Genomic DNA, 40,887 nt, shown 5'->3' with positions numbered 1-40,887 from the left:
GTAAAGATGTTTGGAATGTTGGTTTGATACTTTCCGTATTCGGCTTTATAGTTTGATCGTACATCTTTCTCTAATCCTAACTTATCTGCTAATGTCGATTCTGGACCCGTAAAACCAAGTGCTAATAAGGCTAAATCACATGGCCACGTTTTTTCTGTACCAGCAATTTCTATTAATTTAGGTCGCTCACCAGGAACCATTTCCCATTCTACATGCACCGTTTTTAGAGCAGTCAATTTTCCATTTTTATCCGTTACAAATTCTTTAGTGTTAATCAACCAATTACGTTCTACACCTTCTTTATGAGACGATGATGTTTTTAACTGCAACGGCCAATAAGGCCATGGTGTCGCTGGTGAACGATGTCCTGGTGGTTTTGGCATAATTTCAAAATTAACTACAGACTTTGCTCCTTGTCGATTCGATGTACCAATACAATCACTTCCTGTATCTCCACCACCAATAACAATCACATTTTTATCTGTTGCTAGTACTTGGTCTTTTACCTTCTGTCCAAACACCACTTTGGTTTGTTGGGTTAAAAAATCCATAGCTTGTACCACTCCATCAGCATCAATTCCTGGTGTTGGCAGACTTCGTCTTTCGGTTGCTCCACCACAAAGTACAACGGCATCAAACTTTTTTAAATCTTCAACATCATAGTTCACACCTACATTGACGTTGGTTTTAAATACAATGCCTTCGGCTTCAAGAATCGCTAAACGACGATCTATAATCTCCTTTTCCATTTTAAAATTAGGAATGCCGTAACGCAATAGGCCACCAATAGCATCATCGCGTTCAAAAACGGTGACGGTATGACCAGCTCTGTTTAATTGTTGTGCTGCAGCTAAACCAGCAGGACCAGAACCTACAACTGCAATCGTTTTCCCTGTTCTTGTTTTTGGTGGTTGTGGTTTAATCCAACCTTCTTTAAACGCACGCTCAACAATATTTTTTTCAATGTTTTCTATAGAAACTGGATCTTCAATAAGGCCTAAAACACAAGCTTGCTCGCATGGAGCAGGACATAAACGTCCTGTAAATTCTGGAAAGTTATTGGTGGAATGTAATATCCAAGACGCTTTTTGCCACTCACCTTGATGTACCATATGGTTAAAATCTGGAATTAAATTCCCTAGCGGACAACCACTATGACAAAATGGAATTCCACAATCCATACAACGCGATCCTTGTTCGGTCATATCCTTATCATTAAGCGGTACCGTAAATTCTTTGTAATGTTTTACACGATCCTTTACTGGCTTATACTTTTCGTCTTTTCTTTCGAATTCTTTAAAACCTGTTACTTTTCCCATTTCTATTACTGCGAAAGCAGTCCCGACGATTTCGGGATTATCTAACTTTCTAATTTTAATTGTTTCAATCTTGTAAGGTTTTTGCAACCTCGCAAAATATACGTTATAGTTTTTAGACCCCTAAAGTCCCCTCAAAGGGACAATCCGGTAAACAAACTTCTTAACTACTGTCCCCTTAAGGGGACTTTAGGGGTGTTTTTAAAATTTTTCTACTATACAACTTCTAATGCCTCAACCATTTGTTCTTCAGTCTCTAAACGTTTCAATGCACGCTTGTATTCCGTTGGCATTACTTTGACAAAATGATTTAAACTCGTCTCCCAATCTGCTAATAATTCAGAGCCTCTATTACTTTTTGTGTATTTCACATGCTTCTCAATCAATGCTTTTAATTCGTTAGCGTCTTTCTTAAGGATCTTTTCAAATTCAATGGTTTCAGTATTACATAAGCCATTTACAAATTTGTTTTCTGGATCGTAAACGTAAGCGATACCACCACTCATACCAGCCGCAAAGTTTCGTCCTGTTTTACCAAGCACTACTACTTTTCCACCTGTCATATACTCACAGCAATGGTCACCAACACCTTCTACGACGGCTGTAGCTCCAGAGTTTCTTACAGCAAAACGCTCTCCTGCTATTCCGTTAATGTAAGCTTCACCTTCAACAGCTCCAAAAAGACAAACATTACCTACAATAATATTATTCTCAGCTAAGAAATCTGCCTTAGCTGGTTTCTTTACAATTAACTTGGCGCCAGATAAACCTTTACCTAAATAATCATTCGTATTTCCGTCGAGGATAAAGCTTAATCCATGAGCTCCAAAAGCGCCAAAACTCTGACCTGCTGAGCCTTCAAAATTGATATTCAATGTATCTTCTGGCAGGCCTAAATGCCCATATATTTTTGAAATCTCATTACTCACAATGGCTCCTACCGTTCGGTTTGTATTCTTTATTGGATAGGACAAATTCATTTGCTCCTTTCTATATAGAGCACGATGTGAATCTTTAAGAATTTGGAAATCTAGCACATCATCAATATTATGGTCTTGCTTTTCAGTATTCTTAACCGTCATCTGATGATATTCTGCTGGTCTATGTAATATTGAAGATAGGTCTAAACCTTTTGCTTTGTAATGATCTATGGCTTTATTGGCATTTATTTTCTGTGTTTGACCGATCATTTCCGACATGGTTCTAAATCCTAACTCTGCCATAATACCTCTTAATTCTTCTGCAATATAGTAGAAGAAATTAATGACATGCTCTGGTGTGCCTTTAAAGTTTTTACGCAACTCTTTATCTTGGGTTGCGATACCTACAGGACAGGTATTTAAATGACACTTACGCATCATTATACAACCTGAAGCTACTAAAGGTGCTGTTGCAAATCCGAATTCTTCAGCACCTAACAACGCTGCTATAGCAACATCTCTACCGGTTTTTAATTGGCCATCACACTCTACTACAATTCGGCTTCTCAAATTATTAAGCACTAAGGTTTGTTGTGCCTCTGCTAAACCAAGTTCCCAAGGTAAGCCAGCATGTTTTAATGAGGTTAATGGTGAGGCACCTGTACCGCCATCATAACCCGAAATTAACACCACATCTGCCTTGGCTTTTGCAACACCTGCCGCAATGGTACCAACACCAACTTCTGACACTAGTTTTACATTGATTCTAGCATCGCGATTTGCATTCTTTAAATCGTAAATTAATTGTGCTAAATCTTCAATAGAGTAAATATCGTGATGTGGTGGTGGTGAAATTAAACCAACAAATGGTGTTGAGTTACGTGCTGCAGCAATCCAAGGTAATACTTTCTCACCTGGTAACTGACCACCCTCTCCAGGCTTTGCTCCTTGTGCCATTTTTATTTGAATTTCCTTGGCGTTAGTTAAATAATGCGATGTAACACCAAAACGCCCAGAAGCCACTTGTTTAATCGCAGAGTTTCTGCTATCTCCATTAGCATCTGGTTGAAAACGATTACGATCCTCTCCACCCTCTCCTGAGTTAGATTTACCACCAATTCGGTTCATCGCAATGGCTAAATTTTCGTGTGCTTCACGAGAAATAGAACCGTAAGACATCGCTCCTGTTTTAAAACGCTTTACAATTTCGGTCCAAGGTTCTACTTCTTCAATAGGAATAGGATCGATATTATTAAACTCAAATAACCCACGAATGGTCATTAAGTTTTTTGATTGTTCATTAATGTTTTTTGCATACACGTCATAACTCTTCTGGTCACTCAATCTCACGGCTTGTTGAAGTTTAGCTACCGTTGTTGGATTAAACAAGTGACGCTCTCCATTACGTCTCCATCTGTAATCGCCACCAATATTTAAACCTAAACGCTTGTCTATTTGCTTATCTGGATAGGCGTATTTGTAACGCTTATCTATCTCTTTTTCAATTTCATATAAACCTATACCCTCAATTCTTGAAGTGGTATATGGGAAGTATTTTTCTACAAATTGAGAATTAAAACCTACGATTTCAAAAATCTGAGAACCTCTGTAAGAATGTAAGGTTGAGATGCCTATTTTATTCATCACCTTTAAAATGCCTTTCCCTATTGCTTTATTGAAATTATCAACGGCTTGTTGCTCATCCATATCTGTAATGAAGCCATCTTTAACTTGCATTCTAATGATTTCATTCACCATATAAGGGTTTACAGCACTAGCACCATAACCAAATAGAGTAGCAAAATGATGTGGCTCTCTTGGCTCAGCAGATTCTATAATAATGTCAAAATAAGAACGCTTGCGTAAACGGTTCATCTGATGGTTAACGTAAGAACAGGCTAACAATGCAGGGATTGGTGCTTTTTCTTTGCTTACTCCTCGATCTGATAGAATAATGATATTGGTCTTGCGATCTAAGGCCTTTTCAATTTGAATAATGATATGATCTAAAGCATCTTCAAGCCCGTTAAGCCCTTGGTCTTTGGCATATAACATCTCAATAGTTTCGGCTTTAAAGCTTTCTACTGTTATGTTTCTGATTTTTTCTAAGTCGTCATTTGAAATAACAGGATTCTGAATTTTTAATTTCCTGCATTGACGTTCTGTTATGCTAAAAATATTCCTATCCTTACCTAAAGATAGGCTAATATCGGTTACAATTTCTTCTCTAATACCATCTAAAGGCGGATTGGTTACCTGTGCAAATAATTGCTTAAAATAGTTAGAGATTAATTGAGGTTTACTCGATAAAACCGCTAAAGGCGTATCTATTCCCATTGAGCCTAAGGCTTCTTTAGCCTTTTGTGCCATTGGTGTAATGACTTCTTGAATATCCTCGAACGTATAGTTAAATAAACGTTGTCTTGTTTTTATATCTAGGGTTTCTACAGGGCAACTTGTCCCTGTGTACGGAATATCTTTAAGATGTAACCTAGTTTTATCTAACCATTTTTGATAAGGTCTCTCTTTTACAATCTTACTCTTAATTTCTTCGTCATTAATTATACGGCCTTGGTTCATATCTACCAAGAACATTTTGCCTGGCTCTAAACGACCATGACTTTCTATATCCTCTGGCTCTATATCTACCACTCCAATTTCTGATGACATAATGAGTTTACCACTTTTAGTAACCGTATAGCGAGACGGACGTAAGCCGTTTCTATCTAACAACGCACCTATGTAATTACCGTCTGTAAAAGGGACTGAAGCTGGGCCATCCCAAGGCTCCATAATACAAGCATTATACTCGTAAAATGCTTTACGCTCTGGTGACATGGTCTTATGCTTTTCCCATGCTTCTGGTATCATCATCATCATTACTTCTGGTAAAGAACGCCCTGTGTGTGTTAATAATTCTACAACCATATCCATAGAGGCAGAGTCTGATTTTCCTGGTAAAATAATAGGGAATAACTTCTCTATTTGCGGCCCAAAGACATCACTTTTCATAATCTCCTCGCGCACACGCATACGACTTACGTTACCTCGTAGTGTATTAATTTCACCATTCTGACACATAAATCGGAAAGGTTGCGCTAGCTCCCAAGTTGGCATTGTATTGGTAGAAAAACGCTGATGCACTAAAGCTAAGCGTGTTACCAAATCATCTTCTTGTAAATCTTTATAATAGCGTCCAATATCTTCTGGCATAATAATACCTTTATATATCAGCGTATTCATTGATAAACTTGAAACATAAAAATAAGCGCTTTGCGACATCTTAGATTTTCTGATGGTATGCTCGGTTATTTTACGTGCAGCATAAAGTTTTGCATTAAAATCTTCCTCGGATATTTCATTTGATTTACCAACAAAAAGTTGCTCTATATTAGGTTCTGATGCTAAGGCAATTTCACCCAATTGGGTAGAATCTACAGGCACTTCTCTCCAACCAATAACAGAAAGTCCTTGCGCAAGAATTTCGTTTTCAAAAGTTGTCTTACAAAATTTATACTGGTTGGTGTTCTTTGGTAAAAATACCATACCCACAGCATATTTACCTTTTACAGGCACATCAAAACCACAAACTCGCCTAAAAAAGGTATGAGGAATATCTATTAACAGACCTGCACCATCACCTGTTTTACCATCTGCACTAACACCTCCTCTGTGTTCTAGTTTTACAAGAATTTCTAGGGCATCATGTATAATTTGGTTGGTCTTTTCACCTTTAAGATTACATATAAATCCGGCACCACAATTTTCGTGTTCAAATTCTGGTAAATAAAGCCCTTGATTCTTCAGCATAATTCAGAAAATTTTGAGGTTTTTAGCCCCATATTATACCTCTAATATATGGGTAAGAATTCGATTAAAAAAAAAGGAAAAAAACTTTTCCCATATCAGTAATTAAGCAGATTTTAAATAGAAATATGATAATTTTTTAGCCATAAAATGAATAATACTCAAGATTACGATTTACTTAAATAAATCTTAAATATTACGAAAACGATTTAGAGCTCCCTTTTAAATTGAGAATAATTAAAATTCAGAAAGAAATAAATTGAAAAATCTCAATTTTTGGATTACAGATATTCCAAAAAATGTCGTAAAAAAATAAAAACCCCAAAGATTTTAGGGTATAAAATGGTTTTATCACAAAAATTAAATTAATACCCTATTTTTTTTGGGGGTCTAAAATAAATTAAGAAGATTTGTGGGCTAAATAACATTTTTAACTATTAAGAATTATGAAAAAAATTATTACCCTTTGTATGTTCACTTTTGCATTTTCTTTATTCGCACAAGAAGAAGAGGAAAAGAAATCGTTTAACTTTAGTGGAAGTATAGACGCTTATTATAGAGCAAACTTAACGGCTCCTAATGATGAAAATGCCATTGCCCCAGGATCATCTTTTGCTAATTTACCTGGTTTTGCCTTAGGCATGGCTAATCTTGTAGCGTCTTATGAAGGCGAAAAAGTTGGTTTTGTTGCTGATTTAGTTTTTGGCCCTAGAGGAACTGATGCCATCTTTAACTCACCTATGGTAGGTCCTACGAGTAGCACAATCTCTACAGGTAACATCGTTAACCAATTATATGCATACTGGAATGTTAGCGAATCTGTAACGCTTACGCTTGGTAACTTCAATACGTTTTTAGGTTACGAAGTTATTTCGCCAGTAGCTAATTTTAACTACAGTACATCTTACCTTTTCTCTTATGGTCCCTTTAGCCATACAGGTTTAAAAGCTGATTTTGCGTTATCGGATGACTTAAGCCTTATGTTAGGTGTATTTAATGACACTGACCTTACTGAATTTAACCCAACAGGAGATTATGCTGCTGGTGCACAGTTAGGATACAAAGACCAATTCTTAAATGTATTATACGATCCTTCTTTCTTTGAGATTGACTTTACAGGTGGATTTGATTTGTCTGATGACTTTTTCTTAGGAATTAATGCTGCGTATTTAAGCTTAGAAGACGATGCAGGTGGATTTGTTGGTGCTGCCCTTTACCCTCAATATACAGTATCAGATACTTTTGCTCTTGGATTAAGAGGAGAGTACTTTGCTGAAGACGGAAACTTTGGTGCTATAGGATCTGGTGTTGACGATAGTAGCGTATTTGCTGCAACATTAACAGGTAGTTTTACTATTGAAGATAGCTTAATTATTAAACCAGAAATTAGATTAGATAGTGCCTCTGACGATGCCTTTATCGATAACGACTTAGCAGCAACTAAGAGTTTAGGTTCTTTCTTATTAGCGGCTGTTTATAAATTCTAACTAATACATAAAACAATGAAAAAAGTTGAAGCAATTATTAGAAAATCTAAATTTTCTACAGTAAAAAAAGCCCTTCACGAAGTTGGTGTAAATTTCTTTTCCTATTGGGATGTTACCGGACTTGGAAATGAAAAAGAAGGTCATGTTTATAGAGGTGTGTCTTACAGCACAAGCGATATTCAAAGACGCTATTTATCTATAGTGGTTAATGACGACTTTGAAGATATTACAATAAAAACTATAATCGAATCGGCCGCTACAGGTGATGTAGGAGACGGTAAAATCTTTGTATCGCACATTGATGAAGTCTACAGAATACGAACAGGCGAAAAAGGAGGACAAACTTTAAAATAAAACTAATGGAATTACTTACAACAAATAATGTATGGATGATGATCTGTACAGCGCTCGTTTTCTTTATGCATACTGGATTTGCATTTTTAGAAATTGGGTTAACACGACAAAAAAATACAATTAACATATTATTTAAGAATATATTTATAATCACTGTTGGTTTATTATTGTACTACATCGGAGGATTTAATCTTATGTACCCAGGCTTTGCTGAAGGCTCTGCAGGCATTATTGATTTTGCAGGTTTTGGTATTGCAGCACCGGAAAACGGAATGACAGCAGAATACGCAGACGGAGGATACACTTGGTGGACTGACTTCTTATTTCAAGGAATGTTTGCAGCTACAGCAGCAACTATTGTTTCTGGAGCCGTTGCAGAACGTATGAAAATTGGACCATTTATGATATTTACTGTAATCTATGTAGGCTTAGTTTACCCTATTGCTGGCTCATGGAAATGGGGAGGTGGATTTTTAGATCAATTAGGTTTTTATGATTTTGCAGGTTCTACTCTAGTACATTCAGTTGGTGGATGGGCAGCGTTAGTTGCTGTATATTTATTGGGTGCTCGTACTGGTAAATTTAAAGACGGTAAAGTACAGGCTATACCTGGACATAATATTCCATTAGCAACAGCAGGCGTTTTAATCCTATGGTTAGGATGGTTTGGTTTTAATGGAGGTTCAGTACTTTCAGCAGATCCTGAATTAACATCTTTAACTTTAGTTACAACTTGCTTAGCTGCCGCTGCTGGTGGTGTTGTTGCTGCAATTGTATCCTTTATTAAATTTAAAAACTTAGATTTAACTATGTTTTTAAATGGTATTTTAGGTGGTTTAGTTGGTATAACAGCTGGTGCAGATGTTATGACGCCAGAAAGCGCTATTATAATTGGAGCCATTGCAGGTGTACTAATTGTTTTTGCTGTTAGTTTTATTGACAACTTAAAATTAGATGATCCTGTTGGAGCTATAGCTGTACATTTAATTTGTGGAATTTGGGGAACTTTAGCAGTAGGTATCTTTTCTACTAACCCAGAACACACATTTTTAATTCAATTAACAGGTGTTGCTTGTTACGCTGGCTTCTGTTTAGTATCATCTTTCCTAATCATATTCGTACTAAAGAAAACGGTTGGTATTAGAGTTTCTGAACGCGAAGAACTAGAAGGTTTAGATAAACATGAACATGGTATGAGTGCTTATTCAGATTTTAGAATGAATGAACACTAAAAAATTAGAATTGATTAGCTATTAATCAAGACTTTTTGTTAGTTAACCCTCTAGGAAATTTCCTAGAGGGTTTTTTAATATGCTCATTAAAAATTAATAGTCTTTAGAATTACAAAACGTAAAACCTACAACCCAACTCATACACACCTATAAACCCATAAAAAAACCTACTAAATTTAAGTTTAGTAGGCTTATTGCTATTAATATAAAAGTCTTACGAACTCGTAAGGATTATTTATGCTGAGTTTCTACTCGCATTTATGTTACCAAACAACGAACGTGTAACCATACTTGCAAAAATCTTCATTTGCTCATCATCTGGTTTTACTCCAGCTTTTTCTAACTCCTGAATCTTCTTTAGCGCATATTGCTGAATCGTTAACAATGGCAACACTATAGATTCTCTTACAGCAATAGATGCTTTACCCGCTGGCTCCTCTTGCATCAACTCTTTATAGCCTGTAAGTTTTAAAATGAGGCGCTTTGAGGTTTCGTATTCGTTATAAATAATTTTCCAGAAATCTCCATACTCAGGATCTTCTGACATGTACCGCGTTAAATCAAAGAATGATTTAGAGAGCGACATCATACTATTTTCTATCAACGTTTTAAAGAAATCTGATGTTTTAAATAAGTGTTGTACTTTTTTAAATTCCCCAGCATCTTCATAATGTTTTAACGCTGTACCAACTCCAAAAAAGCCAGGTACATTTTGTTTTAACTGACTCCAAGACCCCACAAACGGAATGGCTCTTAGATCTTCGAACACTAAACTATCGGACTTACCACGCTTAGACGGACGACTTCCTATATTAGTTTTAGCATAATACTTAAGTGTACTCATATGCTCTAAATAGGATATAAACTTAGGATGCGCTTTAAAATCTGAGTAAGCCTTATAACTACGTTCTGACAAATCGTTCATTACTTCTCTATTTTCTGGAAGCATACTTAAATCTGTATCACTTATACTGTTATGAATACCAGAACTAATTAATTGCTCTAGATTATACTGCGAGGATTCTAAGGTTCCGAAATTAGAACTAATGGTTTGTCCCTGTATGGTTAACTGTACTTCTTTATCTTCTATAGTTGGACCAAGAGACGCATAAAAATTGTGTGTTTTACCGCCACCACGTGCTGGTGGCCCACCACGACCATCAAAGAAAATTACTGTAACACCATACTTTCTAGACACTGCCGTTAAGTTCTCTTTTGCTCTGTATATTGCCCAATTGGCCATTAGATAACCTCCATCTTTGGTACCATCACTAAAACCTAACATAATGGTTTGTCTATTACCTCTAGATTTTAAATGCTTGGCATATTCTGGATTTGAATACAAATCTTCCATAACCTTAGGTGCATTTTGCAAATCGGTTACGGTTTCAAAAAGTGGTCCTATGTCTACAGTTAATTCATCTTGAAATGCCACTAACTTTAACATTGCAAACAACTGCATAACATTAAGCGTTGTTTGATTGTTACTAATAATGTAGCGGTTAGCAGCTTTCTCACCATTATTACCTTGTATGGTCTTAATAGCTTTCATTGTATTTAAAGCTTTAAGCGTTTCTTCATCTTTAATTAGAGATAAATCAACCTTACCTTTTACCTTAGATAATAATTGTACTTGTTCCTCTTCTGATAAGTCATGATAATTTTTTGGGAAAATATCGCTTCCACTTTCTATTAATGCATTAACCATATCACTGAAGAATTGGTTATGCTTACGACTATCTTGTCTTATATCTAGGTTAGCAAAATGAAAACCAAACAGGTGTATTTTATTAAGCAAACTATTTACTTCTGAAACATAAAGTGACTTATGATTATCTATAAGTAAATCCTTAATGACTTTCATTTCTGAAGCAAAATGCTCAACTGTTAAATTAGATGGTTTATTGGTAATTATCTTCCAAAGTTCTGTTTCTAAAGCAACAATGCGCTCTTCTACACCAACAAAGGTTAGTTTTCGTCTTAAGCGACGCGCATCTCTATAATAATTTTTTATAACCGTTGCATGCAAACGTTCTGCAACATTAAGTGTTATTTGTGGTGTTACAAATGGGTTACCATCTCTGTCACCACCTGGCCAAAAGCCTATGTTTATAATATCATTTTCAATTTGCTCACCATCAAATATGTTTTGCTGAATGTAATCGTAAATTTTTCCGAAGGATTCATAAAACACATTTTCTAAATACCAAATTAAGCTTACAGCTTCATCGTAAGGGGTTGGCTTTTTGTGTTTAAAGAAAGGAGTCTTGCCAAGTTGCGCTAATAAATTATTAATTCTTAATAAATCATTTTCTCTTATAGCTTCTGTTAAATCGGTAATAATTCCTAACACCGAACCTGGATAAAATTGTGTTGGATGAGCCGTTAAAACAATCCTAACTTTAAACTCTTCTAAATACTTTTTTAATGTATCTAGTTTATTATCTTTTGTTACCGACTCTTTTAAACTTCTTAGCGTCCCAATACCATCCATGTTATTTACAACAGGGAAAGCAGCATCTTCAATAGCATCAAACAAAACAACTTGGCGCTCTATATATTGAATAAACCTGAATAATAAATTGATCTGACTTTTAGCAGATCTCCTTGCTTGATATTTTTCAAAAAACGTATCAACAATTGTTGTAGGATCATCTTTGTTTTCAAATCCTTTTTGACACGTCTCATGAAACAAAGGCAATAAAACACCTGTTTTAGTAATTGTATCAAATGGTAAGGTCATAAATATACTGTTGTATATCTGATATTTAGACAATACATTTTGATTAAACCTTGTAAGTTTTGGTTGTGTAGACATTATAAATTATTCTATTTAGAATTTATAAAGGTAGTGAAGTCTTAACAAAAGAAATCACCGACTCATTAATATTACGGTTTCAATAAATAGGGCTCATAAAATTAAACATACTTAAAATTAAAGCTATAAAAAATATAATTTTAGTAATGCTTTTTTTTATCATTATATGATGGTGGACTGCCCCAAATGAATATTCGTAAAATTTAAATTTGTTTCGTTAGGATTACTAATAAAGTCTTCAATAAATTCACCTACTCTACTTGTGGTAACGTTTTCAAACTTTGTATTAATATCTGGTGTTGTAATATCTAATTTTAAAGACTTTTCTACCGCCAATCTAATTAATTCGGCCTCGCTCAATAATTCAAAATGATCTAATAGCATTGCCGCAGATAAGATAGATGCAATTGGGTTGGCTATACCTTTACCTGTTGCTTGAGGGAATGATCCATGAATAGGCTCAAACATGGCATACTTATCGCCAACGGAAGCCGATGCTAATAGCCCAATTGAGCCACCTATAACACTTGCTTCATCACTAATAATATCTCCAAACATATTCTCAGTTAAAATAACATCAAACTGTTTTGGGTTTAATATCATTTGCATTGCTGCGTTGTCTACAAATAAAAAGTCTAAATCTACATCACTGTACTGCGCAGCTACTTCACCCACTACTTTTCTCCATAATCTTGAACTCTCTAGCACATTAGCTTTATCTACCAATGTTACTTTATTATTTCTATTTTGTGCCGCCTGAAATGCCAAATGCGTTATGCGCTCTATCTCATTACGTGAATACACACATAAGTCTGATGCTTCATTACCGTCTTCACTCAAATGCTTTTCACCAAAATAAATTCCTCCTGTTAGCTCTCTATATATACTGATATCTGTACCCTGAATAATGTTCTTTTTTAAGGGAGATTTATCCAATAAAGTTTCATAAGCTTTTACAGGTCTAATATTAGCATATAATCCTAACTCCTTTCTTAGTTTCAACAAGCCTTGTTCAGGACGTATTTTAGCAGCTGGATTATTATCATACTTAGGGTGACCAATTGCTCCAAATAATACAGCATCGCTAGATTTACATAAATTCAAAGTTTCATCTGGCAGAGGATTATTATAGTTATCAATAGCAATTGCTCCTACATCTGCTTTTGTAAACTTAAAATCGTGATTAAACTCTAAAGCAATTGCCTTTAAAGCTTTTATGGCCTGATTAGTAACTTCTGGTCCTATACCATCACCTGGTAAAACTGCTATACTTAATTTCATAAACTAATTAATATATTTTCTGAGCTTCGAAAGCCTCAATTAAATTCTTGTTATTTATGAGATAATCAATGTCATCGTATCCATTGATCATGCATGTTTTCTTATAGGCATCAATTTCAAAATTCTCAGAAGCTTCTGAACCTACAATAGAAATGGTTTGATTTTGAAGATTTACCTCGATCTCAGTTTCTGGATGCGCCTTAATTGTATGTAATAACGTTTTTAAAAATGCCTCTGAAACTTGTACCGGTAACAGACCATTGTTTAAAGCATTGCCTTTAAAAATATCTGCAAAAAAACTAGACACCACAACTTTAAAGCCGTATCCTACTATTGCCCAAGCTGCATGTTCTCTACTAGATCCACACCCAAAATTATCTCCTGCAACTAATATACTCCCTGTAAATTTTGAGTCATTTAAGACAAAGTCCTTGTTTTCTGAGCCGTCTTTATGAAATCTCCAATCTCTAAATACATTATCGCCAAATCCTTTTTTATCGGTTGCTTTTAAAAACCGTGCTGGTATAATTTGGTCTGTATCTACATTCTCAATGTTTAACGGAATTGCTGTTGACCGTAATGTTGTAAATTTTTCCATAGTAATGCCCACGTAAGTGGGTATCTCTTTATTTTTTATAAAATACCTACAAGGTTTTAAAAACCTTGCAGGATAAAACTAATTTAAATGTTTCGTAATATCAATTATTTTCCCTTCAACCGCTGTAGCGGCAGCTACTAATGGGCTGGCCAATATGGTTCTTGAACCCTGCCCTTGTCGGCCTTCAAAATTTCTATTAGATGTTGACACACAGTATTCACCTTGCGGAATTTTATCATCATTCATGGCCAAACATGCAGAGCATCCTGGTTGACGCAGTTCAAAACCTGCTTCATCAAAAACAGCTTTTAAGCCTTCTTCTATAATTTGAGCTTCTACTTGTTTGCTTCCTGGCACTAACCAAGCTGTAACGTTAGCTGCTTTTTTCTTTCCTTTTATGTAGTTGGCAGCAACCCTAAAATCTTCAATCCTAGAATTGGTGCAACTTCCAATGAATACAAAGTTGATTGGTTTGTTTATTAAACTTTCTCCAGCTTCAAAATTCATATAAGCTAAGGATTTTTTAAATGATGGGTTTTCATCAACAGGAATGGTTTCAGAAATCTTTATACCCATACCTGGGTTTGTACCATAGGTAACCATTGGTTCTATATCTTCTGCGTCAAAAACGTACTCTTTATGAAATTGAGCACCATCATCGGTTGGTAGTGTTTTCCAATAGGCAACTTTCTTTTCAAAATCTTCGCCTTGTGGCGCAAACTTCCTGCCTTTAATATAGTTAAAAGTAGTTTCATCTGGCGCAATCATACCACCACGTGCTCCCATTTCAATACTCATATTACAGACTGTCATACGACCTTCCATGCTCATTTCCTCAAACACATTCCCTGCATATTCGCAGAAATAGCCTGTACCTGAATTGGTTCCTAGCTTTGAAATGATATATAAAATAACATCTTTTGGTAAGACGCCACGCTGCAATTTTCCATTAACGGTAACCCTTAAACTTTTAGGTTTGGTAAGCAACAAGCACTGACTCGCAAAAACTTGAGCCACTTGGCTTGTGCCTATACCGAATGCAATAGCTCCAAAGGCACCATGAGTAGAGGTATGACTATCACCACAGACCATGGTAATCCCTGGTTGCGTCACTCCTAACTCGGGAGCCATTACATGCACAATTCCATTATACTGATGTCCTAACTCATATAATGTAATATTGTTTTTTTTACAATTTTTAGATAACTGCTCTAACTGTTGACGAGATAATACATCTCTTACAGGTTGATCTTGGTTTAATGTTGGTGTGTTATGATCTGCAGTAGCCAGAATTTGATCTGGTCTAAAAATAGGAATTCCGCGATCTTCCAATTCATTGAAAGCTTGCGGACTCGTTACTTCGTGTATAAGATGTTTGTCTATGTATAATATTTGTGGCCCATTGTCTATACTACTGACCACATGAGAATCCCAGACTTTATCAAATAATGTTTTTTTTGTTGTCATTAATGAATTTAGTTATCATTAGTTTTATTAGTAACCATGCCATAATTGGTCTTATCAACCAAGGGCTCGTTTTCAACTATTAATTAGAGAGAATTTCTTTGTAAACCTTACTTGTTTCAATAATCTCATGTATATCACTGTCATTAATTTCTTTCTTTTGGTCAGCAAAATGTAAAAAGTTAGCATATACCTCATCTAATTGTAACTTGGTTAATTCATAACCTACATTTTTAGCTCTATACGCTAAAGCTGCTCTACCACTCCTCGCCGTTAATACAATTGCAGATTCGGTAACGCCTACATCTTTTGGGTCCATAATCTCATAAGTTTCTCTGTTCTTAATTACTCCATCTTGATGAATACCTGAACTGTGTGCAAAAGCATTAGCACCAACTATAGCTTTATTAGGCTGTGTGTAAATTCCCATACTATCACTGACCAATTGGCTAAGACCATATAACATAGAGGTATTAATATCGGTGTCTAATTTTAGATATGGATGTTGCTTCAATACCATAACAACTTCTTCTAAAGCCGTATTACCCGCACGCTCTCCAATACCATTTATTGTACATTCTATCTGGCGCGCACCATTAATAACACCTTCAATAGAGTTAGCCGTTGCTAATCCTAAATCATTATGACAATGACACGATAAAATCGCCTTTTCAATACCTTTTACATTTTCTTTAAGGTATTTAATCTTGGCGCCATATTCACTAGGTAAACAATAGCCTGTTGTATCAGGAATATTTAAAACCGTTGCACCAGCTTTAATAGCAGTTTCGCAAACTCTAGCTAAATATTCATTATCTGTTCTACCAGCATCTTCAGCATAAAACTCAACATCCTCTACAAAAGACTTAGCGTATTTTACCGCAGCATAAGCACGCTCTAAAATAGCTTCTTTTGTCGTTTTAAACTTATGAACAATGTGCGAATCTGAAGTACCAATACCTGTGTGGATTCTTGGTTTTACAGCATATTTTAAAGCCTCTGAAGCTACTTTTATATCATTTTCTACGGAACGTGTTAAACCACAAACCGTAGCGTTTTTTACTATTTTAGAAATGGCTTCTACCGATTTAAAGTCGCCAGGACTAGAAACTGGGAAGCCAGCTTCGATAACATCGACACCTAAAGCATCTAATTGTTTAGCTATAATAACTTTTTGCTCTGTATTAAGCTTACAACCAGGAACTTGTTCTCCATCCCTTAGCGTAGTATCAAAGATTTGTATCTTGTTATTTGACATATATCAAAATATATTTATAGTATTGTCTTACGAATATATATTTTGAGTTTACTTTACCAGTTCTTCATTGAAATGATTTTACGATGTTCAAAATAATATTAGCAATTTAAAAAACTGATTACCAGAACTATAAACCAATTTAGTGTTGACAACTAAAGGCCAAAAAGACAATTTATTTTCACTTGTAAAGTCATTGACAAAATCAGAGAAGCGCCAATTTAAACTTTATGTTGGGAGATTGGGTGTTAACTCTGATTCTAAGTTTTTAAATTTATTTAATCTGTTAGATAAAGCTAAGGTTTACAATGAACGATCAATTTTAAAAAATAATGTTGTAAAAAAACAACAACTTGCTAATGTTAAAGCGCATTTATACAAGCAGATATTAATTAGTTTAAAATTAAATCCTTCGCATCAAAATATACGGTCGCAAATTAGAGAACAACTCGATTTTGCATCCATTTTATACCATAAAGGCTTATACAAGCAGAGTTTAAAAATACTAGGTAAAGCCAAAGAATTAGCCTTTGCTAACGAAGAAAAGAATATGGCTTTTGAAATTGTAGAACTCGAAAAAGTTATTGAAGCACAATACATCACTAGGAGTATTAACACTAGAGCAGATGAGTTAATACAAGAGGCCGAAACACTGAGCAATCTTAACATAATTGCAAGTCAATTATCTAATTTATCACTTCAACTTTACAGTATAATTCTAAAAACAGGCTACGTAAAGAATGAAACTGAAGCCTTAAAAATTAAAACATTCTTTGAAAATAGAATGCCAATGTTTACGATAAAAGACTTAGGATTTAGAGAAAAATTATGGCTATACAGAACCTATTTATGGTATAGTTTTTTGATGCAAGATTTTTTAAACTGCTACAAATACGCAAAAAAATGGGTGGATATATTTTATGAAAATAAAAATATGATAAGCCTAAACCCTGTTTTCTTTTTAAAAGGTAACAATTACCTTTTAGAAACTCTTTTCTTTATAGGTGATAAAAACAAGTTTACAAAAAAACTTACAGTGTTTGAAAACACAGTAAACAAAGCTAGCTTTATAAAAAATGAAAATGTTGCAACCTTAGTCTTTCTTTATTCAAATTTTCATAACGTTAACAAACATTTTATTGATGGCAGTTTTAATGAGGGGCTAGAGCTAATTCCTAGAATAGAAGATGACTTAAAGGTATATGATGACAAAATTGATGCGCATCATAAAATGATATTTTACTACAAATTTGCAAGTTTACATTTTGGAGCGGGTAATAATAAAGCATGTATTTTTTATTTAAATAAAATTATTTCAAACAGAACGCTGTCAATGCGCGAAGACTTACTATGCTTCTCTAGAGTCTTAAATCTTGTAGCACATTATGAGGCAGGTATAGATTATCATTTAGACACCCTTCTAAGAAGCACTTACAAGTTTTTAATTAAAATGAATGACCTGCACGAAGTGCAAAAAGAGATGATTAAGTTTATTCGTGGTCTACAAGACATCTACCCACAAGATCTAAAAAATGCATTTAAAGACCTGCATAAACGACTAAAAGTATACGAAGATCATCCTTTTGAGCGCAGAGCATTTCTTTACCTAGACATTATATCTTGGCTAGAAAGTAAAATTGAAAACAAACCCGTAGGGCAAGTTATTAGAGATAAATATTTAACAAAAAACGCTAACTAGGTATTCTTAATTCACAAAAAAAGTCATAAAAATTAAATTAAATTTGGATTTTAAAGTTTTGTATCGCAATATTTGCACTCACAAAGTTCAAAACACTTACTGAAATGTTATCAAGAAAGGTGGAGGGAATAGACCCGATGAAACCTTAGCAACCCTCAGATTTACTGAGAAGGTGCTAAATTCTACCCAAACAAGCAAGTCATTTTTTGCAAATTTGGATAGATAACTCATAACTAATTGCCCATCTGTAATTAGTATTTCTTTATAACATTTTTCTATTAAGTACGCTTCTCTCTTCGATTATATTTAGGGAACAAAAGAGGCATATTTGACTTTTGGTTTAATCGTGCTATTAAAAAAATAGCATACATATTTAACTCAAAAAAAATTAGAAAAATGAGTACTCAAAAATTCGCAACAAAAGCATTACATTCTGGACACGATTTCCAAAACAATGGTGGTACAAGAGCTGTTCCAATTTATCAATCTACAGCTTATGTTTTTAATGATTCTGACCACGCAGCAAATCTTTTTGCACTGGCAGAAACTGGTAATATTTATACCAGAATAAACAACCCTACGAACGATGTTTTAGAGCAGCGTTTAGCAGATTTAGAAGGAGGAATTGCCGCAGTAGTAACCGCTTCGGGAACTTCTGCAATCGCAACAAGTTTACTAACCTTATTAAAAGCAGGAGATCATATTGTTGCTTCTAGCAGTTTGTATGGTGGTACTTACAATTTGTTAAGCGTTACATTACCAAGACATGGTATTACAACAACATTTGTAGACCCATCTGATTCAGAAAACTTTAATAAAGCTGCTCAAGAAAATACAAGAGCATTCTTTATTGAATCTCTTGGAAATCCTAAGCTAGATGTATTAGATATTGAAGCTATTTCTAAAGAAGCGAAAGCACATAAAGTCCCTTTAATTGTAGATAATACAGTAGTAACTCCATATTTATTAAACCCTATTGAGCACGGTGCTAATATTGTTATACACTCATTAACAAAATACATTAACGGAAACGGTACAGCATTAGGTGGTGTTATTATTGACGCAGGTACTTTTGATTGGACAAATGGAAAATTCCCAGAATTTACAGAGCCATCTGCAGGTTACCACGGTTTAGTTTATAGTGAAGCCTTAGAAGCGGCAGCATTCATAGCTAAAGTAAGAATTGAAGGGTTAAGAGATTACGGAGGAGCACTGAGCCCTTTTAATGCATTTCAAATCATTCAAGGTTTAGAAACGTTAGAGCTGCGTATAAATAAACACAGTGAAAACGCGCTTGAGTTAGCACAATGGTTACAAAAACAACCAGAAGTTAATTGGGTAAATTATCCTGGTTTAGAAACTAGCAAATACAATGATTTAGCAAAAAAATACTTACCTAAAGGCCAAAGTGGTATTGTAACCTTTGGTGTTGATGGTGGTTTTGACGCTGCAAAAACTATAGCAGACGCAACCAAATTATTTTCGTTATTAGCTAATATTGGCGATACAAAATCGTTAATTATTCATCCAGCAAGTACAACACATCAGCAGTTAGACGACGCAGCGCAAGAAAGCACTGGAGTTACAAAAGATCTTATTCGTTTATCTGTAGGTATAGAAAATATAGACGACTTAAAAGCGGATTTAAAAGAAGCATTTGCAGTTGTAAAAGAACAATTAAAACTTCAGAAATAGTTGTATTTAATTAGTGATGGTTATTAAAAACAGATGTCTTTTAATTAAGACATCTGTTTAAATGCGTTTAATATGAGTGATTTAAAACATATCAATATACGAGGTTATAAAACCGAAAGTGGTAAGACTAATGACATCTCATTATCTTACCAAACTTTTGGTCTACCTTTAGGTAAAGCACCAATTGTTTTGGTGATACATGCCCTTACAGGAAATTCTAAAGTTGTTGGCGAAGATGGTTGGTGGAAAAGTCTTATCGGAGATAACAAATGTATTGATACAAAAAATTACACCATATTAGCCTTTAATATTCCGGGAAACGGGTTTGATAACAACCCTAAACATCTTATAGAAAACTACAAAGATTATATAGCTAAAGATATTGCTAAGCTTTTTGCACTTGGCCTTGAGCAGTTAAAAATAGACAACATTTTTACATGTATTGGCGGATCTGTAGGAGGTGGTATTGCTTGGGAATTAGCGGCACTAAAGCCCAATTTATTTGAGCATTTAATACCTGTGGCAACAGACTGGAAATCTACAGATTGGTTAATTGCAAATTGCCATATACAAGATGCTATCCTCAACCATTCTAGTGAGGCATTAGCTGATGCAAGGATGCACGCCATGACCTTATATCGTACACCAGAATCTTTAAAACAAAAATTTAATAGAACTAAAAAGAACGATGCGCTTTTTAATATAGAGTCTTGGTTAAATTATCATGGCGACTATTTAACAAGCCGTTTTAATTTATCGGCTTACAAAATGATGAATCAAATACTACGGACTATTGATATTTGTAGAGATGGTGAAGATTTTATAAACGTTGCTTCAAAGATTTCTGCTTCAATTCATATAGTAACTATTAATACTGATTTATTCTTTAAACCCGAAGAAAACTGGAACACTTTTGTTGAATTAAAAAGTGTCAAGGAAAATGTAAGTATTCATGAAATTAAATCCATACATGGTCACGATGCATTTTTAATAGAATATGACCAGTTGGCAAAATTCTTAAAGCCTATTTTTAAAGTAAAAGCAACAACATTTGTTTCCGCTTCAGAGTATGTAGCATGAAGAAAATATAATAAATAACAAAACCCGAACGTAGTGTTCGGGTTTTTTGTTTTTAAAAAAGAAACGTCCTAATTAATTATTTCTGTAATCTTTAAGAATTAATTTCGACAAAAAAGTTCTATATTGAGTTTTTAATCACAAAACCGAATACCTCATTATTACGTAGGTATATTAATTACAATTACTTCAATATTTATGTCTAAAACCTATTACGATCCGGCTGACCTAAGAAAGTTTGGAAAAATCACAGAATGGAGTGAGGAATTGGGTAACAAATTCTTTGAATACTATGGAAAAGTTTTTGAAGAAGGAGCATTAACAGCCAGAGAAAAATCCTTAATTGCCTTAGCTGTTGCGCACACAGAACAATGCCCTTATTGTATAGATGCGTATACAAAAGATGGACTTCAGCGTGGTGTTACAAAAGAAGAAATGATGGAAGCCATACACGTAGGTGCGGCAATTAAGAGTGGCGCAACCTTAGTGCACGGTGTACAAATGATGAATAAGGTTAATAAATTAGACGGCTAATTGTAATTAACGATTGTAGATTTGCGAGTACAGCCTCTTAACTCGTAAATGATACATCTTAATTCTTAAATCAAAATATGGTAACAAAATCCCTAAAAAAACGCGATAGCGATTTAGCAAATAGTAATAAACAACTTAAAATTCTGTCTAATGGCATTTTTAAAAATGGTGAGCTACCAACGTTTAAGGATAAAATTGCAGAAACAAATCAGTTTCCTCTTAAAGCTAAAAAATTAGAAATTCTTCAGATTAATGTAGGCTATATGTGCAACCAAGTTTGCGACCATTGCCATGTTGATGCTGGGCCAGACCGAAAAGAAATTATGACCAGAGCTACTATGAGACAATGTCTTGAAGTGATCAAAAATACTGGTGCACATACTTTAGATTTAACAGGTGGTGCGCCAGAAATGAATCCTGATTTTAGATGGTTTGTAGAAGAAGCAGCTAAAGCGGGAATAAAAGATTTTATTGTGCGCTCTAACCTAACCATAATAAGAGCAAATAAAAAGTATTACGACTTACCTCAATTTTTCAAAAAACATAATGTACATGTGGTAAGTTCTATGCCGCATTGGACACGAGGAAAAACAGACAAACAAAGAGGCGATGGTGTTTTTGATAAATCTATAAAAGCATTACAAGAGTTAAATGCTGTAGGTTACGGTATGCCAGATAGCGATCTAAGACTAGATTTAGTTTATAATCCCTCTGGTGCCTTTTTACCTGGTGACCAAATGTCTATGGAAAAAGACTTTAAGAAAGCACTTATGGAAGATTTTGGTATTCAGTTTCATAATCTTTTTGCCATTACGAATTTACCAATAGCACGTTTCCTAGATTATTTAATAGCTTCTGAGAATTATGAAGATTATATGCATCAATTGGTTGAAGCCTATAATCCTGCTGCTGTAGAAAACGTAATGTGTACAAATACATTATCCATTAGTTGGGATGGTTATTTATTTGATTGTGATTTTAATCAGATGTTAGAATTACCTGTTAATAGTAAAGTGAAGCACATTTCAGAATATAATGAAGAGCTACTAGAAGGTCGAAATATTGTAATTTCACAACATTGTTATGGCTGTACTGCTGGAGCAGGTAGCAGTTGCCAAGGAACGGTGGCCTAACAAGCTTCTTTTAGTTCTCCAAATGGGAACGTTTAAACTATGAAAATAAAACTCTTTTATCTCTTTTTAGTAGTCTCGCTACTTGGTTTTTCGCAAAAAACCATTTCAAAGTTATTGAAACAGCATAATAGTGAGCGTATACCTTACATTTCGGTACATGAGTTAGCCATGCCAAAGACGAAAGTTATACTGCTAGATGCTAGAGAAATAAACGAATTTAATGTAAGTCATTTACAAAATGCTATCTGTGTTGGTTATAATGATTTTGATGTAACAACAATTACTGAAAATGTTCCAGATAAATCTTCAAAAATTGTGGTTTATTGCTCATTAGGCATCCGATCCGAAGATGTTGCTGAGCACCTAAAAAAATCGGGTTACACTAATGTTTTCAATTTATATGGTGGTATTTTTGAATGGAAAAATAACGACTTCCCAGTTTATAATAAACACGGAGAAACTGAAGAGGTACATGCATTTTCAAAAGCATGGAGTAAATGGCTATTAAAAGGAAATAAAATATATGACTGACGCTCTTGTTATCGTATTTGTAAAAAATATAAAATTAGGCACCGTAAAAACTAGGCTTGCCAAAACTATTGGCCATCATGGCGCTTTTAAAGTGTACTCAGAACTGGTAAAGGTTACAGAAAATGCCACATCAGAGTTACAAATAGACACACGCATCTATTTTTCTACCGCTTTAGTAGATCACCAATGGTCGAATAAGTTTAAAGCCGTTCAAAATGGAGATGATCTGGGCGAACGTATGCTAAATGCTTTTAGAGATGGGTTTAAAGCTGGGTATAAAAAAATTGTATTAATAGGCTCTGATCTACCAGATATTAATTCTAAACACATAGAAAAAGGTATTGAAGCTTTAGAGACTAACGACGTAGTTTTTGGACCAGCAGAAGATGGCGGTTATTACCTTGTCGGTTTATCTCAATTAGAAACTTCAATTTTTAAAAATAAACCGTGGAGTCAAACCAACTTACTCAATATTACCTTAAAAGAGTTAGAGCAACTAAAGCTAAATATTGGTATTTTAGAACCGTTAAATGATATTGACACGTACGAGGATTTAATAGCTTCAGACTTTTATAAGAACAACCCAGAGTTGCAAGAAAGAATTAAAGAAGAAATTTACAACCAATAAAAGAGACTTCTCTTTTTAAGGAAGATGATTTATGATTAAATTTATTACCGAAAGCACAGAATATTTAAAAACAAAAGGCTTTGAAAATCCAGAAGTTGGCATTATACTAGGCACTGGTTTGGGTCAACTTATCAGTGAGATAGAAATTATAGCAGAAGCGAGTTACAATCATATCCCAAACTTCCCAACGGCAACTGTAGAGTTTCATAAAGGAAAACTAATTTATGGTAACTTAGGAGGTAAAAAAGTAGTGGTAATGCAAGGAAGATTTCATGTATATGAAGGTTACACATTACAAGATGTAACTTTTCCTGTTCGCATTATGGAAAAACTTGGCATTAAAACACTATTGGTTTCTAATGCAGCTGGAGCTATTAATTTAGACTTTAAAAAAGGTGAATTAATGCTAATTGACGACCATATTAATTTACAAGGAGGTTCGCCTTTAGCTTTTAAAGGTGTCTCGGAATTAGGTGAACGCTTTACAGATATGAGTGCGCCTTATGATGCTGACATCAATTCTAAATTTGAGAGCATAGCCAAATCACACAACATAAAATTACACAAAGGCGTTTATGCGAGTGTGGTTGGACCTCAATTAGAAACTAGAGCAGAGTACCGAATGCTAAAGACAATTGGAGCAGATGCCGTAGGTATGAGTACCGTTCCTGAAATTATAGTTGCTAATCATTTAAATTTAAAAGCAGCTGCGGTTTCTGTGTTAACAGACGAATGTGATCCTGATAATTTAAAACCAGTTGATATTGCTGAAATCATTACCATGGCTGGAAAAGCTGAGCCTAATATGATAACATTATTTAAAGAATTGATCAAAACATTATAATAAGTTAGCAGTAAATCAGTCCTCAGTTGGCAGTGAAGCAAGATAAAAATAGGGGTTGAACTAATTAAATCGAAATTCAAGTCCCAAATCAATGCCTAAGCATTGAACATTGAAATGCAGAATATAAAAATTAAATTGTTAAAAATTTTTGAAGCCTTGGAAAAAATTTAGATTTAATTTTTGGTTTTCTTTCGAGATAACGAAAGAAAAATTCCTCATTTCAATTTGATTTTGTGGTTCGTTTTGTATCAAGACAAAATGAACGAAGAGAAAAAAAGAAAATATATATTAACTAAAAAATAAGATTCCTGCCTTCGCAGGAATGACAAAAAGATGAGTTACTTAGAAGCAACAAACGATTTATACAAAGAAGCAGCATTAACACCAGATGTGGGTCTATGCTGTACTACAAATCCTATTTGGGAACTACCTGGATTAAAGATTCCAAAAATTATGCAAGAGATGAACTACGGTTGCGGTTCTACAGTGCATGCAAGAGACTTAACCAACAACCCAAAAATGCTTTATGTAGGTGTTGGAGGAGGTATGGAATTATTGCAGTTTTCGTATTTCAACAGGCAAAAAGGTGGAGTTGTTGGTGTCGATGTTGTTGATGAAATGTTAGAAGCCTCACGCAAAAACTTTAAAGAAGCAGAAGCCCAAAACGATTGGTTTAAATCAGAATTTGTGGAGTTAAAAAAAGGTGATGCCATGAATCTTCCTGTTGAAGATAATAGTATTGATGTAGCTGCCCAAAATTGCCTATTCAACATATTTAAAGCAGAAGATTTAAAAAAAGCTATTGCAGAAATGTATCGTGTTTTAAAACCTCATGGCCGCTTGGTAATGAGCGACCCTACGTGCGAGCAACCCATGAATGACACACTACGAAACGATGACAGATTAAGAGCCTTATGCTTAAGTGGCAGCTTACCAATTGCAGACTATGTTAAAGCATTGACTGATGCTGGTTTTGGCACTATTGAAATTAGAGCACGTAAACCCTACCGTATTTTAGATCCTAAAAATTACCCAACAGATGAACTGATTTATATAGAATCTATTGAAGTTGCGGCAATAAAAGATCCAATGCCAGCAGATGGTCCTTGCGTCTTTACAGGTAAAGCAGCTATTTATTATGGAGATGAAGATTATTTTGATGATAAAGCAGGACACGTTCTACTTAAAAATCAGCCTTTAGCAATTTGCGACAAAACGGCTGGTGCGTTAAAAGCTTTAGGCAGAGATGATATTTATTTTAGTGAATCTACTTATCATTATGATGGTGGTGGATGTTGTTGATTGGAGAGCATTCAATTGTTCAGACCCTTCACAACTAAAAGCTCATAATTTTGGTAACTTTGAAAGACTAAACACCCCTAAAGTACCCTCAAGGGGACAATCCTATAAAGGTTGTTGTTGGGAATTGTTCCCTTGAGCGGACTTTAGGGGTGTTTTTGAAAGACCTTGTAGATCCATAAATTAAGAAAAAAAGATTCCTGCCTTCGCAGGAATGACAAAAGAGACTCCTGCTTTCGCAGTAGCTAGAGATGCAAAAATACATAGACATCATAAAAAAATCCTATTCCGATTATTGGAATTACCTTAAATACGAACTCATTGATCTTAATCATTGGGATAACTTTTTTTATGGTCTCATCTTAATTTCTGTTTTAGTCTGGATTCTAGAAATTGCTTTTCCATGGAGAAAAGAGCAGTCTATATTTAGAAAAGATTTTTGGTTAGACACTCTTTATATGTTCTTTAATTTCTTTATTCTAAATCTTATTATTCTTATTGCTTTATCCAATACAGTTTCGGAATTTTTTGGTGATATTCTCGGCAAGTTCGGCTTATCAATTTCGAGTTTACAGCTCTTTGATGTTGATGATTTACCAAAATGGTTAGGCCTTTTCATTTTCTTTATTGTTTCGGATTTTGTACAATGGAATACACATCGCTTGTTACATCGTGTGCCTTGGCTTTGGAATTTTCACAAAGTGCACCACTCTGTAAAAGAAATGGGCTTTGCTGCACATTTACGCTACCATTGGATGGAACCTTTGGTTTATAAATCATTACTATATATTCCTATTGCTATAATTGGTGGTTTTGATGCCCAAGATGTTGCTATTGTTTATTTTTTTAGTATTGCTGTTGGCCACCTCAATCATGCCAATCTAGGTTGGGATTATGGCTTCCTTAAATATATTTTTAACAATCCAAAAATGCACATTTGGCACCATGCTAAAGGTTTACCAAAACATGTAAGGTATGGTGTTAATTTTGGACTAACTTTAAGCCTATGGGATTATATTTTTAAAACCGCTCATGTGCCTTATGATGGTCGTGATATTGAACTTGGTTTTAAAGGTGATGAAACGTTTCCAAAAGATTTTGTGAGTCAAGAATTATATCCGTTAAAAAAATAATCTATCATTCAGAGTGTCACATTGAGCGCAGTTGAAATGCAAAGCGAAGAATCTTATCAAAGAATAAATACCATGAAATACTTTTCAATACTAATATTAACCATATTTGTTTCATCATGTTGTAGCACAAAAAAGGTTGTTAAAACCCAACCAGAGACTACAAAAGAAATTGCTGTTGTAACTGAAATTCCTGATGTGAGTGAAGTTCCTCCTACAATTCCTGAACTACCAAAACCCACTGAGCCGCTAAAAGTTGAAGAGGTTGAAGAGGAAAAAATTCTTGTAAACAACGAAACTACTCCTGAGTCTTTTGACCACGTTATCTGGAAAAAACTTTTAGAAAATAATGTATCAGACAATGGTAATGTTAATTATAAAGGTTTTAAAAGTGAAAGCAATAAATTAAGAACTTACATCGATTCTTTAAAAGACAATATGCCAAACGACAATTGGACTAAAAAAGACAAACTAGCTTATTGGATTAATACCTACAACGCCTTAACCATAGATTTAATAATAAGAAATTACCCTTTAAAAAGTATAAAAGATATTAAAGACCCTTGGGATCAACGCCTTTGGAAATTTGGTGACAAGTGGTTAAATCTTAATGACATAGAACATCAAATCTTACGTAAAATGGACGAACCTCGCATTCATTTTGCTATTGTTTGTGCCTCGGAATCTTGTCCTAAACTTCAGAACGAAGCCTTTACATCTAATAATTTAGAAGAACAACTAGCTAATGCGACAATAGAATTTTTAGCTGATGTCTCGAAAAATGAAATTTCGGAAGACGAAATTAAACTTTCTAAAATATTTAAATGGTTTAAAAAAGATTTTGAACAAAATGGCAGTTTGATTGATTTTTTAAATCAATATTCTGATATTACAATTTCTGGTAACGCAAAAAAAAGCTTCAAAGATTATAGTTGGGATTTAAATAATTAAAACCATAGTCTCAGATTTTCCGTAGATATCTTATATGATTAGTATAATTATTCCTGTTTTAAATGAAGTTGAAACCATTAAAGATTTACTCTTTCACTTAATTGATACTGCTTCATTAGATTCAGTTTCAGAAATTATCGTTGTAGACGGAGGTAGTACTGACGGTACTCAAAAGGAAGTAAACAATTTTAGGCTACCACGAGATCCTGAAACATACTTCGACTCAGCTCAGCAAGCGAGTTCAGGATTGACTAATCAACCAAAAGTGGTTTTGCTTGATTCGCCAAAAGGAAGAGCGAAACAAATGAATTTAGGGGCAAAGCATGCCAGTGCGCCTATTTTATATTTTCTTCATGCGGATTCTTTTCCACCGCAACGTTATGATAAATTGATTATAGATGAGGTAGAAAAAGGTAATAATGCTGGTTGTTTTAGACTGAAATTTGACAGTAATCATTGGTGGTTACGTCTCGCAAGTTGGTTAACTCAATTTAGTTGGCGCGCCTGTAGAGGTGGTGACCAAAGTCAGTTTATTACAAGAGCGCTTTTTGAAGAAATTGGTGGTTTTGATGAGAGCTATATTATTTATGAAGATAATATCCTCATCAACGAACTTTATGCAAGAAAAGAATTTGTGGTTATAAATAAAAAAATAAAAACCTCAGCGCGCATGTATAAAAAGCATGGCGTTTGGAAGGTTCAATACCACTTCTGGACCATCTATGTAAAAAAATGGTTTGGCGCTTCTGCAGAAGATATGTTAGCGTATTATAAGAAACATCTCTGTTAGCATTTACTTATTCCTACCATTTTCATTAGGGTATAAAAAAGGCAAAAAATCACTTTGAAAAACTTCTTTTGTATCAATATCAATTGCAGATAACTTACCTGTAAATGCAGATCCTGTATCTACATTCCAAACATTTATAGCATTCATAGGCTCATACTTATGATAATTAATTGTTGGAGTATGGCCAATGTAAATTTCGTTGTAGTGTTTTAAGCGATTAGGATATAACTCGGAATTCTTTTTTATGCGCTTATCCATTGTCAGTGCCATTTCCCATAGTGTGCGATCAAAATAAAAACTTTGAACTTGAAACTCACGACCTACACCATGCATAGATGTAAACCCTGCATGAACAAACAAGCGGTTTTCATCGTCGATATAATAAAGAGGCATAGCTTCAAAAAAAGCAAGATGTACTTTCTTTTCAGTACCTGTAAATCCCTCATAGCTCTCTATGGTTTCTTTTCCACCATGTGCATACCAAATCTCATTAATATGACCAGAAGCTAACCATTCTTCACACCAAACATCATGGTTGCCTTTAATAAAAACACATTCATTAGTCTTTGATAATTCTATAAGACATTCAACAACTTGAGCAGACTCGCTCCACCCATCTACATAATCACCCATAAAGATTAGGGTATCCTCTTTAGTAACTTTGGCGATTTCTAAAACTTGTTCTAAAGCTTTTAGTCCACCATGAATATCTCCTATAGCTAATGTTCTCATCAAAATTTATTTTAGCAAAATTAAGAATAAGATACTAAGCTATCGAAGCTATGCTAACATTAATTAAAGCAAAAAAACGAATTTATAAGTAAGATGATTATGTCTCCAGGACTTTCTTAAAAATATTGCCCTATACCAAAAACAAAACCTTTCGTAGAATCTGGTGTTATGCCCACACCGTAATCAATTCTAAAAATAGCATTGAATATTTTTTTATGAATAAATCTAAATCCTAATCCAGGGTAAACACGTAGATTTTGAGAATCGCCAAAGTCCCCAAAATCACCTCCTGGATTCCTCCAGCTTCCTGCATCAATAAAAGCATTTCCCTGTAAAGCAAACCAGCCTTTTTCATATAATGTATACCTATATTCTGTATTTAAAACTATGGCTGCTGTACCTCTATCGATAGTATTACCAACTCCTCTAATATTAAGATTATTATCCACTGAAAATGGTGCAAATGGAGTTTCGTCATTTGTTGCTATACCCACCCTAAGTCTACTTGCCCAATTTCCTTTTTCACCAAAACGCTTAAAATATTCAAAATCATTCCAACCAATCAAAAAATCAGGCAGTTGCTCATTGTCTATAGAATGTACGTACTGAAAATTAAAAACGCTTCTAAAGCCTTCAACATACTGATAATCATAATTTAAGTTATTATATTCATAAATAAGTTTATATAACATCTTATCTACTATTAGAGCTTGTGGAATATTTTGGTTTGTTGCACCAGATTGGTACGCGTAGTCTTCAGTAAAAAAGTTAATACCAATCTCTACTCTATTTGTAAAATTTATTTGATAAAGACCCAACACTTCTATTGACTCATTATTGTAACGATAATCTGCAGTAGCATTATTAAAAAAAACAGGCTCTAAAGTCGTTAAATTTTGAAAGTTTACTGCTAAGCCTAGTTTTCTAGAAAATAAGAACGGTGCTCTTAAATTTAAAGCATAGGAATCAAAAATATCATTTTGATAAAATCCACCAATTGTGATATTTTGACCAAATAGGTTAAATTCATAAAGACCTAAGCGATAGGCAAATTCATCGTCATTTGTGGTATAAACGTTAGCGGAGGGAATAATCGTAAAGTTTTCTTCTATATTGTAGAACACATTATACTCATTTGGTTTCTCAGCAGGAAACACTTGGTAATAGGCGTATGCAATAGATGGTAAACGTTTGAGTAATCGCATATCTTGTTCTATATCACTAGAATCTAGAACTGCACCTGATTTTACTAGAGCTATTTTTTTAACAAATGAAGACTTTAGCTTTTTATTACCTTGTATTTTTAAGTCCGCAACCCTATTTTCTTGTCCTTGAGAAAAGAACATAATAAAAAAACATATAATGAATGTAAAAATTCGCATGGATTGAGTATGTCTTGTAAAGGTAATATTAAAAATATTGTCCAATACCAAACACAATACTATTATTTGCTTTATCACCAATACTTACTCCATAATCAATTCTAAAAACCGCATTGAAAATACGCTTATGGATAAATCGTAGTCCAAAACCTGTAAATAGACTTGCTGATTTCCCTTCTACCAAGTCAGAGAGTTGACCACCTGGATCTTGCCAAGTACCAGCGTCTACAAAGGCATTAGCCTGCATTGCAAACCAACCTTTTTCAAAAAATGTATGGCGATATTCTGAATTTAAAACCACAGAAGCCGTACCTCTATCTACAATGTTACCCACTCCTCTAATATTTAATTGATTATCCAGAGCAAAAGGAGCAAATGGTGTTGTATCGTTTGTAGCATATGCTAAACGCAGACGGTTAGCCCAATTTCCCCTTTTACCTAGACGCTTAAAATATTCGAAGTCATTACGACCAATGAAAAAATTACGTAGTAAATCATTATTACCGCTGGAGGTCAATGTAAAACTGTAATTGAAAATACTTCTAAAACCTTCTACATATTGAAAATCGTTAGTAATATTATTATATTCATACTGGCCAACTATAGACGTGCGATTTACGCCAAGCCTTGCTGGTATATCATTTGGTAATTCACCATTTAACAACTCATAGTCTTCATTTGCTACGTTAAGCCCTAACTCAAACCTGTTATTAAAATTGTGTTCGTAAAATATTCTAAATTCAAGTGCTTTACTATCAAACCTGAAATTCACATCACTTTCATTATCTAAAAAAATTGGCTCTTGTAAAACGTTGTTTTGATAATTTACACCTATTCCCCATTTTCTAGTTATGAGATTGGGAGCTTCCCAAAAAAATCCGTATGAGTCAAATACATTTTTGGCATAAAAACCACCTATGATTTGATTCTGTCCCAAAAAATTAAAGTCGAAAACAGAAACACGATAAGATAAATCATCGTTAACATCTTGAGAGACATTAAGACCAGGAATTATTGCAAAATTTTCAACTATTGTATAAATGATTTTGTAATTACCATCAGGCAGTTCTTCAACTTTAGAAGAGGCACTTGCAACTGATGGCAACAATCTAAAACGTCTTTCATCTGATGCTACACGAAGTGTGTCTATAACACTGCCTTCCTTAACAAAAGCAAGTCGCTTAAAAAATTGTGTCCGTGTACGTTTATTACCTTCAATCTCTATTGAAGTAACCGTTTGGGCTTGCGTGTAATAGCAGCTTAGTAATAAAATGAGTGCAATCAAGAGCTTTTTCATTCTACAGTAAATTGAGTTGTTATGACTTGGTTGACCCAGTTATCTTCACTTACATCCATAAGGGTGAATTTATAGTCTTGCCCAACGGAAAGTATTGGTGGCGTACCTTGGGTTACATTTAATACAACGTTGGATGTATCGTAATACTGAAATTGATTTTCAAAGGTGTAAGTCGCAGAAATTACATCATCATTAACAGTAGATAACACCTGAAAAAAAATGGCATTATCAACCTCCGAATTTACGTCCCAACTAAAAATTGGCATTTGTGAAATTTCTTGGTTAAGACTTATGTCATTAGAGAATAATGTAGGTTGTGTGGACTGTTTTATCCGAATAGGATTGGATAGCTTAATTTCGTCATCAATTTCATAAGTAACGATTATCCAACGTTCCGAATCAAACTCACCAACAAACTTTCTTAAAAAACCATTGAAAAAAGGTTCGTTTGGAATAACTAGCACATCGTAGTTTGAATAATCGTTTTGGTCTAGGTTACTTGAGCTTGTCTCAAATAGCTTAAAATTATTTGAACCTGTTTCAGGAAAAAAATAGACCTCAATGCTATTTTGATTGGTCTGTATATTACCAGAGCAAGCGATTACTGCGCCAGTTTCAATAGTCTTTCCATCAATATAAGACATAAGTGAATCATTAATATTTGAACCACTGGTATCATCAGAAGAACACGAAACTAGCAACATGGTAAAGACAAATAAGATTTGTTTCATGATAGGGTTATCATTAAGCTTTGTCGTTGCCCATTAATAACCTTACGAAAATCTACGGCTTTATTTTTCGGATTTATAATACAATTTAATTACGGCTTCAACTGGTTTATTTTGAGGTGTAAACATTGGATTGTCCTTACCACCAACTTTATCGTAATTATGAAACCATTTCCAAACAAATCCTCCAGCAAACCAATCTTCTTCCCAAAAGGTCTCAAAAAGAGCTCTTGTAGTATTCACTTGCGCTTCTAGATTTACGTCCCTCATTGTATGATCTGATACCCAAGGCCTCTTACCTGCATAATCTACACTTCTATAACCATATTCTGTAAATAAAATTGGCTTATCGTACGTTTTAGAAAGCGCCTTAATTTGTGGTTTGTGTTTTTGCCAACCTTTCATACAAGTCTCAAAAATTGGTGTCTTCTCATCACTTACAGGAAAGTAGGCATCAATACCAATGTAGTCTAGTTGATCCCAAAAGGGTGTCCTTTTATATTCATCCCAATTAGCAGCATAGGTCAATTGACCTTTATAAACTTTTTTTATCTCCTTTATTAAACTGTTCCAGTAATCTGGTCTGTTTTTTATAAAGGTTTCAAGCTCAGTTCCAATGCAGAACATTGAAGCATTGACTTCTTCAGCCAGTTCGGCATATTCTAAAATAAAGCTAGAGTAAGACTTTTCTAATGCTTTCCAATTCTCTTCTGTTTGCATTTTAATATATCCTGTAAACTCCCCTTTCCACACCCAAATTTGAGGCTTAATCATTATTCTTAGATTCTCTTTTCTAAGTTCACCTATATACTGTTTAGTTCCTGGCCTTGTCTCACCAAACCATTGTCTATCTGTGTTATGTATAATTTGGGGATGTTCTAAGTTTTTTATAAAGCCAAAGGGCATAACAGTGGCATAATTAGCATTCACCTTAATTACAGGTAGTACATGACTTTGATTAATTGAGTCTCTAGCTGCAACAAAACTAACGCCATTGATCTTTTCCACTTGCCCATTGCAAGAACATAAAGCAGAAAACAATGCAACAACAAAAAGACACTTAATATATTTCATTACTAATGAATTAAGTGCCTAAAGTATTGAAAATTGTCTTAACTAGATTGAGATCCCAATTTTATATCGGGATAATTCAACTAACCATTTTTGAAACAAAAAATGCATTTCATTAAAATAAGGCTCTTAAACCTATATTAAAAGTTTGTCCTAATCCTGTATTATTACCTCTAACAAAATTGGTATATAAGGTCTCAATATTCAAAACTTTTGTTAGTTGATATTTTACACCTCCACCAACTGCAGTGAAATCTTGCTCAAAGTCATTACCAGTATCTATTCTTTGTTGGTGCTGCATTAAGCCTAATACTGTAAACTTACTACTGGGAAAATAACTTAAAAAGATACCTGGTGTTAGTAACAAACTATTATTAGCAAAGCTGTCTTCTTTTTTACCAAAATTGTATTCAGTATTTAGCTCAGTAAATATCTGCCAATCACCACTCGGAAATGTATAATCATAAAAAAAGCGATTTTGAAAAATAAATCCTTTCTGATCTAAAAACACGCCATTATTGTTGTTAACTGGTAAAAAGTCTTCTGACTCATTATCCACCAATGGAATATGAAATGCTGTTTGTATGGTGAAATTAGATACATCCTTGATTGGGTTAAATTTTACTGCAGGTGCAAACGATGTAAAACCTGAGCGAGCAGTTCCTGACTCTCCGTCAAAAGAAAACACATCTAAGGCTGATCTATCTGCAATAACATTTGATCTAAATTCTAACAACAGACCGACATTAAATCTACTACTTTCTGATACACCCGTAAAAATATCAATAGTAGATGTAAAAAATGTTTGCCTCGGCTCTCTTCCTTCACTGAATGTACTTTCTGTTTGGGTATAAAGGTTGTTAAACCATTTAATATCCCACTGTCCTTTGTCTAAAAGTTTAGATGGTGTATATTCTTGTATCACACTTTTTTCAGTGTTATCTTCTTCTTGTGAAAACCCTACAAATACTGTCATCACTGCAATTAATATTATACCTAATTTTTTCATTATTATTTATTTTGGTTGTTTACTTTATTTTTTTTTTAAATTCTTTAAGTTGATAACTTTTATTGCTTGTTTAAACTCCAGTTATACGGAAAATAACTGAGCTTATAATCGTCTGAAATTTTATCCTTTCTGTACGTGTTTATAAAGTCTATTTCTGTCTTACCATTCATGGTAAAATCTTCTTTATACCACTTCATAATTTCGGAAGCTTCAACTTTCTTTCTTTTAGTATTTACTTTTAAGAATTCACCATTTATAGCTTTTTTTGTTTGCACATCTAATTGTGTGTTTAACGTATTTGGTAAGTACGCTTCATTTATAAGAGGAGGACAACCTATTGCACCACACACTAATACGAAATGAAACCTAGGATCCTTAAACTTAGCTCTTAATAATTTGTGTTCAATATCATTAAGAGTCATTTTTTTACCTCCAAAATTATATGTCGTTTTATCAAAAAAACCAGTATTATCTAACGGTGATTTTGTTGGGTAATTATCAATTATACCCTTTATAACACCAAGATTATAATTATTTATCCAAAAAGCTTGATAATTATTGGCCTCTGATGATTTAACTACAAGCCCTTCTGCTATTCTTATCAGTTCGTTTAAAGCAGACGGATCACTATGTATAGATTTATAATCTACCTTCCCTGCTTTTACATTCGTTTTCAGAAAGGCATCTACTTTAGAAAAATAGGTATTCAAATCTTGAGCGTTTCCTAAACTCGCAACTAATAATGTAAAAATTAGAATATATCGTTTCATGTTTTAAACTTTAAATTTTGATTAGTAATGGCTCTTAGGTCGCACTTCAAACCGTTGACTTACAAGAATATTAAAAGATTTTTGACGTCTCCTGAAATACTAAAACCTTACACACTTATAATTAATTTAAATCCTTTCTAAATTGCAAGTTCTAATTAAGTTCTTACCTTTAAATTCGACTTACAACTAACTAACAATCAAAAATCACCCGACTTCAAGGGTAAAAATTATGGAACACATTGTCATTATCGGTAATGGTATATCTGGTGTTACTTTAGCTAGACATATTAGAAAACTCTCCGACAAAAAAATAACTATTGTTTCTGCTGAAACCGATTATTTCTTCTCTCGTACCGCTTTAATGTATGTATATATGGGACACATGAAGTTTGAGCACACACAACCTTATGAGAATTGGTTTTGGGAGAAAAACAGAATCAATCTTAAAAAAGGCTATGTTGAAAATATTCATACAAATTCTAAGACCCTTCAATTTGCTGATGGAGATACTTTGCAATATGACAAACTTGTCATTGCTACTGGAAGTAAGCCTAATAAGTTTGGTTGGCCAGGACAAGATTTAGAGGGTGTTATGGGTATGTATCACAAACAAGATTTGGATAATCTTGAAAAGCATGCGCCTAATAAAGACGTTTGTAAACGTGCCGTTATTGTTGGTGGTGGACTAATAGGTATTGAGCTTGCCGAAATGCTTAATTCCAGAAGTATTCCTGTGACGTTTTTAGTTCGTGAATCTAGTTTTTGGAATGGTGTTTTACCCGAAGGCGAAAGTGCCATGATAAATAGACACATTAAAAATCATCATATCGATTTACGTTTATCTACTAATCTAAAAGAAATAAAATCTGATGAAAACGGAAAAGTAAAATCCGTAATCATAGAAGAAACAGGTGAAGAGTTAGAATGCAATGTTGTGGGACTAACCGCTGGTGTTTCGCCAAACATTGATTTTATAAAAGATTCAGCCATTGAAACTGGCCGCGGAGTTAAAGTAAACCGCTTTTTAGAAACAAATATTGCTGATGTCTATGCTATTGGCGATTGTGCTGAACAACATGAAGCTATAGGTAATCGAAGACCTATTGAAGCTGTCTGGTACACAGGACGTATGATGGGCGAAACCTTAGCGCAAACCATTTGTGGAAACAGAATTGAATATAAACCAGGCCATTGGTTTAATTCTGCAAAGTTTATGGATATAGAATACCAAACGTATGGCTGGGTATTTGCAAAGTCAAGAGAAAACGAAGCACATTTTCATTGGAAGCACCAAGACGATACCAAGTGCATCACGGTCGCATATCATAAAGACTCCAACGAATTTTTAGGTATTAATACATTCGGAATTAGAATGCGACACGAAATCTTTGACAAATGGCTCACCGAAAAACGAGATGTTGATTATGTAATGAATCATCTCTCTGATGCCAACTTTGATCCTGAATTCTATTCAAAATTTGAAAATGACATTTTATCAGCCTACAATAACCAACTACAAACTGCATAACCATGAGTAATAAGTTAAATCATAGCATGTCTTTAGCAAAACCAGATGCTTTAAACATCACCACAAAACAAAAAATAGCTTTAATCCTAGGAGTTGTCGGTCTATTTATATTAGCGCTAGCACTTTTCAACACTAACTTTCCTAATAAGGGCTTATTCTTAACGTTATCACTTGGATTAATTGTTTTAGGTACAATAGTATATTCTAGAGAAGCTTACCTCACCAAACTAGAGGGCATCAAAAATGATGGACAATGGTTTAAATCTATTTCATCTCGTGGCATTTGGGGTTGGATTCTTGGTGTAATTCTTACAGGATTTTATATTGTACTTTATTTTTATCCAAAATATTTAGGGTTAGGTCAAGGTGCAGATGGAGCTAATACAGGACTCATATCTTTGTTTGATCCGCTAAGTCAATTATTAAGTGGAAGAAATGCCAGTCAATGGTTTGTTTATGGAACCTTATATACAATCGCCATTTTAGCTTTTGGGTATAAGTTTATTTTAAAATACAGACATAATCGTTACCAACAAATACGTACGGTTTCAGTTATGTTTTTTCAATTAGGTTTTGCCTTTTTGATCCCTGAGTTTATGTACGTAATGAATAATGATTTACCTTATTATGATCTCAAGAGTATTTGGCCGTTAAACTATTATATTTTTGACGAATGGTCTGTAAACGGTTTTCTTTCTAATGGAAATATTGGACTTGCATTAATTTTGTTCGGTATCATTTCAATATTTGTTATTACACCAATTTTGACTTATAAATTCGGAAAACGCTGGTATTGTTCTTGGGTTTGTGGTTGTGGCGGACTTGCCGAAACTGCAGGAGATTCTTTTAGACACCTATCCTCCAAGAAAATGTATGCTTGGAAATTAGAACGTTGGTTAATTCATTTGGTACTGGTATTCTCTGTTGTAATGACTACAGCAATGGTTTATACTTATTTAGGCTACGACAAAAATGATTTTTGGCTAACACGTAGTGTTTTTATAAGTCTGGTCATTGGATTTTTAACTATAATTTTTGTTGGGGTAATGTATTTTAAAAGGCAAGAGCTTGGAAAAGATGCAAAATATGGAGCCATTGGTTTCTTTTCTGTTATCGCTTTACTACTCATAATGCATTTTACCGGCACAACAGATAATGTATTCTACGTTAAAGCAAGTTCTTTAAGGTCTGCTTATGGTATTTATATAGGCTCAATTTTTTCTGGAGTAATTGGTACAGGGTTCTATCCAATTCTAGGAAGCCGTTCTTGGTGTCGTTTTGGTTGCCCAATGGCAGCAATTTTAGGATTTCAACAACGTCTATTTTCAAAATTTAGAATTACTACCAACGGAGGCCAATGTATCTCTTGTGGTAATTGTTCTAACAGTTGTGAAATGGGCATAGACGTTAGGCATTACGCTCAAAAAGGCGAAAACATAGTACGCTCAAGTTGTGTAGGCTGCGGTATTTGTTCTGCAGTTTGCCCAAGAGGTGTGTTAAAATTAGAGAATGATAGTATGAAAGGACGAATTAATCCGACTGAGGTTCTATTAGGTAACGATGTAGACCTTATGGAACTTGTTAACCAGAAGTAAGATTCTTTTAGGAGTCACAATATTCAGTATGCAATTAATTTTAAAACATAGACGAAAGAGTAATGAGCTAATTAAATTGGTGTTGCTGGTTATACTTCTTAAATTTACAATATTAATTAACGCACAAAAAACCTATCAGAAAAATTACTACAATAATATAACACCTAAAACGCTTGCTGAAGCTAAGCAAAGTACACTAGTCTCAGAAGGCTGGATAGAACAGAATCAAAAGACAGACTACTGGAAGTTTTATCATAAAAACGGAAAATTATCTAAGGAAGGTTATTTTAAAAACGGAAAAACGGATGGCTTTTGGCAATTCTACGACACCAATGGTAACCTAGAAAAAAAAGGACACTTTTTAAATGGCCTTAAAACAGGCTATTGGGAAACCTACAAAACTAAAATTGTCGTAGCCGAGGGACATTACAAAAATGACAAACCCGTAGGCCATTGGAGATTTTTTTATCCAAGTCAACAACTAAAAGAAGAAGGTCACTACGATAATGGATTAAAAACCAGTTTCTGGACATCGTTTCACTCTAACGGTAAACTAGCACAAGAGGGACATTTTATTGACGGAAAACGCTCTGGGTATTGGCAATACTTTCATAAAAACGGTCAATTACAAAAAAGCGGAGAATTTAAGTTTGGTGAATTTACAGGCTATTGGCAATTTTACAGCACCAATGGTAAAAAGCAGTCAGAAGGTCATTTTAAAAGTGGTAAAAAACAAAACTGGTGGTTGTTTTATGACGACAATGAAAAAATAAATCATAAATGCCAGTTAAGTAATGGCGAAAAAAATGGATATTGCTTAATGTATAAAAATGAAGAATTAATTTCTGCCGTAAAGTATACTAAAGGAGCGCGAATTAAAGAATGGACCGATTTAAAATCATTCAAAAAGGAAAATAATTTATCTGATTTAAAAAGCCAATGACCAAAATCGTAGTCATCATCCCTGCTTTTAACGAAGAAGCATCCATTCCTCTTGTCATTAACGCTATTCCAAAAAATGTAGATGAGATTATAGTGGTTAGTAATAACTCTACCGATAATACTGAAAAAAATGCTAAAAACGCAGGTGCTACAGTACTTTTAGAGCAACGCAAAGGGTATGGCTACGCTTGCTTAAAAGGGATGGAATATATCGCCTCACTTAATAAAAAAGAACAGCCAGACATTGTTGTATTTTTAGATGGTGATTATAGCGATTACCCAGAAGAACTCACCAAAATTGTTCAGCCAATTATCAATGATAATATTGATTTTGTTGTTGGTGCCAGAACAAAAGACTTACGAGAAGAAGGTTCTATGACCATACCTCAAATTTTTGGTAATTGGCTAGCTACTAGCCTAATGCGATTATTCTTTAAATCTACCTTTACAGATTTAGGGCCTTTTAGAGCTATTAAATACCATAAACTTTTAGGCTTAAACATGGAAGATAAAACCTATGGTTGGACGGTAGAGATGCAGCTAAAAGCACTAAAACAAAAATTGACTTACAAAGAAATTCCTGTTAACTACAGAAACAGAATTGGCGTCTCAAAAGTTTCAGGAACCATAAAAGGTGCTATATTTGCTGGCGTTAAAATCCTTGGATGGATTTTTAAATACAGCTTTAAGTGATTTATTTACACTACTTCATAATTGTAGTTTACACCATTGCTATCGTGCTTATTTTTATGTACGCTTTAGCGCAATTAAACCTGCTTTACAATTATTTATCTTCAAAGAAGAAGCGTACCCATTGCGAAACTTTTAATCTAGACAACCCAAAGGAAGTGCCCTACGTTACCATTCAACTTCCTGTTTTTAATGAAATGTATGTTATGGAACGTTTGCTCGATAATATTGCATTATTAGACTACCCAACGGACAAACTAGAAATACAAGTTTTAGACGACTCTACGGATGAAACCGTGC

33 protein-coding genes, 1 pseudogene and 1 riboswitch are annotated in these 40,887 nt (G+C 34.2%); of the genes and pseudogenes, 20 read left to right on the top strand and 14 right to left on the bottom strand.

Translation table 11 applies throughout. The annotated features are described in order from the left end of the window. Positions 1 to 1,319, bottom strand: a 1,319-nt coding sequence (locus Q0800_RS12505; protein ID WP_299130322.1) for a glutamate synthase subunit beta, incomplete at its 3' end; no start/stop codon positions are given. A 212-nt stretch (positions 1,320 to 1,531) separates the two neighbouring features. Continuing rightward, a complete protein-coding gene (gene gltB / locus Q0800_RS12500; RefSeq protein WP_299130317.1) occupies positions 1,532 to 6,046 on the bottom strand; it encodes a glutamate synthase large subunit in 4,515 nt (1,504 codons plus the stop codon). A gap of 443 nt (positions 6,047 to 6,489) precedes the next feature. Between gltB and Q0800_RS12495 the strand changes: the two genes are divergently transcribed. Genes Q0800_RS12495 through amt form a run of 3 tightly spaced genes read left to right on the top strand, consistent with a single transcriptional unit; the run spans position 6,490 to position 9,116 of the window. Continuing rightward, entirely contained in the window at positions 6,490 to 7,530 is a 1,041-nt protein-coding gene (locus Q0800_RS12495; protein ID WP_299130314.1) for a porin, read from the top strand. Between the two features lie 15 nt (positions 7,531 to 7,545). Then, positions 7,546 to 7,884: a P-II family nitrogen regulator gene (locus Q0800_RS12490; protein WP_299130312.1), complete on the top strand. Its 339-nt coding sequence runs from the start codon at positions 7,546 to 7,548 to the stop codon at positions 7,882 to 7,884. A gap of 5 nt (positions 7,885 to 7,889) precedes the next feature. Beyond that, positions 7,890 to 9,116, top strand: coding sequence for an ammonium transporter (gene amt, locus Q0800_RS12485; RefSeq protein ID WP_299130309.1), 1,227 nt, complete (start codon positions 7,890 to 7,892; stop codon positions 9,114 to 9,116). Positions 9,117 to 9,351: 235 nt separating this feature from the next. Here amt and Q0800_RS12480 read toward each other — a convergent pair whose 3' ends face one another. From Q0800_RS12480 to Q0800_RS12460, 5 genes are all read right to left on the bottom strand, one after another. After that, a complete protein-coding gene (locus Q0800_RS12480; protein ID WP_299130307.1) occupies positions 9,352 to 11,934 on the bottom strand; it encodes a phosphoenolpyruvate carboxylase in 2,583 nt (860 codons plus the stop codon). Positions 11,935 to 12,096: 162 nt separating this feature from the next. Beyond that, complete coding sequence (gene leuB, locus Q0800_RS12475; RefSeq protein WP_299130303.1) at positions 12,097 to 13,215, bottom strand: 3-isopropylmalate dehydrogenase; 1,119 nt, start codon at positions 13,213 to 13,215, stop codon at positions 12,097 to 12,099. A gap of 7 nt (positions 13,216 to 13,222) precedes the next feature. Further along, positions 13,223 to 13,813, bottom strand: a complete 591-nt coding sequence (gene leuD, locus Q0800_RS12470; protein WP_299130300.1) for a 3-isopropylmalate dehydratase small subunit — start codon at positions 13,811 to 13,813, stop codon at positions 13,223 to 13,225. Positions 13,814 to 13,891: 78 nt separating this feature from the next. Beyond that, positions 13,892 to 15,280: a 3-isopropylmalate dehydratase large subunit gene (leuC, locus tag Q0800_RS12465; RefSeq protein WP_299130296.1), complete on the bottom strand. Its 1,389-nt coding sequence runs from the start codon at positions 15,278 to 15,280 to the stop codon at positions 13,892 to 13,894. A 79-nt stretch (positions 15,281 to 15,359) separates the two neighbouring features. Next, on the bottom strand, positions 15,360 to 16,535 hold the full coding sequence (locus tag Q0800_RS12460; protein WP_299130294.1) for a 2-isopropylmalate synthase: 1,176 nt from the start codon (positions 16,533 to 16,535) through the stop codon (positions 15,360 to 15,362). Between the two features lie 145 nt (positions 16,536 to 16,680). On the opposite strand from Q0800_RS12460, the gene Q0800_RS12455 reads away from it, so the two are divergent. The 12 genes from Q0800_RS12455 (at position 16,681) to Q0800_RS12400 (ending at position 28,843) form a co-directional block, all read left to right on the top strand. After that, positions 16,681 to 18,231 (top strand): hypothetical protein, encoded by a 1,551-nt coding sequence (locus Q0800_RS12455; protein ID WP_299130319.1) that lies wholly within the window; start codon positions 16,681 to 16,683, stop codon positions 18,229 to 18,231. 104 nt (positions 18,232 to 18,335) lie between these two features. Beyond that, a riboswitch (SAM riboswitch) is annotated at positions 18,336 to 18,460 on the top strand. 167 nt (positions 18,461 to 18,627) lie between these two features. Beyond that, positions 18,628 to 19,926 carry an O-acetylhomoserine aminocarboxypropyltransferase/cysteine synthase gene (locus Q0800_RS12450; RefSeq protein WP_299130292.1) on the top strand — a complete coding sequence of 433 codons (1,299 nt, stop codon included), beginning with the start codon at positions 18,628 to 18,630 and terminating at the stop codon, positions 19,924 to 19,926. Positions 19,927 to 19,998: 72 nt separating this feature from the next. After that, positions 19,999 to 21,006 (top strand): alpha/beta fold hydrolase, encoded by a 1,008-nt coding sequence (locus tag Q0800_RS12445; protein WP_299130289.1) that lies wholly within the window; start codon positions 19,999 to 20,001, stop codon positions 21,004 to 21,006. 195 nt (positions 21,007 to 21,201) lie between these two features. Then, positions 21,202 to 21,537, top strand: coding sequence for an arsenosugar biosynthesis-associated peroxidase-like protein (locus Q0800_RS12440; protein ID WP_102756891.1), 336 nt, complete (start codon positions 21,202 to 21,204; stop codon positions 21,535 to 21,537). Between the two features lie 77 nt (positions 21,538 to 21,614). Continuing rightward, positions 21,615 to 22,670 carry an arsenosugar biosynthesis radical SAM (seleno)protein ArsS gene (gene arsS / locus Q0800_RS12435; RefSeq protein WP_299130283.1) on the top strand — a complete coding sequence of 352 codons (1,056 nt, stop codon included), beginning with the start codon at positions 21,615 to 21,617 and terminating at the stop codon, positions 22,668 to 22,670. A 39-nt stretch (positions 22,671 to 22,709) separates the two neighbouring features. Beyond that, complete coding sequence (locus tag Q0800_RS12430; RefSeq protein WP_299130282.1) at positions 22,710 to 23,201, top strand: rhodanese-like domain-containing protein; 492 nt, start codon at positions 22,710 to 22,712, stop codon at positions 23,199 to 23,201. Further along, a complete protein-coding gene (locus tag Q0800_RS12425; protein WP_299130280.1) occupies positions 23,194 to 23,829 on the top strand; it encodes a TIGR04282 family arsenosugar biosynthesis glycosyltransferase in 636 nt (211 codons plus the stop codon). Before Q0800_RS12430 ends, Q0800_RS12425 begins: the two co-directional genes overlap by 8 nt. Positions 23,830 to 23,860: 31 nt before the next feature. After that, positions 23,861 to 24,673: a purine-nucleoside phosphorylase gene (locus tag Q0800_RS12420; RefSeq protein ID WP_299130278.1), complete on the top strand. Its 813-nt coding sequence runs from the start codon at positions 23,861 to 23,863 to the stop codon at positions 24,671 to 24,673. A gap of 333 nt (positions 24,674 to 25,006) precedes the next feature. Next, positions 25,007 to 25,975: an arsenosugar biosynthesis arsenite methyltransferase ArsM gene (gene arsM / locus Q0800_RS12415; protein ID WP_299130275.1), complete on the top strand. Its 969-nt coding sequence runs from the start codon at positions 25,007 to 25,009 to the stop codon at positions 25,973 to 25,975. Positions 25,976 to 26,223: 248 nt separating this feature from the next. Next, positions 26,224 to 27,105 (top strand): sterol desaturase family protein, encoded by an 882-nt coding sequence (locus Q0800_RS12410; RefSeq protein ID WP_299130273.1) that lies wholly within the window; start codon positions 26,224 to 26,226, stop codon positions 27,103 to 27,105. Between the two features lie 72 nt (positions 27,106 to 27,177). Continuing rightward, positions 27,178 to 28,053 (top strand): DUF547 domain-containing protein, encoded by an 876-nt coding sequence (locus Q0800_RS12405; protein WP_299130270.1) that lies wholly within the window; start codon positions 27,178 to 27,180, stop codon positions 28,051 to 28,053. A 34-nt stretch (positions 28,054 to 28,087) separates the two neighbouring features. After that, a complete protein-coding gene (locus Q0800_RS12400) occupies positions 28,088 to 28,843 on the top strand; it encodes a TIGR04283 family arsenosugar biosynthesis glycosyltransferase (protein ID WP_299130267.1) in 756 nt (251 codons plus the stop codon). 3 nt (positions 28,844 to 28,846) lie between these two features. Here the strand turns inward: Q0800_RS12400 and Q0800_RS12395 are convergent, their stop codons facing one another. From Q0800_RS12395 to Q0800_RS12365, 7 genes are all read right to left on the bottom strand, one after another. Beyond that, entirely contained in the window at positions 28,847 to 29,575 is a 729-nt protein-coding gene (locus tag Q0800_RS12395; RefSeq protein ID WP_299130264.1) for a metallophosphoesterase family protein, read from the bottom strand. Between the two features lie 116 nt (positions 29,576 to 29,691). Further along, positions 29,692 to 30,921 (bottom strand): POTRA domain-containing protein, encoded by a 1,230-nt coding sequence (locus Q0800_RS12390; RefSeq protein ID WP_299130259.1) that lies wholly within the window; start codon positions 30,919 to 30,921, stop codon positions 29,692 to 29,694. 64 nt (positions 30,922 to 30,985) lie between these two features. Next, on the bottom strand, positions 30,986 to 32,254 hold the full coding sequence (locus Q0800_RS12385; protein ID WP_299130254.1) for a hypothetical protein: 1,269 nt from the start codon (positions 32,252 to 32,254) through the stop codon (positions 30,986 to 30,988). Then, on the bottom strand, positions 32,251 to 32,985 hold the full coding sequence (locus Q0800_RS12380) for a hypothetical protein (protein ID WP_299130248.1): 735 nt from the start codon (positions 32,983 to 32,985) through the stop codon (positions 32,251 to 32,253). The genes Q0800_RS12385 and Q0800_RS12380 overlap by 4 nt, the downstream gene beginning before the upstream one ends. Before the next feature lie 60 nt (positions 32,986 to 33,045). Further along, positions 33,046 to 34,056 carry a glycoside hydrolase gene (locus Q0800_RS12375; protein WP_299130243.1) on the bottom strand — a complete coding sequence of 337 codons (1,011 nt, stop codon included), beginning with the start codon at positions 34,054 to 34,056 and terminating at the stop codon, positions 33,046 to 33,048. A gap of 112 nt (positions 34,057 to 34,168) precedes the next feature. Further along, positions 34,169 to 35,062 (bottom strand): hypothetical protein, encoded by an 894-nt coding sequence (locus Q0800_RS12370; protein WP_299130239.1) that lies wholly within the window; start codon positions 35,060 to 35,062, stop codon positions 34,169 to 34,171. A 59-nt stretch (positions 35,063 to 35,121) separates the two neighbouring features. Further along, the gene (locus Q0800_RS12365) at positions 35,122 to 35,832 is read right to left on the bottom strand and encodes a DUF547 domain-containing protein (protein WP_299130237.1); all 711 of its coding nucleotides are present in this window, start codon (positions 35,830 to 35,832) and stop codon (positions 35,122 to 35,124) included. Positions 35,833 to 36,061: 229 nt separating this feature from the next. Between Q0800_RS12365 and Q0800_RS12360 the strand changes: the two genes are divergently transcribed. From Q0800_RS12360 to Q0800_RS12340, 5 genes and pseudogenes are all read left to right on the top strand, one after another. Further along, a complete protein-coding gene (locus Q0800_RS12360) occupies positions 36,062 to 37,360 on the top strand; it encodes an FAD/NAD(P)-binding oxidoreductase (RefSeq protein ID WP_299130233.1) in 1,299 nt (432 codons plus the stop codon). A 2-nt stretch (positions 37,361 to 37,362) separates the two neighbouring features. Further along, the gene (locus Q0800_RS12355; protein WP_299130228.1) at positions 37,363 to 38,955 is read left to right on the top strand and encodes a 4Fe-4S dicluster domain-containing protein; all 1,593 of its coding nucleotides are present in this window, start codon (positions 37,363 to 37,365) and stop codon (positions 38,953 to 38,955) included. Between the two features lie 28 nt (positions 38,956 to 38,983). Beyond that, the gene (locus Q0800_RS12350; protein WP_299130223.1) at positions 38,984 to 39,898 is read left to right on the top strand and encodes a hypothetical protein; all 915 of its coding nucleotides are present in this window, start codon (positions 38,984 to 38,986) and stop codon (positions 39,896 to 39,898) included. Further along, positions 39,895 to 40,590: a glycosyltransferase family 2 protein gene (locus Q0800_RS12345; protein ID WP_299130219.1), complete on the top strand. Its 696-nt coding sequence runs from the start codon at positions 39,895 to 39,897 to the stop codon at positions 40,588 to 40,590. The genes Q0800_RS12350 and Q0800_RS12345 overlap by 4 nt, the downstream gene beginning before the upstream one ends. Before the next feature lie 56 nt (positions 40,591 to 40,646). Next, positions 40,647 to 40,887, top strand: a pseudogene (locus Q0800_RS12340) (glycosyl transferase family 2); the annotation flags it as partial.

The sequence above is a fragment of the uncultured Winogradskyella sp. genome, from assembly GCF_937958655.1.
In the GTDB taxonomy this organism is placed as follows: domain Bacteria; phylum Bacteroidota; class Bacteroidia; order Flavobacteriales; family Flavobacteriaceae; genus Winogradskyella.
This window is presented reverse-complemented; position numbering and strand designations above follow the sequence as displayed.

What these genes read in the sequence shown, in the direction of transcription:
- Q0800_RS12360 (WP_299130233.1), top strand. Translation starts at nt 36,062, where the DNA reads ATGGAACACATTGTCATTATCGGTAATGGTATATCTGGTGTTACTTTA.
- Q0800_RS12460 (WP_299130294.1), bottom strand. Translation starts at nt 16,535, where the DNA reads ATGTCAAATAACAAGATACAAATCTTTGATACTACGCTAAGGGATGGA.
- Q0800_RS12370 (WP_299130239.1), bottom strand. Translation starts at nt 35,062, where the DNA reads ATGAAAAAATTAGGTATAATATTAATTGCAGTGATGACAGTATTTGTA.
- Q0800_RS12385 (WP_299130254.1), bottom strand. Translation starts at nt 32,254, where the DNA reads ATGAAAAAGCTCTTGATTGCACTCATTTTATTACTAAGCTGCTATTAC.
- amt (WP_299130309.1), top strand. Translation starts at nt 7,890, where the DNA reads ATGGAATTACTTACAACAAATAATGTATGGATGATGATCTGTACAGCG.
- Q0800_RS12440 (WP_102756891.1), top strand. Translation starts at nt 21,202, where the DNA reads ATGTCTAAAACCTATTACGATCCGGCTGACCTAAGAAAGTTTGGAAAA.
- Q0800_RS12390 (WP_299130259.1), bottom strand. Translation starts at nt 30,921, where the DNA reads ATGTTCTTTTCTCAAGGACAAGAAAATAGGGTTGCGGACTTAAAAATA.
- gltB (WP_299130317.1), bottom strand. Translation starts at nt 6,046, where the DNA reads ATGCTGAAGAATCAAGGGCTTTATTTACCAGAATTTGAACACGAAAAT.
- Q0800_RS12450 (WP_299130292.1), top strand. Translation starts at nt 18,628, where the DNA reads ATGAGTACTCAAAAATTCGCAACAAAAGCATTACATTCTGGACACGAT.
- Q0800_RS12495 (WP_299130314.1), top strand. Translation starts at nt 6,490, where the DNA reads ATGAAAAAAATTATTACCCTTTGTATGTTCACTTTTGCATTTTCTTTA.
- Q0800_RS12350 (WP_299130223.1), top strand. Translation starts at nt 38,984, where the DNA reads ATGCAATTAATTTTAAAACATAGACGAAAGAGTAATGAGCTAATTAAA.
- arsS (WP_299130283.1), top strand. Translation starts at nt 21,615, where the DNA reads ATGGTAACAAAATCCCTAAAAAAACGCGATAGCGATTTAGCAAATAGT.
- Q0800_RS12365 (WP_299130237.1), bottom strand. Translation starts at nt 35,832, where the DNA reads ATGAAACGATATATTCTAATTTTTACATTATTAGTTGCGAGTTTAGGA.
- Q0800_RS12410 (WP_299130273.1), top strand. Translation starts at nt 26,224, where the DNA reads ATGCAAAAATACATAGACATCATAAAAAAATCCTATTCCGATTATTGG.
- leuB (WP_299130303.1), bottom strand. Translation starts at nt 13,215, where the DNA reads ATGAAATTAAGTATAGCAGTTTTACCAGGTGATGGTATAGGACCAGAA.
- leuC (WP_299130296.1), bottom strand. Translation starts at nt 15,280, where the DNA reads ATGACAACAAAAAAAACATTATTTGATAAAGTCTGGGATTCTCATGTG.
- Q0800_RS12420 (WP_299130278.1), top strand. Translation starts at nt 23,861, where the DNA reads ATGATTAAATTTATTACCGAAAGCACAGAATATTTAAAAACAAAAGGC.
- Q0800_RS12375 (WP_299130243.1), bottom strand. Translation starts at nt 34,056, where the DNA reads ATGAAATATATTAAGTGTCTTTTTGTTGTTGCATTGTTTTCTGCTTTA.
- Q0800_RS12480 (WP_299130307.1), bottom strand. Translation starts at nt 11,934, where the DNA reads ATGTCTACACAACCAAAACTTACAAGGTTTAATCAAAATGTATTGTCT.
- Q0800_RS12430 (WP_299130282.1), top strand. Translation starts at nt 22,710, where the DNA reads ATGAAAATAAAACTCTTTTATCTCTTTTTAGTAGTCTCGCTACTTGGT.
- Q0800_RS12490 (WP_299130312.1), top strand. Translation starts at nt 7,546, where the DNA reads ATGAAAAAAGTTGAAGCAATTATTAGAAAATCTAAATTTTCTACAGTA.
- arsM (WP_299130275.1), top strand. Translation starts at nt 25,007, where the DNA reads ATGAGTTACTTAGAAGCAACAAACGATTTATACAAAGAAGCAGCATTA.
- leuD (WP_299130300.1), bottom strand. Translation starts at nt 13,813, where the DNA reads ATGGAAAAATTTACAACATTACGGTCAACAGCAATTCCGTTAAACATT.
- Q0800_RS12345 (WP_299130219.1), top strand. Translation starts at nt 39,895, where the DNA reads ATGACCAAAATCGTAGTCATCATCCCTGCTTTTAACGAAGAAGCATCC.
- Q0800_RS12395 (WP_299130264.1), bottom strand. Translation starts at nt 29,575, where the DNA reads ATGAGAACATTAGCTATAGGAGATATTCATGGTGGACTAAAAGCTTTA.
- Q0800_RS12355 (WP_299130228.1), top strand. Translation starts at nt 37,363, where the DNA reads ATGAGTAATAAGTTAAATCATAGCATGTCTTTAGCAAAACCAGATGCT.
- Q0800_RS12380 (WP_299130248.1), bottom strand. Translation starts at nt 32,985, where the DNA reads ATGAAACAAATCTTATTTGTCTTTACCATGTTGCTAGTTTCGTGTTCT.
- Q0800_RS12405 (WP_299130270.1), top strand. Translation starts at nt 27,178, where the DNA reads ATGAAATACTTTTCAATACTAATATTAACCATATTTGTTTCATCATGT.
- Q0800_RS12425 (WP_299130280.1), top strand. Translation starts at nt 23,194, where the DNA reads ATGACTGACGCTCTTGTTATCGTATTTGTAAAAAATATAAAATTAGGC.
- Q0800_RS12400 (WP_299130267.1), top strand. Translation starts at nt 28,088, where the DNA reads ATGATTAGTATAATTATTCCTGTTTTAAATGAAGTTGAAACCATTAAA.
- Q0800_RS12445 (WP_299130289.1), top strand. Translation starts at nt 19,999, where the DNA reads ATGAGTGATTTAAAACATATCAATATACGAGGTTATAAAACCGAAAGT.